The 57,671-nt window shown below is 64.6% G+C and carries 54 protein-coding genes (1 of these 54 running past the window's edge); 48 read left to right on the top strand and 6 right to left on the bottom strand.

Annotated features, from left to right (window positions below; translation table 11 throughout):
• Positions 1 to 57, bottom strand: the start of a protein-coding gene (locus RF638_RS03145; RefSeq protein ID WP_129701548.1) for an S-ribosylhomocysteine lyase. 402 nt of this gene lie to the left of the window's left edge; 57 of the gene's 459 nt are visible here — the first part of the coding sequence; its start codon is at positions 55 to 57; its stop codon lies off the left edge, out of view.
• 193 nt (positions 58 to 250) lie between these two features.
• Between RF638_RS03145 and rpsO the strand changes: the two genes are divergently transcribed.
• The 17 genes from rpsO to dapF all read left to right on the top strand — a co-directional run bounded on the left by rpsO (position 251) and on the right by dapF (position 19,066).
• Entirely contained in the window at positions 251 to 520 is a 270-nt protein-coding gene (gene rpsO, locus RF638_RS03140) for a 30S ribosomal protein S15 (RefSeq protein WP_016996788.1), read from the top strand.
• Between the two features lie 266 nt (positions 521 to 786).
• Entirely contained in the window at positions 787 to 3,054 is a 2,268-nt protein-coding gene (locus RF638_RS03135; protein ID WP_315276274.1) for a polyribonucleotide nucleotidyltransferase, read from the top strand.
• A 21-nt stretch (positions 3,055 to 3,075) separates the two neighbouring features.
• Positions 3,076 to 4,494: a M16 family metallopeptidase gene (locus tag RF638_RS03130; RefSeq protein WP_368841434.1), complete on the top strand. Its 1,419-nt coding sequence runs from the start codon at positions 3,076 to 3,078 to the stop codon at positions 4,492 to 4,494.
• Between the two features lie 12 nt (positions 4,495 to 4,506).
• On the top strand, positions 4,507 to 5,274 hold the full coding sequence (gene dapB / locus RF638_RS03125) for a 4-hydroxy-tetrahydrodipicolinate reductase (protein ID WP_259914266.1): 768 nt from the start codon (positions 4,507 to 4,509) through the stop codon (positions 5,272 to 5,274).
• Entirely contained in the window at positions 5,271 to 5,939 is a 669-nt protein-coding gene (locus RF638_RS03120; protein WP_259914264.1) for a hypothetical protein, read from the top strand. The genes dapB and RF638_RS03120 overlap by 4 nt, the downstream gene beginning before the upstream one ends.
• 19 nt (positions 5,940 to 5,958) lie before the next feature.
• Entirely contained in the window at positions 5,959 to 6,894 is a 936-nt protein-coding gene (gene dapA / locus RF638_RS03115; protein WP_129701552.1) for a 4-hydroxy-tetrahydrodipicolinate synthase, read from the top strand.
• A gap of 15 nt (positions 6,895 to 6,909) precedes the next feature.
• Positions 6,910 to 8,604: a ribonuclease J gene (locus RF638_RS03110; protein WP_095796704.1), complete on the top strand. Its 1,695-nt coding sequence runs from the start codon at positions 6,910 to 6,912 to the stop codon at positions 8,602 to 8,604.
• Between the two features lie 81 nt (positions 8,605 to 8,685).
• Positions 8,686 to 11,616, top strand: a complete 2,931-nt coding sequence (locus tag RF638_RS03105) for a DNA translocase FtsK 4TM domain-containing protein (protein ID WP_368841433.1) — start codon at positions 8,686 to 8,688, stop codon at positions 11,614 to 11,616.
• The gene (pgsA, locus tag RF638_RS03100; protein ID WP_095796964.1) at positions 11,616 to 12,269 is read left to right on the top strand and encodes a CDP-diacylglycerol--glycerol-3-phosphate 3-phosphatidyltransferase; all 654 of its coding nucleotides are present in this window, start codon (positions 11,616 to 11,618) and stop codon (positions 12,267 to 12,269) included. Before RF638_RS03105 ends, pgsA begins: the two co-directional genes overlap by 1 nt.
• Entirely contained in the window at positions 12,269 to 12,766 is a 498-nt protein-coding gene (locus RF638_RS03095) for a CinA family protein (RefSeq protein ID WP_095796702.1), read from the top strand. Before pgsA ends, RF638_RS03095 begins: the two co-directional genes overlap by 1 nt.
• A 156-nt stretch (positions 12,767 to 12,922) precedes the next feature.
• A complete protein-coding gene (locus RF638_RS03090; protein WP_368841432.1) occupies positions 12,923 to 13,348 on the top strand; it encodes a helix-turn-helix domain-containing protein in 426 nt (141 codons plus the stop codon).
• A gap of 101 nt (positions 13,349 to 13,449) precedes the next feature.
• Positions 13,450 to 13,671, top strand: a complete 222-nt coding sequence (locus RF638_RS03085) for a DUF3046 domain-containing protein (protein ID WP_259914238.1) — start codon at positions 13,450 to 13,452, stop codon at positions 13,669 to 13,671.
• Positions 13,672 to 13,835: 164 nt separating this feature from the next.
• Entirely contained in the window at positions 13,836 to 14,969 is a 1,134-nt protein-coding gene (recA, locus tag RF638_RS03080) for a recombinase RecA (RefSeq protein ID WP_095796700.1), read from the top strand.
• A gap of 16 nt (positions 14,970 to 14,985) precedes the next feature.
• A complete protein-coding gene (locus RF638_RS03075; RefSeq protein ID WP_095796699.1) occupies positions 14,986 to 15,612 on the top strand; it encodes a regulatory protein RecX in 627 nt (208 codons plus the stop codon).
• Positions 15,613 to 15,663: 51 nt separating this feature from the next.
• A complete protein-coding gene (gene miaB / locus RF638_RS03070; RefSeq protein ID WP_193554317.1) occupies positions 15,664 to 17,175 on the top strand; it encodes a tRNA (N6-isopentenyl adenosine(37)-C2)-methylthiotransferase MiaB in 1,512 nt (503 codons plus the stop codon).
• Complete coding sequence (gene miaA / locus RF638_RS03065) at positions 17,176 to 18,111, top strand: tRNA (adenosine(37)-N6)-dimethylallyltransferase MiaA (RefSeq protein WP_315276282.1); 936 nt, start codon at positions 17,176 to 17,178, stop codon at positions 18,109 to 18,111.
• 61 nt (positions 18,112 to 18,172) lie between these two features.
• Positions 18,173 to 19,066, top strand: coding sequence for a diaminopimelate epimerase (dapF, locus tag RF638_RS03060; RefSeq protein WP_095796962.1), 894 nt, complete (start codon positions 18,173 to 18,175; stop codon positions 19,064 to 19,066).
• 133 nt (positions 19,067 to 19,199) lie between these two features.
• On the opposite strand, the gene RF638_RS03055 is transcribed toward dapF, so the two are convergent.
• Positions 19,200 to 19,823 carry a class I SAM-dependent methyltransferase gene (locus RF638_RS03055; RefSeq protein WP_095796697.1) on the bottom strand — a complete coding sequence of 208 codons (624 nt, stop codon included), beginning with the start codon at positions 19,821 to 19,823 and terminating at the stop codon, positions 19,200 to 19,202.
• Positions 19,824 to 19,909: 86 nt separating this feature from the next.
• Between RF638_RS03055 and hflX the strand changes: the two genes are divergently transcribed.
• The gene (hflX, locus tag RF638_RS03050; RefSeq protein ID WP_368841431.1) at positions 19,910 to 21,559 is read left to right on the top strand and encodes a GTPase HflX; all 1,650 of its coding nucleotides are present in this window, start codon (positions 19,910 to 19,912) and stop codon (positions 21,557 to 21,559) included.
• Positions 21,560 to 21,561: 2 nt separating this feature from the next.
• Positions 21,562 to 23,622, top strand: coding sequence for an ATP-dependent DNA helicase (locus tag RF638_RS03045; RefSeq protein WP_368841430.1), 2,061 nt, complete (start codon positions 21,562 to 21,564; stop codon positions 23,620 to 23,622).
• 164 nt (positions 23,623 to 23,786) lie between these two features.
• Here the strand turns inward: RF638_RS03045 and lexA are convergent, their stop codons facing one another.
• Entirely contained in the window at positions 23,787 to 24,536 is a 750-nt protein-coding gene (lexA, locus tag RF638_RS03040; RefSeq protein ID WP_368841429.1) for a transcriptional repressor LexA, read from the bottom strand.
• Between the two features lie 307 nt (positions 24,537 to 24,843).
• Between lexA and RF638_RS03035 the strand changes: the two genes are divergently transcribed.
• From RF638_RS03035 to RF638_RS03005, 7 genes are all read left to right on the top strand, one after another.
• Complete coding sequence (locus RF638_RS03035) at positions 24,844 to 25,203, top strand: LysM peptidoglycan-binding domain-containing protein (RefSeq protein ID WP_095796693.1); 360 nt, start codon at positions 24,844 to 24,846, stop codon at positions 25,201 to 25,203.
• A 37-nt stretch (positions 25,204 to 25,240) separates the two neighbouring features.
• Complete coding sequence (locus RF638_RS03030) at positions 25,241 to 26,344, top strand: histidinol-phosphate transaminase (protein ID WP_259914212.1); 1,104 nt, start codon at positions 25,241 to 25,243, stop codon at positions 26,342 to 26,344.
• 117 nt (positions 26,345 to 26,461) lie between these two features.
• Positions 26,462 to 27,079, top strand: a complete 618-nt coding sequence (gene hisB / locus RF638_RS03025; protein WP_259914209.1) for an imidazoleglycerol-phosphate dehydratase HisB — start codon at positions 26,462 to 26,464, stop codon at positions 27,077 to 27,079.
• A complete protein-coding gene (gene hisH, locus RF638_RS03020; RefSeq protein WP_259914206.1) occupies positions 27,076 to 27,801 on the top strand; it encodes an imidazole glycerol phosphate synthase subunit HisH in 726 nt (241 codons plus the stop codon). Before hisB ends, hisH begins: the two co-directional genes overlap by 4 nt.
• The gene (locus RF638_RS03015) at positions 27,798 to 27,959 is read left to right on the top strand and encodes a hypothetical protein (protein ID WP_165189398.1); all 162 of its coding nucleotides are present in this window, start codon (positions 27,798 to 27,800) and stop codon (positions 27,957 to 27,959) included. Before hisH ends, RF638_RS03015 begins: the two co-directional genes overlap by 4 nt.
• A 73-nt stretch (positions 27,960 to 28,032) precedes the next feature.
• Entirely contained in the window at positions 28,033 to 28,782 is a 750-nt protein-coding gene (gene priA, locus RF638_RS03010; RefSeq protein WP_095796690.1) for a bifunctional 1-(5-phosphoribosyl)-5-((5-phosphoribosylamino)methylideneamino)imidazole-4-carboxamide isomerase/phosphoribosylanthranilate isomerase PriA, read from the top strand.
• A complete protein-coding gene (locus RF638_RS03005; RefSeq protein ID WP_259914199.1) occupies positions 28,775 to 29,635 on the top strand; it encodes an SseB family protein in 861 nt (286 codons plus the stop codon). The genes priA and RF638_RS03005 overlap by 8 nt, the downstream gene beginning before the upstream one ends.
• Here the strand turns inward: RF638_RS03005 and RF638_RS03000 are convergent.
• Positions 29,632 to 30,057 (bottom strand): DUF1844 domain-containing protein, encoded by a 426-nt coding sequence (locus tag RF638_RS03000; protein WP_095796688.1) that lies wholly within the window; start codon positions 30,055 to 30,057, stop codon positions 29,632 to 29,634. The genes RF638_RS03005 and RF638_RS03000 overlap by 4 nt on opposite strands.
• A 339-nt stretch (positions 30,058 to 30,396) precedes the next feature.
• On the opposite strand from RF638_RS03000, the gene infC reads away from it, so the two are divergent.
• From infC to RF638_RS02955, 9 genes are all read left to right on the top strand, one after another.
• The gene (gene infC, locus RF638_RS02995) at positions 30,397 to 31,425 is read left to right on the top strand and encodes a translation initiation factor IF-3 (RefSeq protein ID WP_259914317.1); all 1,029 of its coding nucleotides are present in this window, start codon (positions 30,397 to 30,399) and stop codon (positions 31,423 to 31,425) included.
• Positions 31,426 to 31,550: 125 nt separating this feature from the next.
• Positions 31,551 to 31,748, top strand: coding sequence for a 50S ribosomal protein L35 (gene rpmI / locus RF638_RS02990; protein WP_016998296.1), 198 nt, complete (start codon positions 31,551 to 31,553; stop codon positions 31,746 to 31,748).
• Positions 31,749 to 31,843: 95 nt separating this feature from the next.
• Positions 31,844 to 32,230 carry a 50S ribosomal protein L20 gene (gene rplT / locus RF638_RS02985; RefSeq protein ID WP_016998297.1) on the top strand — a complete coding sequence of 129 codons (387 nt, stop codon included), beginning with the start codon at positions 31,844 to 31,846 and terminating at the stop codon, positions 32,228 to 32,230.
• Between the two features lie 8 nt (positions 32,231 to 32,238).
• On the top strand, positions 32,239 to 33,159 hold the full coding sequence (locus RF638_RS02980) for a TrmH family RNA methyltransferase (RefSeq protein ID WP_368841428.1): 921 nt from the start codon (positions 32,239 to 32,241) through the stop codon (positions 33,157 to 33,159).
• A complete protein-coding gene (locus RF638_RS02975) occupies positions 33,156 to 33,755 on the top strand; it encodes a (deoxy)nucleoside triphosphate pyrophosphohydrolase (RefSeq protein WP_129701568.1) in 600 nt (199 codons plus the stop codon). Before RF638_RS02980 ends, RF638_RS02975 begins: the two co-directional genes overlap by 4 nt.
• Before the next feature lie 2 nt (positions 33,756 to 33,757).
• Entirely contained in the window at positions 33,758 to 35,251 is a 1,494-nt protein-coding gene (locus RF638_RS02970) for a DHA2 family efflux MFS transporter permease subunit (protein ID WP_368841427.1), read from the top strand.
• A 124-nt stretch (positions 35,252 to 35,375) separates the two neighbouring features.
• Complete coding sequence (gene pheS / locus RF638_RS02965) at positions 35,376 to 36,434, top strand: phenylalanine--tRNA ligase subunit alpha (protein WP_368841426.1); 1,059 nt, start codon at positions 35,376 to 35,378, stop codon at positions 36,432 to 36,434.
• Positions 36,435 to 36,436: 2 nt separating this feature from the next.
• The gene (gene pheT / locus RF638_RS02960) at positions 36,437 to 38,992 is read left to right on the top strand and encodes a phenylalanine--tRNA ligase subunit beta (protein ID WP_368841425.1); all 2,556 of its coding nucleotides are present in this window, start codon (positions 36,437 to 36,439) and stop codon (positions 38,990 to 38,992) included.
• 19 nt (positions 38,993 to 39,011) lie between these two features.
• Positions 39,012 to 39,608, top strand: coding sequence for a hypothetical protein (locus RF638_RS02955; RefSeq protein WP_095796681.1), 597 nt, complete (start codon positions 39,012 to 39,014; stop codon positions 39,606 to 39,608).
• Positions 39,609 to 39,730: 122 nt separating this feature from the next.
• Here the strand turns inward: RF638_RS02955 and RF638_RS02950 are convergent, their stop codons facing one another.
• Positions 39,731 to 40,705, bottom strand: a complete 975-nt coding sequence (locus RF638_RS02950) for a quinone oxidoreductase (protein WP_315276308.1) — start codon at positions 40,703 to 40,705, stop codon at positions 39,731 to 39,733.
• 173 nt (positions 40,706 to 40,878) lie between these two features.
• On the opposite strand from RF638_RS02950, the gene argC reads away from it, so the two are divergent.
• From argC to RF638_RS02920, 6 genes are all read left to right on the top strand, one after another.
• Positions 40,879 to 41,928: an N-acetyl-gamma-glutamyl-phosphate reductase gene (gene argC / locus RF638_RS02945; protein ID WP_095796680.1), complete on the top strand. Its 1,050-nt coding sequence runs from the start codon at positions 40,879 to 40,881 to the stop codon at positions 41,926 to 41,928.
• Between the two features lie 81 nt (positions 41,929 to 42,009).
• Positions 42,010 to 43,215, top strand: coding sequence for a bifunctional glutamate N-acetyltransferase/amino-acid acetyltransferase ArgJ (gene argJ / locus RF638_RS02940; protein WP_368841424.1), 1,206 nt, complete (start codon positions 42,010 to 42,012; stop codon positions 43,213 to 43,215).
• 12 nt (positions 43,216 to 43,227) lie between these two features.
• A complete protein-coding gene (argB, locus tag RF638_RS02935) occupies positions 43,228 to 44,175 on the top strand; it encodes an acetylglutamate kinase (protein ID WP_095796678.1) in 948 nt (315 codons plus the stop codon).
• Complete coding sequence (locus RF638_RS02930; RefSeq protein ID WP_315276312.1) at positions 44,172 to 45,422, top strand: acetylornithine transaminase; 1,251 nt, start codon at positions 44,172 to 44,174, stop codon at positions 45,420 to 45,422. The genes argB and RF638_RS02930 overlap by 4 nt, the downstream gene beginning before the upstream one ends.
• 31 nt (positions 45,423 to 45,453) lie before the next feature.
• Entirely contained in the window at positions 45,454 to 46,428 is a 975-nt protein-coding gene (gene argF / locus RF638_RS02925; RefSeq protein WP_095796676.1) for an ornithine carbamoyltransferase, read from the top strand.
• Positions 46,425 to 46,919 carry an arginine repressor gene (locus tag RF638_RS02920; RefSeq protein WP_095796675.1) on the top strand — a complete coding sequence of 165 codons (495 nt, stop codon included), beginning with the start codon at positions 46,425 to 46,427 and terminating at the stop codon, positions 46,917 to 46,919. Before argF ends, RF638_RS02920 begins: the two co-directional genes overlap by 4 nt.
• A 168-nt stretch (positions 46,920 to 47,087) precedes the next feature.
• Here RF638_RS02920 and RF638_RS02915 read toward each other — a convergent pair whose 3' ends face one another.
• The gene (locus tag RF638_RS02915) at positions 47,088 to 47,519 is read right to left on the bottom strand and encodes an ankyrin repeat domain-containing protein (RefSeq protein ID WP_095796959.1); all 432 of its coding nucleotides are present in this window, start codon (positions 47,517 to 47,519) and stop codon (positions 47,088 to 47,090) included.
• A gap of 247 nt (positions 47,520 to 47,766) precedes the next feature.
• Between RF638_RS02915 and RF638_RS02910 the strand changes: the two genes are divergently transcribed.
• From RF638_RS02910 to tyrS, 7 genes are all read left to right on the top strand, one after another.
• Complete coding sequence (locus tag RF638_RS02910; RefSeq protein WP_368629902.1) at positions 47,767 to 49,284, top strand: long-chain fatty acid--CoA ligase; 1,518 nt, start codon at positions 47,767 to 47,769, stop codon at positions 49,282 to 49,284.
• A gap of 89 nt (positions 49,285 to 49,373) precedes the next feature.
• Complete coding sequence (locus RF638_RS02905) at positions 49,374 to 50,582, top strand: argininosuccinate synthase (RefSeq protein WP_095796673.1); 1,209 nt, start codon at positions 49,374 to 49,376, stop codon at positions 50,580 to 50,582.
• A gap of 171 nt (positions 50,583 to 50,753) precedes the next feature.
• Positions 50,754 to 52,199 carry an argininosuccinate lyase gene (argH, locus tag RF638_RS02900; RefSeq protein ID WP_095796672.1) on the top strand — a complete coding sequence of 482 codons (1,446 nt, stop codon included), beginning with the start codon at positions 50,754 to 50,756 and terminating at the stop codon, positions 52,197 to 52,199.
• A gap of 12 nt (positions 52,200 to 52,211) precedes the next feature.
• Positions 52,212 to 52,934 (top strand): DNA-3-methyladenine glycosylase, encoded by a 723-nt coding sequence (locus RF638_RS02895; protein WP_368841423.1) that lies wholly within the window; start codon positions 52,212 to 52,214, stop codon positions 52,932 to 52,934.
• 49 nt (positions 52,935 to 52,983) lie between these two features.
• The gene (locus RF638_RS02890; RefSeq protein WP_095796670.1) at positions 52,984 to 53,511 is read left to right on the top strand and encodes an adenine phosphoribosyltransferase; all 528 of its coding nucleotides are present in this window, start codon (positions 52,984 to 52,986) and stop codon (positions 53,509 to 53,511) included.
• A 58-nt stretch (positions 53,512 to 53,569) separates the two neighbouring features.
• Entirely contained in the window at positions 53,570 to 55,888 is a 2,319-nt protein-coding gene (locus RF638_RS02885) for an AAA family ATPase (protein ID WP_095796669.1), read from the top strand.
• A 13-nt stretch (positions 55,889 to 55,901) separates the two neighbouring features.
• Positions 55,902 to 57,206, top strand: a complete 1,305-nt coding sequence (gene tyrS / locus RF638_RS02880) for a tyrosine--tRNA ligase (RefSeq protein WP_095796668.1) — start codon at positions 55,902 to 55,904, stop codon at positions 57,204 to 57,206.
• The last annotated feature ends 465 nt before the right edge of the window (positions 57,207 to 57,671 follow it).

Here is a 57,671-nt window from a genome sequence, read left to right as displayed (position 1 = left end):
AGGGGCCGCGACCGAACGGTGGTCGAGGTTGAAAGACTCCACATTCATTTTCTTCATGGTCCTCATTGTCCCAGTTGACGGGGACATCCATAACGGTGACCCGCCTGATACGACGTATTGGTTGACGTCCGTTAGACTGGTCAACGGCCTGACTGCAGTCCGTGGCGGTCAGATCTCGGGTGAGACACCCGAAACCCGGGCGCGAAACCTGCGCACCGGGCGGTCACGGTACTAACTCAAGGAGTTACTTATGGCACTGGATGCCGCTATCAAGCAGGAAATCATCAAGGAGTACGCAACTCACGAGGGTGACACTGGTTCCCCCGAGGTGCAGATTGCCGTGCTGTCCCGTCGTATTTCCGACTTGACCGAGCACCTGAAGCAGCACAAGCACGACCACCACACCCGTCGCGGCCTGATGGCCCTGGTGGGTCGCCGTCGTCGCATGCTTGACTACCTGCGTCGTACTGACATCGCTCGCTACCGTGCGCTCATTGAGCGCCTCGGCCTGCGTAAGTGATCTAAGTTCTCGGTGTTCCCCGTGTTTTCACCCGTGAAGGCGCGGGGAACCGCCGTAACCGGCGCTGTTCGTGACGAACACCGCCAGGTTCCACACGGAACCACCGGCCCACCGGGCCAACACATGAAATAGAAAAAGCTAGTAGCGGATTCGCGCACCATATCGCGGTCCTCGACAGTGGCCTTCGCAATGCATGCGCAGTGCGAGCGCCTCGATCGAAGACCGGTATGTCGCGCTTTTCGCCACAGAAGAAACGGAGGTGACCCTTGGAGGGTCCCGAAATTCAGAGTGCAGAAGCAATCATCGACAACGGTTCGTACGGCAAGCGCGTAGTGCGCTTCGAAACCGGCCGGTTGGCCAAGCAGGCCGCCGGTTCCGCCCTGGTCTCCATCGACGAAGAGACCTCCATGCTCTCGGCCACCGCCGTGGGCAAGAACCCCCGCGAAGGCTTCGACTTCTTCCCGCTGACCGTGGACGTGGAAGAGCGGATGTACGCCGCCGGTCGCATCCCGGGCTCGTTCTTCCGTCGTGAAGGCCGTCCGTCCACCGACGCGATCCTGACCTGCCGCCTGATCGACCGTCCGTTGCGCCCCGCTTTCGGCAAGGGCATCCGCAACGAGGTCCAGGTTGTCGTGACGGTGCTGTCCATCGCACCGGACGAGATCTACAACACCGTGGCCATCAACGCCGCGTCCATGTCCACCTCGCTGTCCGGCATGCCCTTCCAGGGCCCCGTGGGCGGCGTGCGCATGGCACTCATGCCCGAGGAGAACGGCAAGCACCAGTGGATCGCCTTCCCCAAGCACTCCCAGATCGAGAACGCCGTGTTCGACATGGCCGTGGCCGGCCGCGTGGTCACCACCGCTGACGGTTCCGAAGACGTCGCGATCATGATGGTCGAGGCCGAAGCCACCGACAACGCCTGGGAGCTCGTCAAGGGCCAGGGCGCTGTCGCCCCGACCGAGGAGCTCGTCTCCGAGGGCATCGAGGCGTCCAAGTCCTACATCAAGGCACTGTGCGACGCTCAGGCCGACCTGGTCGCCCGTGCGGGCAAGTCCCCCATGGAACTGCCTCGCTTCGGCGGCTACGGCGACGACGCCACCCAGGCCGTCGAGGACTTCGTGGGTAACCGTCTGGCCGAGGTGTACTCCATCGCCGGTAAGCAGGAGCGCGAAGCCGCCACCGACGAGCTGCACCAGAGCGTTCTGGCCGAGCTCACCGGTGAGGGCAAGCCCTTCGCCGACCGCAAGGACGAGATCAACGGTGCCTACCAGGCACTCACCAAGCAGACCGTGCGTCAGCGCATCCTCAAGGACCAGGTCCGCATCGACGGCCGCGGCCTCACGGACATCCGTGAACTGACCGCCGAGGTCGAGGTGCTGCCCCGCGTGCACGGTTCGGCGATCTTCGAGCGCGGCGAGACCCAGATCATGGGTGTCACCACCTTGAACATGCTCAAGCTGGAACAGCAGATCGACTCGCTGTCCCCGGTCAAGCACAAGCGCTACATCCACCACTACAACTTCCCGCCGTACTCCACCGGTGAGACCGGCCGCGTGGGTTCGCCCAAGCGCCGCGAAATCGGTCACGGTGCGTTGGCAGAGCGTGCGATCACGCCCGTGCTGCCCTCGCGTGAGGAATTCCCGTACGCGATCCGTCAGGTCTCCGAGGCCCTCGGTTCCAACGGCTCCACCTCCATGGGCTCCGTGTGCGCCGCGACCCTGTCGCTGCTCAACGCCGGTGTGCCGCTGCGCGCACCCGTTGCCGGTATCGCCATGGGTCTCGTCTCGGACACCGTGGACGGCGAAACCCGCTACGCGGCGCTGACCGACATTCTCGGCGCCGAAGACGCCCTGGGTGACATGGACTTCAAGGTTGCAGGTACCTCCGAGTTCGTGACCGCCATCCAGCTGGACACCAAGCTCGACGGTATCCCGGCCTCCGTGCTGACCGCCGCCCTGAGCCAGGCTCGCGAAGCCCGCCTGTACATCCTGGATGTGCTGACCTCCGCGATCGACGCTCCGGACGAGATGAGCGAATTCGCTCCTCGCGTGATCAGCGTGAACGTTCCCGTCTCCAAGATCGGTGAGGTCATCGGCCCCAAGGGCAAGATGATCAACCAGATCCAGGAAGACACCGGAACCGACATCTCCATCGAGGACGACGGCACCGTGTACATCGGTGCCACCGACGGACCGTCGGCAGAGGCCGCTCGCTCGGCGATCAACGCGATCGCCAACCCGCAGGTCCCCGAGGTGGGCGAGCGTTACCTGGGTACCGTGGTCAAGACCACCACCTTCGGTGCGTTCATCTCCCTGACCCCGGGCAAGGACGGCCTGCTGCACATCTCCGAAATGCGCAAGCTCAACGACAACAAGCGCGTCAACGAGGTTGACGACGTCGTAAGTGTCGGCCAGAAGGTCCAGGTCGAGATCACCAAGGTCGACGACCGCGGCAAGCTGTCGCTGGCACCGGTCGTTGCCGACGAGGACAAGGCCGAAGAGCTCGAGTCCGAACCCGTCAACGAGAGCTGATCGAGGGGTAACTCGAGGTTCATGACGGTAGTTCACCTTCCGCTGGAGGCGGGCGATCCCGGGGAGAAAATCTTCCCCGCGGACGCCCGCCTTCGGGCGTACTCAGCTTCTTTGCCGGACACCACCGGCTTCACCCACGTGGTCCACGACGACGCCGACGGCGCCGTGATCACCCGCAGCGTACTGCCGTGCGGTACACGCGTGCTCACGGAAAAAATGCCCGGTCAACGCTCGGCCTCCGTGGGCTTCTGGGTCAGCCTGGGTTCTCGTGACGAGGCACCCGGGATGCTCGGTTCCACGCACTTCCTGGAGCACTTGCTGTTCAAGGGCACGGCGCGGCGCACATCGCTCGACATCGCCGAAGCGTTCGACGCCGTGGGTGGCGAGTCCAACGCGTTCACCGCCAAGGAGAACACGTGCTACTACGCGCGGGTGCTTTCGGACGATCTGCCCATGGCCATTGACGTTCTCGCGGACATGTTCTCGAGCGCGGTACTGGACCCGGACGAGTTCGATCGCGAACGGGGAGTCATCCTCGAGGAAATCGCGATGGACCGTGACGATCCCACCGATTTCGCGTTCGAACAGTTCACCGCAGCGGTCCTGGACGGCTCACCCCTGGCGCGTCCGATTGCGGGCACCCCGGAGGAGATCCGGTCCGTGGCTCGCGACGCCGTGTGGGAGCATTACCGTGCGGCCTATCGTCCGGAACATCTCGTGGTCACGGCCGCCGGCGGGCTCGAACACGAACGCGTGGTCGAGCTGGTTCGGGAGTCCTTGACCCGCGCGGGCTGGGATCCGGATGCACCCGGTGCGGTGGGGGCGCGGCGCGCCAATACATCGGCTGTGCTCACACCCCTGACGGGCACCCAGGTGTTTCACCGCCCCGTGGAACAGGCGCACGTGGTGCTGGGCGGTCCTGCACTGCGAGTGGGGGACGACCGGCGTTTCACCATGACCGTGCTCAATGCCGCACTGGGCGGGGGGATGTCCTCACGGTTGTTTCACACGATCCGCGAGCAGAAGGGCCTGGCGTACTCCACGTTCTCGTTCTCGGGTGCGTACTCGGATGCCGGGTATTTCGGCATGTACGCGGGCTGCACCATGGATCGGGTGGACCAGGTCGCGCAACTCATGCGCACCGAGCTGGACCGGCTCGCGCAGGACGGAATGACCGCCAAAGAATTGGCTAAGATCGAGGGTCAGCTCAGCGGCGCCACCGTGCTGGCCCTGGAGGATACCGGTTCACGGACGTCCCGTTTGGGATCGGCAGAATTGAAGACCGGCGTGTACATGGACGTGGACGAGTCCCTGGACCGGATCCGCGCCGTGACCTCGCAGGACGTTCAGATGCTGGCGGTGGAACTGTCCGCGGCGTCGTCCGTGCAGACCGTGGTGGGGCCGCAAGCCCCGGCCGAGAAGCTGCCGAGCCAGAACTAAGGAGTGGTTGAGATGACCGAATCGAACAACACCATCAAGGTGGCCGTGCTCGGTCACCACGGACGCATGGGTTCCGAGGCCGTGGCTGCCGTTGAGCGTGCTCCCGGGTTGGAACTGGTCGCCGCGCTGGGTCGTGGCGATGATTTCCAAACCATCGTCGACTCGGGTGCGCAGGTCATGATCGACCTGACCGTTCCGGAGTCCACGCGGGACAACGTCCGCTTCGCCATCGACCACGGTATCCATTCGGTCGTGGGCACCACGGGCTGGGACGATCAGGCCCTGGCGGACCTCGAATCTCAGCTGGCCAAGCACCCCGAGGTGGGTGTGCTGATCGCCCCCAACTTCGCAGTGGGTGCGGTGCTGGCCATGAAGTTCTCGGAGGCGGCAGCCGCGTTCTTCGAATCCGTGGAGGTCGTCGAACTGCACCACCCCGACAAGCTGGATGCGCCGTCGGGAACCGCAGCCCGTACGGCATCGTTGATCGGGAAGGCCCGCCGCGCGGCCGGTGTGGTCGACTCGCCGGACGCGACACAGACCGATCCGAACGGCGCACGCGGTGCCGTGGTCGACGGCGTGCACGTGCACTCCGTACGACTACGCGGCCTGGTCGCCCACCAGGAGACTCTGCTGGGCAACACGGGGGAGCAGTTGACCATTCGTCACGATTCCTTTGACCGGATCTCGTTCATGACCGGTGTGGTGCTGGGCGTGCGTGAAGTCGCCAAGCACCCGGGACTGACTCACGGGCTGGACGGCTACATGGATCTGGGCCTGTGAGTCATCGCGAATCCGACTCCCGAGAACACGTTTCCGTAACGTCCGACTCCGGGAAACCCAGTTCTCTGCGGTGGTGGGTGGCCGCGGTCATCGTGCTGGCGCTGCTGACCGTGGTGATCCTGCCCATCTCCGTGGGCTCCAAAGTGTGGATCATCGCCATGTTGGCCTTCGCTGCGGTCTTTACCGTGCTCGAAATCGGTTCCAAGGGGCGCATCCTGGCCGCCCTCATGATCGCTTTGCTCGCGCTCTATCTGGGCCTGTCGTTCCAACGAGCGGTGCTGCTGCTGAGTTCGGAGGGTTGGATCGTGAAGGGCTTCGGGATCGCCATGCTGGTCATCCCGGCGGTAGGCACGTGGGCCATGGTGCGAGAGATCATTTTCGGTGCCCGTACCGAAAAACTCGGCCGCACCCTCGCCGCGGAAGGCGGGCTCCCGGAGGACAACCTGCCCAAAACGCCGTCGGGCCGCTATGTACGAGAGGCCGCGGACGAGCACTTCCACGCCGTGCGCGAAGAGGTCGAAGCGAACCCGGAGGATTGGCGCGGTTGGTACCGCTTGAGCCTGGCCTACTCGGCGAGCTCGGACGGTCGGCGCGCCCGCGGTGCCATGCGCACCGCCATTGCCTTGTACCGCGGCGCGGACCCGGGGGCGGCGCTGGCGCGGTGATCGCGGTAACCTTGAGCGTATGACCGATCGCAGCGTAGCCACTCAGCCCGACCGCCCCGCCCCCATGTTCGGAACTCTGCTCACCGCCATGGTGACCGCGTTCAAGGACGACGGGTCCGTGGACCTCGAAACCACGGGGCATCTGGCGGAAGAACTGGTCAACGATGGTTGTGACGGACTGGTGGTGTGTGGCACCACCGGCGAGTACTCGACCATGACCGACGAAGAAAACCTCGCCGTCTTCCGGGCCGTCAAGGATGCCGTGGGCGGGCGCGTGCCCTTGCTCGCGGGCACGGGTTCCAACGACACCGAGCACTCCCGGTACCTCTCCCTGGAAGCCCAGAAAATCGGCATGGACGGCCTGCTGATCGTCACGCCGTACTACAGCAAGCCCACACAGGCCGGTATCGAGGCGCACTTCCGCTCACTGGCGGATTCCGTCGACACGCCGATCATGATGTACGACATTCCGGGTCGTTCGGGCGTCCCGATTGCCCCGGAAACGCTCATCTCGCTGGCGTCCCACGAGAACCTCGTGGCCGTCAAGGATGCCAAGGCAGACTTCAATGCCGCCGCACACGTGATGGCCGAAACCGATCTCGTGTACTACTCCGGTGACGACGGACTGACCCTGCCCTGGATCGCGCTGGGCGCGGCAGGTCTCGTGGGCGTCACGTCCCACCTGGACACTCCGCGGTTCCGCACGCTCGTCGACGCCGCCCTCGCCGGTGACCTCGTCACCGCGCGCAAGGTCAACAATGAGCTGATCCCGGTGGTTCGCGCCGCCATGACTCGTGTGCCCGGTGCCGTGGCCGCGAAAACGATTTTGAATTGGCAGGGGCGCCTGCCGAACAACACCGTGCGCTTGCCGCATGTGGCGCCCACTCAGGCCGAAATCGAGCAGATCCGCGCGGATCTGAGTTCCTCGGTCCTGGCAGACACTTTGAACAATTAAGACGAAAGGGGTCTCATGACCCGATGGACCAACACTGACCTCTCCGAACCCCCCGCGTTGGCCGCAGACACTCTGCGCGTCATCCCGCTGGGAGGTTTGGGCGAGGTCGGTCGGAACATGACCGTATTCGAGATCAATGGGCAGTTGCTCGTGGTCGACTGCGGTGTGCTGTTCCCCGAAGAAACCCAGCCCGGTGTGGACCTGATCCTGCCGGACATCAACAACATCAAGGACCGCCTGGACGATATCGTGGCGGTCGTCCTGACGCACGGTCACGAGGACCACATCGGTGCCGTTCCGTACCTGCTCAAGCGCCGTCCGGACATCCCCATCATCGGTTCCCAGCTCACCCTCGCACTGATCGAAGCCAAGCTGAAGGAGCACCGCATCAAGCCCTTCACCCTGGCCGTGCGCGAGGGCCAGGTCGAGCGCCTCGGCGAGTTCGAGTGCGAGTTCGTGGCCGTCAACCACTCCATCCCTGACGCCCTGGCCGTGTTCCTGCGGACCAAGGCCGGCACCGTCCTGCACACCGGTGACTTCAAGATGGATCAGTTGCCCATGGACGGTCGCATCACCGACCTCCGCCACTTCGCCCGCCTGGGTGAAGAGGGTGTGGATCTGTTCCTGACTGACTCCACCAACGCCGAGGTGCCGGGCTTCGTACCCACCGAGAAGGCCATTGGCCCCGTGCTCGCAGACGTGATCGCCAAGGCACGCCAGCGCGTGATCGTGGCCTCGTTCTCCTCGCACGTTCACCGCGTGCAGCAGGTGCTCGACGCCGCCGTGGCCAGCGGTCGCAAGGTTGCCCTGATGGGTCGCTCGATGATCCGCAACATGGAGATCGCCGACAAGCTCGGTTATCTGGACGTTCCGCCCAACGTGCTGATCGACCAGAAGAAGGCCGCGGACTACCCGGACGACAAGCTCGTGATCATGTGCACCGGTTCTCAGGGTGAGCCCATGGCCGCGCTGTCCCGCATGGCCAACGGCGACCACAAGGTTCAGGTGAACGCCGGTGACACGGTGATCCTGGCGTCGTCGTTGATCCCCGGTAACGAGAACTCGGTGTTCCGCGTGATCAACGGTCTGATGCGTTTGGGTGCTGACGTGGTGCACAAGGGCAACGCCAAGGTGCACGTGTCCGGTCACGCAGCCGCCGGCGAACTGCTGTACTGCTACAACATCGTGGAGCCCGAGTACGTCATGCCGGTCCACGGCGAGGTGCGCCACCTGATCGCCAACGGTGCCCTGGCCCAGGAGACCGGTGTTCCCAGCGATCACGTGCTGCTCGCCGAGAACGGCACCGTGGTGGACATGCACAACGGTAAGTCCAAGATCACCGGTCAGGTCGAATGCGGGTTCATCTACGTGGACGGCTCCTCCGTGGGTGAGATCACGGACGCGGACCTCAAGGACCGCATGACCCTGGGTGAAGAAGGCTTCATCTCCGTGGTTACCGTGGTCAATCGCGACACCGGCAAGATCGTTTCCGGCCCGGACATCCACGCGCGCGGCGTGGCCGAGGAGGACACTGTCTTCAATGAAATCCGCCCCAAGATCATTGCGGCCCTCGAAGACGCGATGGGGGAGTCCGGCAAGAATCACACAGCGCACCAGCTGCAGCAGGTCGTGCGCCGCACCATCGGCTCGTGGGTTTCGCGCAAGCTGCGCCGCAAACCCATGATCGTACCCGTGGTGGTCGAAGCTTAATTAAGGCTGATCCGAGCGAGCCGAGCTCGCCCCGACGCGATGTCGGGGCGGGCTTTGCGCTCGGCGGGTATTCTGGAACATATGGCGTCACGAACTTCCCCTCCGCGATCGTCGAAGTCAACATCTCGAACCTCGACCGCATCCCGCTTCTCCAAGGGCACTACCAAGAGCACGTCCAAGGCCCCGGCCAAGTCCATACCACAGGGACCGTCTGCCGGTAGCCGTCTCCTTCATGCCGTGGTCAACGCGTGGGCCGGTCTCGGCCACGTGGTGGGTGCCGGTGTGCGGCGGATCGGCACCGTGCGCACGGACATGGCTCCGGAGGAGCGCCGCGACGGCGGCGCACTCGTATGGCTCGTGCTGGCCGTCCTGATCGCGGCGGTTGAGTGGTGGAACCTTCGCGGAGTGGATGCCACCTTCATTTCCATGCCCGCCTCCTGGGTGCACGCCGTGGTCGGCGGCACGTTCGGCTTCATGGCGCTCGTGTTGCCCGTGTTCTGCCTGTTCTTCGCATGGCGGGCATTCCGGCACCCCACCGAGACACAAGCCAACAACCGCATCGCCATCGGGCTCATGGCACTGACCGTGGCTGGATCCGGTATCGCGCACATCGCCGGTGGACAGCCCCAACTCAACCAGGGGTTCGAAGCGATCTGGCGCGCCGGCGGGTTCGTCGGTTTCCTGGCCGCCGATCCGCTCTCGGCGCTCGTGACCCACTGGGGTGCCCTGGTGGTACTTGCCGTTCTAGCTTTCCTCGCCGTACTCGTCATGACCGCGACCCCTGTCGGCCAGATCGGGCCGCGACTGCGGGACGGTTACGACAAACTCATGGGACAGGGCGAGCACCGGACCACCGACGTGTCGGACCCTGAACACGACCGCTCGTACCTGGACCCGGCCAGCCCGCAGAAGAAGCGGGGCAAGCGCCAGACCCGCGCCGAGCGGCGTCGTGAAAAGGCCCAGTTGGACGCCTACAACGGGGACGAGGCCTTCGAACGTGCCGTCGTGGACGAGGCCAAGCGCCGCGAGGCCGCGGACGGCTCCTCGAGTACCCGCGTGTTCGATCTTTCCAACGACGGCGCTCCGTCCGGTTCCACGTCCTCGACCGCCGCGGGTGCCGCGAGCGCCCAGGTCCAGGACACCGAGGACATCCCGAGCGTGCGACCGGGTGTAAAGCGCCCGACCAAGTCCCAGATCGCCGCGGACAAGTTGCGGCGCGAACAGGGTCTGGAACCGGCCGCAGATACGGCAGAAGCCTCGGATGCACCGGCGCTCGCAGAGGTGGATGCCCCCGAGAGTTCACGGACCCACACGCCGTCGGCGCCGATCCCGGCCCGCTCCGAGCAGCTGCAGCTTGCCGGTGACATGGCGTACAACTTGCCGGACCCCGGGAGCCTGGTGCAGGGCCCGCCGGCCAAGGAACGCTCCGAGGCCAACGACCGCGTGGTGGGTTCACTGACCAACGTGTTGCAGCAGTTCAACGTGGATGCCGAGGTCACCGGTTTCTCCCGCGGCCCCACCGTGACCCGCTACGAGATCGAACTCGGCTCGGGCACCAAGGTGGAGCGCGTGACAGCGCTGTCCAAGAACATTGCCTATGCGGTGGCCTCCGCCGATGTCCGCATCCTCTCACCCATCCCGGGCAAGTCCGCGATTGGCATCGAGATCCCGAACACGGACCGAGAGACCGTGGCCCTGGGTGATGTGCTGCGCTCACAACGGGCTCGGAAGTCCGAACACCCCATGGTCATGGGCGTGGGCAAGGACGTCGAGGGAGGCTTCGTGGTGGCCAACCTGGCCAAGATGCCGCACATGCTGGTGGCCGGTGCGACCGGTGCCGGTAAGTCTTCGTTCGTGAACTCGATGATCGTGTCGATCCTGATGCGCTCCACCCCGGACGAGGTGCGCCTGGTCATGGTGGACCCCAAGCGCGTGGAACTCACCGCGTACGAGGGCGTTCCCCACCTGATCACGCCCATCATCACCAACCCCAAGAAGGCCGCCGAGGCCCTGCAGTGGGTGGTGCGCGAAATGGACGCCCGCTACGACGATCTGTCGCACTACGGGTACAAGCACATCGACGACTTCAACAAGGCCGTGCGCAATGGCAAGGTGCAGCCGGAGCCCGGTTCCAAGCGCGTCATCCGCCCGTACCCGTATTTGCTCGTCATCGTGGACGAGCTCGCGGACCTCATGATGGTCGCCCCGCGCGACGTCGAGGACGCGATCGTGCGCATCACCCAGCTCGCCCGCGCCGCCGGTATCCACCTGGTGCTGGCCACCCAGCGCCCGTCCGTTGACGTGGTTACGGGCCTGATCAAGGCCAACGTGCCCTCGCGCATGGCGTTCGCCACGTCATCCGTGACCGACTCCCGAGTGGTCCTGGATCAGCCCGGTGCCGAGAAGCTCATCGGCCAGGGTGACGCGCTGTTCCTGCCCATGGGCGCTTCCAAGCCCATGCGTGTGCAGGGCGCGTGGGTCTCGGAGTCCGAGATCCACAAGGTCGTGGAACACGTCAAGACCCAGATGCAGACCAACTACCGCGAAGACGTGATCCAGGAAGCGCCCAAGAAGCAGATCGACGAGGATATCGGGGACGATCTGGACGTGCTGCTGCAGGCAGCCGAACTCATCATCACCACCCAGTTCGGTTCCACGTCCATGCTGCAGCGCAAGCTCCGCGTGGGCTTCGCCAAGGCAGGTCGCCTCATGGACCTGCTCGAGTCCCGCGGCGTGGTGGGCGCCTCGGAGGGTTCCAAGGCCCGTGATGTTCTGGTCAAGCCCGACGATCTCGCGGCCACCCTGGCGCTCATTCGCGGCGAGGAACCGCCTTCGACCCCCGGCGACGACGCCGCCGCGGCAGGTTCCGCAGCGGCGTCGGCGGGGACCGGTGGTTCCGTCGACTACGGTGACGACCCCGTGGAAGCAAGCCTGTCCGACGTGGCCAAGGACTACCACGACGGAAACGACGACGATGATTCGAACGATGCTTGGGAGTTGACCGGACGATGATGGCTCGAAAAGGCGGAACCCCCGCACCCCGGGCGGTCGCAGACCCGCCGCCCAACTCATCCAACTGGAATCTGCCCAATGCGCTCACGGCACTCCGGATTGTCATGGTGCCGTTCTTCGTGTGGTTCCTGTGGGCCGGTGGAACGCACGGTGAGGATTCCATGCCCATGCGCTGGGCTGCCGTGGTGGTCTTCGGCCTGGCCATGTACACGGACAAACTCGACGGCGACATCGCCCGCGCGCGCAACCTGATCACCAGCTTCGGCAAGATCGCCGATCCCATCGCGGACAAATTGCTGACCGGTGCTGCGTTCGTGGTGCTCTCCATGTTGGGCGAGCTGTGGTGGTGGGTGACCATCGTGATTCTGGTGCGTGAGTGGGGCATCACGATCATGCGTTTCGTGGTGATCCGCTACGGCGTCATGGCAGCTTCCAAGGGAGGCAAGACCAAGACCGTGCTGCAGACGGCGGCTCTGATCGCTCTGCTGCTGCCGCTGGCACCATTCGTGGGTGCTTGGTGGCTGTGGTTCGCATGGGTGTTGACCGCGCTGGCGTTGATCGTCACGGTCGTCACCGGTATTGACTACGTGATCAAGGCCGTGCAACTGCGTAACGCTGCCGTGAACAAGGCCGCTGAGAACGAGGACGAATAGTGGCAGATTCTCAACTTCATACCGCCGTGGATCTGATTCAGTTGGCCGTAACGCACGGGGTGACCATCGGAACCGCGGAATCGTTGACCGGTGGAGCGGTGGCAGCGGCCATTGTCGATGTTCCGGGCGCCTCCGACTCTCTGGAGGGCGGTGTGGTGAGTTACTCGCATGCCGTGAAGGAAAAGACTCTGGGCGTCTCCCATGAGTTATTGGAGCGTCAGGGTGCCGTCGATCCCGAGGTGGCGGAGGCCATGGCACGCGGCGCCCGTGCCGCTCTGGGTGTCGACTGGGCCGTGGCCACGACCGGCGTGGCCGGCCCCGAACCGCACGATGGTCAGGAGGTCGGCACCGTGTACCTCGGTGTCAGCGGACCCAGGGGAGAGGACCACCTCGAGCTGCGCCTGGATGGCGGACGCGCCGCTATCCGTCGGGAGTCGGTTTCCCGGGCCATTGACTTTCTTGCGTCACAAATCGAGCTCACAGACAACTTCCAGTGAAATTCTTTCGCCAACAAGGAACAATTGAACGGGCAAGCAGGTTACTACTACCAGAGGCTCAACTTGAGTCGCCCAGGGTCAAGGTTGTGGCTACCGCCCGACTGAAAGCACCTGGTTAAACGGTTTGACCGTTCGTACGAGGAGTAGGCAATTCACATGACGAAGCAACCCGTGTCCGTCAATGGTGTCGTCCGTTGGAAGGACGTGGGACTGTCCGACGAAGAACATGCCGAGACGAAGGACGTCAAAGTGGGCGTTTTGCGACAAGAAATTGGCGAAGTGCTCCGTAGCGTCCGCCAGCGTCAGGGACGCACTCTGCGAGAAGTTTCGCACAGTGCTCGTGTGTCGCTGGGCTACCTGAGCGAGGTGGAGCGAGGCCAGAAGGAAGCATCCTCCGAGCTGCTGGCATCCATCTGCACCGCTCTCGAAATTCCCCTGTCACAGATGCTGCGTGAAGTTGCAGATCGCCTCGCATACGCCGAGGGCAACTACATTCCGGATACCGTGCCTTCCGAGATGACCGAAGAGTTCACTCGTGAGGTCCGCCAGTTGCGCGGGGGCGCAGCCACTTCGGCGTACTAATCCCATCCGCTCACCAGCGTTAGAGTTTCCAGGGCCCGTCGGCATTGTCGGCGGGCCCTTGTTATGTCACCCCACCGTTGTAGTCCGCTAGGAAAGGCCGCATGCGCATCAGTACGTTCTGGGAGTTCATGGCCCACGAGTTCGGGTCCGGATACTCCAAGGTTCTCGCTCGAGATCTCGTCATGGCAGAAGTGGGGGACCGGACCGCCGTCGAAGCCCTCGACGCAGGCATCGACCCCAAGCACGTGTGGTTCGCGATCTGTAAAGCGCAGGAGATCCCGCAGGAGCGTTGGTGGGGCCCGGACAGGGAACGCAAGTCCTAGTCTGCGCAATGGCGTCGAACGCCAATCGAATGTATATTCGAATCAGATCATCCGGGCTCCACATCCTTCGTGAGCCCTTATGCGTGTCGGACCCCCTCAGTAGGTTGAGACACGAACCAAACAACAGGGCCCGGAACACAGGCCCCTAAGAACCGAGGTGAATCATGGCAGCCAAGTCAAAGGGAACCACTTCCGTTCCCTCTCAGGTGGTCGGCTCCGATCGCGAGAAGGCTCTGGATACTGTCCTGGCACAGATCGACAAGAACTACGGCAAGGGTTCGGTCATGCGACTGGGTGACCGCCCGGCCACTCGCATCGAGACCATTCCCACTGGCTCCATCGCTTTGGACGTGGCCCTGGGTATCGGAGGATTCCCGCGCGGTCGCGTGGTCGAGATCTACGGTCCGGAATCTTCCGGTAAGACCACCGTGGCACTCCACGCAGTGGCGAGCGTTCAGCGCGCCGGCGGTATCGCCGCGTTCATCGACGCAGAGCACGCCCTGGATCCCGTGTACGCCGAAAAGTTGGGCGTGGACACGGACAACCTACTCGTGTCCCAGCCGGACACCGGTGAGCAGGCACTGGAGATCATGGACATGCTGGTGGGCTCCGGCTCCATCGACATTGTGGTGATCGACTCCGTGGCAGCGCTGGTCCCCAAGGCGGAAATCGAAGGCGAAATGGGCGACAGCCACGTGGGTCTGCAGGCGCGTTTGATGTCTCAGGCGCTGCGTAAGATCACCGGTCGTCTGTCGCACACGAACACCACCGCCATCTTCATCAACCAGCTGCGCGAGAAGATCGGTGTGTTCTTCGGCTCGCCGGAAACCACTACCGGTGGTAAGGCTCTGAAGTTCTACGCCTCGGTGCGTGTGGACGTCCGTCGCATTGAAACTCTCAAGGACGGCGCCAACCCCGTGGGTAACCGCACCCGCGCCAAGATCGTCAAGAACAAGATGGCGCCGCCCTTCAAGCAGGCCGAGTTCGACATCCTCTACGGCCAGGGCATCTCCATCGAGGGTGGCCTGATCGACATGGGTGTGGAGCACGGAATCGTCAAGAAGTCCGGTGCCTGGTTCACCTATGAAGGTGACCAGCTCGGTCAGGGTAAGGAGAACTCCCGCCGGTTCCTCAAGGACAACCCAGAGTTGGCCGCGGAAATCGAGCGGAAGATCCTCGTCAAGCTCGGCATCACTGAGGGCACCGAGGAGCCCGAGGAGGACACCGTGGTGGAAGCCCCCGAGGACGACATCCTTGAGGCTCCGGATTCGACCAAGCCGGAACTTCCCGCGTTCTGATCGAGGTGACTGAGCGATGAGCCAGTCCTCCAGCTACAACTCCCGGCGACGCAGGGCCTCGGCACGGTACCGAGGTCCTGCGGAGCCACCCGCGGAAGGCTCAGCTGGCCAGGACGTCGAGCCCGATCAGCGTGAAGTTGCTCGGGCCATCGTGCTGCGCCAGCTCACTGCCTCCGCCAAGTCTCGTAAGCAGCTCGAAGACAAGCTCGCGGACCGCGATGTTCCCGAAGAAGTCGCCCAGGAAGTTCTGGACCGCTTCGAAGAGGTCAACCTGGTGGACGACCGCTCCTTCGCCGCGATGTTCGTGCGGTCCCGAGCCGAAACGCGCAAGCTTTCCCGCAACGCGCTGCGCCGCGAACTGCAACAACGAGGCATTACGGGGGAACTTGCGGAGGAAGCCCTTGAGCAACGCACCGACGAGGACGAGACCGAGGATGCCCACGAGCTCGTACGCAAGAAGATGCCCAAGAGCATCGATTTCTCGGATCGAAAAGAAGTCGACAAGGTCACCCGGCGTCTCGTCAGCATGCTCGGTCGCAAGGGGTACCCGCCCGGACTCGCGTTCGGGGTGGTGAAAGAGGAGCTATCGGCGTTCGGCACCGAGAATGACTTCTCGGAACCGGATCCCTGGCCCAGCGTGTAGCGCATGACTCGGTTAATTTGACCTGGTCCTTAACATAGTGGGGTGACTCAACTGACCGACACACTGGTGAATGCCGCCCCCGCCGCCTCTGATCTGCCCGCGCCCGCTTATGAGGTGCGCACTCTGGGCTGCCAGATGAACGCCCACGATTCGGAGCGCATCACCGGTCTGCTCGAAGAAGCGGGCTACGTGCCCGCCGTGGATCGAGACCCTGATCTCGTGGTGTTCAATACCTGCGCGGTGCGCGAAAACGCGGACAACAAGTTGTACGGCCAGCTCGGTCAGTTGGCACCGGCCAAGAAGCGCAATGAGCGCATGCAGATCGCCGTGGGCGGCTGCCTTGCTCAGAAAGACCGTTCCACCATCGTGGAAAAGGCCCCCTGGGTGGATGTCGTGTTCGGTACCCACAACATTGGTTCCCTTCCAGTGTTGCTGGAGCGCGCCCGTCATAATCACCAGGCCGAGGTCGAGATCCTCGAGTCGCTCGAAACTTTCCCCTCGACTCTGCCCACCAAACGCGAGCAGGCGTACGCCGGATGGGTCTCCATTTCGGTGGGCTGCAACAACACCTGTACGTTCTGCATCGTCCCGCAGCTGCGCGGTAAGGAGAAAGACCGCCGCCCCGGGGACATCCTGGCCGAGGTGCAGGCGCTCGTGGATTCCGGCGCTGTGGAAGTCACCCTGCTGGGTCAGAACGTCAACTCTTACGGTGTGGAGTTCGGTGACCGCGGTGCGTTCGCCAAGCTCCTGCGCGCCTGCGGCGAGATCGAAGGGCTGGAGCGTGTCCGCTTCACCAGTCCGCACCCGGCGGCTTTTACAGACGACGTGATCGACGCGATGGCCGAGACCCCCAACGTGATGCCGCAGTTGCACATGCCGCTGCAGTCGGGCTCTGACCAGATCCTCAAGGACATGCGTCGCTCATACCGCTCCAAGAAGTTTCTGGGGATTCTCGAACGGGTCCGTGAACAGATTCCCAACGCGGCGATCACCACCGACATCATCGTGGGATTCCCCGGTGAGACCGAAGAAGACTTCCAGGCCACGATGGACGTGGTCGAGGCCTCCGAGTTCTCCTCCGCCTTCACGTTCCAGTACTCGATTCGCCCCGGCACCCCTGCTGGCGAGATGGCGAATCAGGTTCCGCACCACATCGTCCAAGAGCGTTTCGAACGGCTAACAGCTCTGCAGGACCGAATCAGTGCGCGGTTGAACCAGCAGTTGGTCGGCTCCACCGTGGAGGTCCTGGTCAGCGCGCACCAGGGCCGTAAATCGGAGAGCACCCACCGCCTGAGTGGTCGGTCGCAGGACCAGCGGCTCGTGCACTTCTCCGTGCCTGAGGGCGCTGAGTCCCCGCGCCCGGGTGACTTCGTGACAGTTCCGGTCACCGCGGCCGCGGCCTACCACTTGCTGGCCGACCCCAAGGACTCCACCGAATATTCACTGCGCCGTTCCCGCGGCGGGGACGCGTGGGAAGCTGCCCAGGCGGAATCCTGTGGCACCGACGGTTCTGGTAAGCCCGGCACCGTCGGGCTCGGTATGCCTGCCCTGCGCACCAATTAGGTGGCTGCCATCTCATGGCCGCCCGAAGGCCCACCACTGATCGCCGTGGTTGGTCCCACCGGAACCGGTAAATCGGATCTCGCGCTGGCCCTCGCCGAAGCTCTCGATGGCGAGGTCATCAACGGTGATGCCCTCCAGTTCTATCGGGGCATGGACATCGGTACCGCCAAGATGTCAGTCGCCGAGCAGCGCGGTATCCCGCACCACCTGCTCGACATCATGGATATTTCCGAGGAAGCCTCGGTCGCCCGGTTCCAGACGGACGCTCGGACCGCAATCGACGACGTCGCCGCGCGCGGCAAAGTGCCGATCCTCGCCGGCGGTTCGGGGCTCTACGTCCGCGCCGCCGTGGACGCCATCGAGTTCCCCGGAACGGACCCCGCAGTTCGGGCCCGCCTGGAGAACGAATTGGCTGAACAAGGGCGCGGCGCGCTCCTAAGGCGACTGAGCGACGTCGACCCCCAATCCGCAGCGCGCGTCAAAGATGACCGGCGGCTGGTACGGGCGCTGGAGGTCTACGAAGTCACCGGGCGACCGTTCACCTCGTTCATGCCGCAGCGCGAGTACGTGCGCCCCACGGTGCAATTCGGTCTGGACATGGACCGTGAAGTTCTCAACGAACGCCTCGCTCAACGCATCGACGGGATGTTGGACGCGGGATGGCTGGATGAGGTGCGCTCGCTCGAGAGGCGGGGTCTGCGCGAGAGCCCCACGGCGGGTAAGGCCCTGGGCTATCCCCAACTCCTGGATGTGCTGGCCGGGGAGCGGACCTTGGAAGATGCCCGGGAGGACACCGTGGTGGCCACCCGTCGCTTCACCAAGAGGCAACGCACGTGGTTCCACGCGGACCCGCGGGTGCACTGGCTCGACGCGGGACATCCCGGCGGCGTGGACGCACTTGCATGTGATGCCGTGAGGATGATTGAGGCCGCGTAAACTGGCGGCCGTGACTGAAACTGTGGATCGGGGAGTGAAGACCGTGGACTGGCGTGAATTGGTGAACCATGAAGTGGTAAAGGCCCACGGAACCGGCAACGACTTTGTGGTGTTCACGGATGAACACGGTGAGATCCCGCTGTCCGCGGACACCGTGGTGGCCGTGTGCGATCGTCATATGGGTCTTGGCGCGGACGGCGTGATTCGCGTGGTTCGTGCGAGTGAGCTGCCCGAGGGCCGGAAACTCACGGAGCAGGATCCCTCGGTCGAGTGGTTCATGGATTACCGCAACGCTGATGGTTCCATCGCGCAAATGTGCGGCAACGGTGTGCGCGTTTTCGTGGACCACATGGTTCGGGAAGGTCTCGTGGAGCTTCCCCAGGGATCGCAGCTGCGCATCGGCACCCGCGCGGGTGTGCGATCCGTGGCCCGCACCGAAGGCGGTTACGCCGTGGACATGGGGCCGTGGAGCTTCATCGCCGGTGAGGACGCCCGTGAAAAGGGCTCGGATGCCGTGGTCACGACCGACGGTTTGAGCGTCCCCCGCCCGGGGTTATCCATCAGCATGGGCAACCCGCACACCGTGGTGGCCCTGTCCGAGGAAGACAAGCTGGATCAGTTGGACCTTCGCCGAGCGCCATCGGTCTCGCCGGAACCCGAGGACGGCACGAACGTCGAGTTCGTGGTGCCCGTTGATCACGACGACACCGAGGTCGGCCGCATTCACATGCGCGTGTTCGAGCGCGGTGTGGGGGAGACCTATTCGTGCGGCACCGGCGCGTGCGCGGCCGCGGCGGCAACCCGCTTCTGGGGCGGCGCGGATGCACCGGACCGCTGGTTGGTGGAAGTCCCGGGCGGAGTGCTGTCCGTGACCTTCGTGCCCGCAACCGACGGCACCGAGCACGTGGTGCTGGCTGGACCGACTCGCGTGGTGGCCCGAGCCGTCCTTGCATAACGGGCTCCACCATCCGGAGGCCCCGGGATGTCGGACTGGGCCCGGCTCACCGCGTCGGTCCTAGGTCGCAAAGATCTGTGCCGGCTCTCGAGGCCGGTCCCGAGCTGCGGGACTATGGCCGGGAATGCCCGCGCTATCGCGCGCGTTCTACCGTGAGGATCCGGAAGCCCTTGTCCGTGGCAGCGCGTTCGATCGTGAACTCCTCGGCGTCCAGGACCGTGCCGAGCCAGCGCTGCAGTGAATCTCCGCCCAGGTTCTTCTGAACCACCAACCAGGCGGTGCCGCCCGGTGCCAGTCGGGGCAGCCACGTCAGCAGAATCTCGTGCAGTGCTTCCTTGCCCACGCGAATGGGCGGGTTGGACCACACGGTGTCGAACTGGCGATCCTGGGGAACGTCCTCGGGGCGGAAGGTCTCCACGTGGGACAGTCCGTGAGCCTCGGCGTTTCGGCGGGTGAGGTCAAGACTGCGGTCATTGACATCGACCGCCGTTACCGTGGCCTCCGGATCGGCCAATCCCATGGCCAGGGTCAACGGACCCCAGCCACAACCAATATCCAAGAAATGACGGCCGGTCGGATCGGGAACGTTGCGCAAGAGTGCGGCGGTTCCCTTGTCCAGATCACCGGGGGAGAACACTCCGGCGGCGGTCTGAACTCGCACTTCGCGACCACGCAGGTCCACTGAAATCTGCCGGGGCTTCTCCGGCAGGGACGGATCGGTCACAAAGTAATGCGCACTGTGCGGTTCTGGGGCCATGGCTCCACATGCTATCGCTCAGCGCTCCGTGTCGGGGTGCAGCGATAGACTGAACGAATTACCAGCAGCTTGCAGATCAAGGAATTATGACTGAATCTCACCGCCCCGAAGACTCCCAGCACCGCGCGTCGGTGACACCGGGGGAACCCTCGGGCGCCGATCTCGAAGACGTCGTCGCCAGGGTTCTGGCTCGCGCCCACGCGCAGAAGGAACCCACCATTTTCCGCGACGGCGCTCAGGATGCCACCGAACAGCGCCGCGACCCCCTGGGCCGCGCGCGCGAACTTCTCGACGAGGATCCGCAGTTCTCCGACGCCGACGGCGAGCAACAAGACCTTGCCGAACGTCATGCACTGCGCCGTGTCGCCGGTCTCTCCACCGAACTCGAAGACGTCACCGAGGTCGAATACCGTCAGCTCCGCCTGGAACGCGTGGTGCTCGCCGGCCTGTGGTCCGCCGGAACCCTGGCTGACGCGGAGAATTCACTCCGGGAACTCGCCGCGCTCGCAGAGACCGCCGGTTCCGAGGTCATGGACGGAATGCTCCAGCGCCGTGTGAACCCGGATCCTGGAACCTACCTGGGCTCGGGCAAGGCCATGGAACTCCGGGACGTGGTCGCGGCAACCGGGGCGGACACCGTGGTCGTCGATGCCGAACTCGCGCCGTCCCAGCGTCGTGCCCTGGAAGACGTGGTCAAGGTCAAGGTCATCGACCGCACCGGTCTGATCCTGGATATCTTCGCCCAACACGCCAAGTCCAAAGAGGGCAAGGCGCAGGTCGAACTGGCACAGCTGGAATACATGCTCCCTCGCCTCCGTGGTTGGGGTGAGTCGCTGTCCCGCCAAGCCGGTGGCCGTGCCGCTGCCGGTGAAGGCATTGGCTCGCGTGGCCCCGGTGAAACCAAGATCGAACTCGACCGACGCAGGATCCGCCAGCGCATGGCTAAACTGCGCCGCGAGATCGAAGCAATGAAGCCGGCCCGTGAAACCAAGCGGCTCAACCGCAAACGTTTCTCGGTGCCGTCCGTGGCCATTGCCGGCTACACCAACGCCGGGAAGTCGTCGCTGCTCAACCGCCTCACGGACGCCGGTGTGCTCGTGGAGAACGCGCTGTTCGCCACGCTGGATCCCACCGTGCGCAAGGCGGAAACCCCGGACGGTATCGGCTACACGCTCTCGGACACCGTGGGTTTTGTGCGTTCGCTGCCCACTCAGTTGGTCGAAGCCTTCCGCTCCACGCTGGAAGAAGTGGCGGACGCGGACGTGATCGTCCACGTGGTGGATGCCTCTCACCCGGACCCCGAGGGTCAACTCAAGGCCGTCCGCGATGTTCTCACGGACGTGGGGGCGACCGACATCCCGGAATTAGTGGCGCTCAACAAGGCAGATGTCGCAGATCCCGTGGTGCTGGGTCGTCTCCTCAACCATGAGAGCCCTTCGGTTGCCGTCTCGGCTCGCACGGGTGAGGGCATCGAAGAACTCAAGCAGCTGATCTCTCGGGCGATCCCGCGCCCGGATCACGAGCTGGACCTGCTGATTCCCTATGTCCACGGTGAAGTCGTCTCGCGACTACATGCCCAGGACGCCGAGATTCTGAGCACGGAGCACACCGAGGACGGCACGCGCTTGCGCGTGCGCGTCCGGGGAAGCCTCGTGGCGGAACTCGAGGAGTACCGGCTTGGAGCGGCGTCGGCGGAAGATGCGCAGCCGGACGAAAACGGCGCGGACACCGCATAGGTATGGCAGACCCGTTCATTGACGAGACCGGGCGGGACATTTCGGACCTTCGGCCCGAAACCCTGCCCGGAGCCAAGGATTCGCTCGAGCTCCTCGACGCCGCCGTGACCGCCATGGGCGGGCAGAGGCGCGACGGGCAGCGGTTCATGGCGGCCAAGGTAGCCGAGGCCCTGGACACCCGCAAACACCTCTTGGTTCAGGCGGGTACGGGCACGGGTAAATCCCTGGCCTACCTGGTTCCGGTGTTCGAGCACGCCCAAACCGCAGATAAACCCGTGATCATTTCGACCGCGACTTTGGCGTTGCAGTCGCAGGTGACCGGTCGCGACGTGCCGCGGGTATTGGATGCGGTCGAGGAGCACCTGGAGCACCGGCCCAACGTGGCCCTGCTCAAGGGCCGCTCCAATTACGCGTGCCTGCACAAGATCGGCGGTGGGTACCCCACCGATGACGACGCCGCTCTGTTCAATCTCGCTGAACCGGCCGGTTCCGCTCGTGGCGGGGAGACGGCCGTGGGTAAGTTGGGCCAGCAGGTCAAGCGGTTGCGCGAATGGGTCGAGTCCACAGAGACCGGGGACCGGGACGACGTGCAGCCCGGCGTTTCCGATGCAGCCTGGCGTCAGGTCTCCGTGACCGCTCGTGAGTGCATCGGGCGCAAATGCCCGCTGATCGAGGAATGCTTTGCCGAGAAAGCACGGTTGGCCGCGGGCGAAGCGGACGTGGTGATCACCAACCACGCGCTGCTGGCCATCAACGCCTTCGAGGGGTTGGCCGTGCTGCCCGAACACGACGTGGTGGTCGTGGACGAGGCTCACGAACTGCAGGACCGGGTCACGGGGGCCGTCACCGGTGCGTTGTCCGGTGCCGCGGTACGCGCGGCGGCGAGCGGCGTGCGTAAACACACCGCGGCCCCGCACGAGGACCTGGACAAGGCTGCGGATGCCTTCGACCGAGCTTTCAACGGCGATCCGAACGGACTGCTGCCGCGAGGATTCACCGAAGAGCAGGTCTACGCCGTGCGGGGAGTGCAGGACGCCGCACGTGCCGGATTGAGCGCGACCAAGGGTGACTCCAACGCGGAGGACGCGGGCCGTCATGCGGCGCGGTCACGGTTGTCCGAGATTCTCGACACCGCTGATCGCCTGCTCACGGCCAACACGGATCACGATGTCCTGTGGATCTCCCGTGTGGGGCGTTGGGAGCAGTCCTCCGGCTACGTGTCACCGGATGCCGGTGAACCGGCAACCCTCAATATCGCTCCGCTCAGCGTGGCGGGCGCGCTGCGAGAAGGACTCTTCGACGGCCGCACGGTCGTGCTGACTTCTGCCACGTTGGCCGTGGGGTCATCGTTCTCGTCCGTGGCCGGTGCCCTCGGTCTGCAGGGTGCGGGCGCTCCGCCGTGGCGCGGCGTGGACGTGGGAAGCCCGTTCAACTACCCCAAGCAGGGAATCCTGTACGTGGCCAGGCACCTACCCAAGCCGGGCCGGGGCGTGTCCTCGGAGCAGTTGGCTGAATTGGCCGAACTGCTCAAGGCCTCCAACGGTGGTGCCCTGGGGCTGTTCTCGTCCCGCCGCGCAGCGGAAGAGGCAACCGAGAAACTGCGCGAACTGATCGACACTGAGATCCTCTGCCAGGGGGAGGCGTCCCTGCCGTCGCTGGTGAAGGACTTCACGGACGACCCCACCGCCAGTCTTTTCGGGACCATGAGCCTGTGGCAGGGCGTGGACGTGCCCGGGAATTCGTGTCGCTTGGTGGTCATCGACCGCATTCCGTTCCCGCGGCCTGATGATCCACTGGGGACCGCCCGGACCAGGGCCATCGAACGTGCCGGTGGTAACGGCTTCATGGCCGTGTCCGCGACTCACGCCGCGGTGAAGCTTGCCCAGGGTGCGGGACGCCTGATCCGTTCCAGCAACGACCGCGGTGTGGTTGCCGTGCTCGATTCGCGATTGGCGACGGCGCGATACGGAACCTTCCTGACCAAGTCACTGCCGCCGTTGTGGCCCACCGCGGACAAGACCAAGGTGCTGGGTGCACTGAAGCGGCTCAGCAGCTCGCAGTAGTTCCGCAGCAGCATGGGGAGATGACGTTCAGACACGGGCGGAACGTGATCCTGCAGTCGCTGGGAGCCGTTTCCTTTTGGTGAACCCCCGAACGGAAACCGGCCCGGTAGGTGAATTCACCTACGGGCCGGTTCTTTCATGGTGAGTGGCTAATGGAGGATCCGTCAGAGGGACCGGAAAACCGATACAACCTTGCCCATCACCGTGGCGTGATCGCCCAGGATGGGCTCGTACTGGGTGTTCTGCGGCAGTAGCCAGGTGTGACCGTCACGCTGGCGGAAGGTCTTGACCGTAGCCTCGTCATCGAGCAGGGCCGCCACGATGTCACCGTTGAGCGCGGTGTTCTGCTGGCGCACCACGACCCAGTCACCGTCACAGATAGCGGCGTCGATCATCGAATCACCGGACACCTTGAGCATGAACAGGTCACCGTGACCGACGAACTCGCGCGGAAGTGAGAACACGTCTTCGACCGACTGCTCTGCCGTAATGGGGCCACCGGCCGCGATTCGTCCGACCAGGGGCACCGAAGCCATGGAGTCATCCGGGCTGGTGGTGGGCAACTGCGTGACGTTGTGCAGTGTGCCGTCCGAAGCCTTCGGAGACTGCTCGGCCGGTTCTGGCTCGCCCAGTTCCCGAGCCAGTTCGGCCTCCGAGAGCGGGCGCAGAACTTCCATGGCCCGAGGGCGCCGAGGGTCTCGGCGGATATAGCCAAGCTTCTCGAGCTGGCCCAATTGGTGGGTCACGCTCGATAGCGAGGCGAGGCCCACAATATCGCCGATTTCACGCATCGACGGGGGATAACCGCGCTCACCGATGGCTCGCTGCACCGCCCCCAGGATGGTTCGCTGACGCGCGGTCAGTGGCCGCTGGGGTCGCTGGGACTCCGAACCGGAGGGGGAAGGTGTGCTCACGAGTTGGGGTCCTTTCACCGTTTTCCGACCGCGGGGTCAACCGCGACGTACTCCGTACCCGTCGAGTTCAATCCTGCCGCTTATGCGTGTCAGTGACGTTCGGTCAACTAGTACGGACGTTGCTTCAAGACTAGTGCGCCAAGAGTGAGGACTCAAACACATGTTCGATTTTTCTCTCGACAAGGTTCGTACACCCGTGCTAGAACTTAACGCAGATATTCGAAAACGTGTTCTAACGCCGGGGAAAGGGTTCGAACACCCTGCCGCTTCATCCCGCGGTCACCGGAAAGTTCACCAGGAGGTTGCCATGACCACACATATCTTGCCCACCAGCGCCCAAAGCTTCACTCGCGCGCCCAAGCTCAACCTGACCCGTCGCGGACGGTTCGTCTTCATCGGACTGCCGCTCATTACGGGTGCCGCCGCACTGCTGGTGGTTGCGGTCATCTTCCTGCTTCCCTCCACGGTTCAGGCCAATACCGATCCCGTGGGCGAACCCGTAACCCACTCCGTGACCGTCCAGTCCGATCAGTCCCTGTGGGAGATCGCTTACGCAGCGGACCCGCAGCGCGACACCCGTGAGGTCATGGACGACATCGTGGAGCTCAACGGACTGGCATCCTCGGAACTGTCCGCCGGTCAGCTGCTGGAGATCCCCGCACGCTGAATCGTGTGAAGGCCTGCTCGGCGCTTAAGCTAGGGGAGTGAGCCAAAATCTCGATCGCCTAGAAGCCCTGCCCCTCCGTGAGAACCTGCGGGGCATGTCCCCGTACGGCGCACCCCAACTTGATGTTGCGGTTGCCTTGAACACGAACGAGAACACGCACCCCGTTCCCCAGCCCGTGGTGGACGCCATCACCGACCGTGTTTCGCGGGCCGCAGGTCAGCTCAATCGCTATCCGGATCGGGAATTCACGGAACTTCGCACGGCATTGGCCGCATACCTGGACCACGGACTGACCGCCGACAACCTCTGGGCAGCCAACGGTTCCAACGAGATCCTGCAGCAGATTCTGCAGACATTTGGTGGCCCCGGACGTTCGGTCCTCACCTTCGTGCCGACCTATTCGATGTACCCCTTGCTGGCCTCCGGGACGGGAACCAAGTTCATCGCGGGTCAGCGCGCGGAAGATTTCACTTTGACGGCTGAGTCCGCCGCGAAGCAAGTACGTGAGCACAAGCCCGATGTGGTCATTCTGTGCTCGCCGAATAATCCAACCGGCACTGCGCTTGGCCTGGACGTGGTCGAAGCCGTGTACGAGGCCGCGGAAGAATCCAACTCCATGGTCATCGTGGATGAGGCCTACGCGGAGTTCGCCCGATTCGGCACTCCTTCAGCGCTCACACTGCTCGAGGGTCGCCCTCGCTTGATCGTCACCCGCACCATGAGCAAGGCCTTTGCGCTGGCCGGTGCCCGTTTGGGCTATTTCGCCGCGGCCCCCGAGGTCACGGATGCCATCCGTTTGGTCCGGTTGCCCTATCACCTCTCCGCCGTCAGCCAGGCGACCGCCCTTGCGGCGCTCGAACACAGCGATGTCCTGTTGAGCACCGTAGAAGACATCAAGATGCAGCGCGACCGAATTGTCGACGACCTCAAGCGCCTGGGTCTGGAACCGGCCGAATCTGATTCCAACTTCGTGTTCTACGGGGGCATGGAGAACGCCCAGCAGATGTGGCAGAACCTGTTGGATCAGGGCGTTCTGGTGCGCGACGTCGGAATCGCCGGCCACCTGCGCGTGACCGCAGGCACCGAGGACGAAACCACCGCATTCCTGGCCGCAGTGGAGAACTACCTGCAGCAGAAGTAATCCGCGGGTGGAGTCATCCACCCGTCATCCTGCGGGCCCGGCAGGCCCGCGCATTAGACTGAAGAGCGCCGCTGTTTCCGGCAGGCGCACGCAGAATTCGAGGAGTTACACCCCGTGATGTCCCCAACCAACTCACCTCGTACGGCCGTGGTGGAACGCGTAACCAGTGAATCCACTGTCCGCGTGGAACTGAACCTGGACGGCACCGGTCAGTCCAACATCGAGACCACCGTGCCCTTCTACAACCACATGTTGACGGCGCTGTCCAAGCACTCCCTGATCGACCTCAACGTTCAGGCCCACGGGGACACCGACATCGACGTGCACCACACGGTCGAGGACACCGCCATCGTGCTCGGTGACGCGTTCCTGAAGGCGCTCGGTGACAAGCGAGGCATCCGTCGCTTCGGTCAGGCCACCGTCCCGTTGGACGAGGCGTTGGCCTCGGCGGTCGTGGACGTGTCCGGCCGACCGTACGTGGTGCACACAGGCGAACCCGAAGGCCAGCAGTACCACTTGATCGGCGGTCACTTCACCGGCTCGATGACTCGCCACGTGTTCGAGTCCTTCGCCTACCACGCCCAGCTGTGCCTGCACATCGATGTCATTCGCGGTCGGGACCCGCACCACATCGTGGAAGCGCAGTTCAAGGCACTGGCCCGCGCACTGCGCGAGGCCGTGGAACGCGATGCCCGCATGGCTGACACCATCCCGTCCACCAAGGGAGCTTTGTGAACCCCGGTAACGAACAGGTGACCGAGACCGAACAGGCCCCGTGCGTCGTCGTTCTCGATTACGGCGCAGGCAATGTGCACTCGGCCGTGCGCGCACTGGAGGCCGCAGGAGCACGCGTGAAGCTCAGCGCCGATCCGCAGGACGTGATGGATGCCGACGGGCTCGTCGTCCCCGGCGTGGGTGCCTTCGCAGCGGTCATGGATGGACTGCGCTCCGTTCAGGCTCCCCGACTCATCGACCGTCGCCTCAGCGGCGGCCGACCCGTTCTGGGCATCTGCGTGGGCCTGCAGGTCATGTTCGATGAGGGTGTCGAACACGGTGAACGTTCGGAAGGCTTGGCCCAGTGGCCCGGAACCGTGGAGCGCCTGAACGCACCCGTGGTACCCCACATGGGTTGGAACACTGTGGAACCGCCGCAGGATTCGATCCTCTTCAAGGGCATTGAGAACGAGCGCTTCTACTTCGTGCACTCCTACGGTGTGCAGGACTGGAATTTCGATCAGACCATTGAGCGCATGAAGGCACCGGGCGTCACGTGGTCCGAGCACGGTGGCCCGTTCGTTGCGGCGGTGGAGAACGGCGCGCTGAGTGCGACGCAGTTCCACCCGGAGAAGTCCTCGGCCGCAGGCATTGCCCTGTTGCGCAATTGGCTCAGCACGCTGCCGCGCACCGGCCGCATGGCGGACCGTATGCCGGCGCGGGGCGCGGAGGTCGAAAAGTGACCTTCTCCATGCTGACCATGGTGCTGGGGGCGTTCTTCGCCGGTGGTGCCATTTCGTTCAAGCAACAGAAGAAACCGCTGTGGTCGGTGTTGCTCTTGGCGGCCATTGCCTTGGCGCTGATCATTTACGGCGCGTATTCCTGGTTCACGTCCGTGTAGTTCCCGCCGCGGCGTGGGTCGCGGCATCTTTCGTGCAGTCATTGAGCGGTATCCACCGCCGGTAAGGAGAACCATGTCTCAAGACACCACCCCCCGTTTGGAATTGTTGCCCGCAGTGGACGTGCAAGACGGCCAGGCCGTGCGTCTCGTTCAGGGTGAGGCCGGTTCCGAAACCGGGTACGGCGATCCCGTGGACGCCGCACTCATGTGGCAGGAGGCCGGGGCGGAATGGCTGCACCTGGTGGACCTGGACGCGGCGTTCGGTCGCGGTGACAACATCGACGTGCTGCGTCGCGTGGCCGAGCGGATCGAGATGAAGATCGAGATGTCCGGCGGTATCCGTGACAACGAATCCCTCGAGCGGGTTCTGTCCCTCAACCCCGCTCGCATCAACTTGGGCACCGCAGCCCTCGAGAATCCCGAGTGGACCCAGCGCGTGATTGCCGAGCACGGTGACGTGATCGCCGTGGGCCTGGACGTTCGCGGCACCACCCTGGCCGCGCGCGGCTGGACCAAGGAAGGCGGCGATCTCTGGGAGGTCCTGGATCGCCTCGAGGCCGACGGCTGCTCCCGTTACGTGGTCACGGACGTGACCAAGGACGGCACGCTCAAGGGCCCCAACGTGGACTTGCTGGCCGAGGTGGCCCGTCGCACCGACAAGCCCGTGGTGGCCTCCGGCGGCGTGTCCTCTCTTGAGGACATCGCTGCGCTGCGCGAACTCGTGCCCGTGGGCGTCGAGGGCGCCATCGTGGGAAAGGCCCTCTACGCGGGTAAGTTCACGCTGCCCGAGGCCCTCGACGTGGCCGGCCGCCCGAATGCCTGATAGCTCCGACTCTCGATCGTTGCCCGCGCACATCGCGGCGCAACTACGCTCGGCCGGCGGTAGCGAGGACACCGGCGGCCAGGCGTGGGAGGGTCGCAACCTGGGGGAGGGCACCAGTCACACGCACCTCTTCCCCGACGACGACGGCGCCGCGGCACCCGGGATTTCCGCCGCCTTGGCGGCGTGGCGAGAAGGGCGCGCCTCCGAAACGGATGTCGTTGCGGCACTGCCCGGTATCAGGGTCTTCGTGCCGATCGTGGCCGAGGTCACCCATTCTGAGATCACTGAACACGGTTTGGTGTCCGATAAGGAAGCTGACATGGCCCTGGTGAGTCTGCGCACCGCCGACGGCCGCAAGGCCCTGCCGGTGTTCACCGCTGTGAATGAGCTGTCCGCGTGGAACTCCGAGGCGCGACCCGTTGCGGTGGATATCCGCAAGGCAGCGCTGTCCGCGGTTCAGGACGGATCAGATCTACTGGTCGTGAATCCGGGTTCTGACCCGGCCTTCGTGGTGCGTCGTCCGGCGATGTGGTGCGTGGCGAAAGCTACGGCCTGGACGCCGTCGTACCTGGATTTCTCCGTGGACGACGCCGTTCTGCGTGCCGCCCTGGACATGGAGCACATTGTCTCCGCACGCACCGAGCCGGGCCCCGGAATCAATGGGAAGCGATCGGACGGGGCACTGCTGAACGGCGGCGCCACGGGTCCCGAACTCGTGATCGTGTTGCAACTGACTCCAGGACTGACCCAAGAAATGGTTCAGGCCACGATCGGCCAGTACCAGCAGAAGCTGGTCACCGAGCCGATCATGGCCGCGAACGTGGATTCCTTGGGGCTTCGCCTGACCGCTTAGCCGAACACCGGGCCGGTGAACTTTTCACCGGGGCCGGCGCCGGGGGCGTCCGGGAACGGGGATGCCTCACGGAAAGCTAACTGCAGGGACTTCAAACCGTCACGCAGGGGAGCCGCGTGCTGCGAGCCGATCTCCGGGGCGGCGGCGGTGACATAACCCGCCAGTGCGGTAATGAGTTTGCGGGCCTCATCGAGGTCCTTGAGTTCCTCGGCGTCGTCACCAGCGGCCAGGCCGCACTTCACGGCCGCGGCACTCATGAGGTGAACGGCGGCCGTAGTAATGACCTCGACGGCGGGAACTTCCGCGATGTCGCGCATCTGCTCGTTGACCGCCTCGACGGTCTCGTCGGGGGCGCCGTGTGCGCCGTGGCCCTGGGTGTTGTCGTCGAATTCGAAGCGCTCGTTGCGCGGTGCATCGGTCATGGATCTACTCTAAATCAGTCTGGCAACGCGGCGGCGCCGAGCAATATGTGCGGGTGGTGAGGCGATCATCACCTCCACGGTTCGCGCTCACGGCCGCCCATGCGCTAAACTATTTGGCAGTGTGCAAGTGGAGGTACCTCCCACCCGTGTCCGCCCGCGTCAAACCGGGTTGTAGGACTCCGGGTCAGTGACCGGAAATCCGAGATCCACGCCGTGAGGTGTGTGATCCATTCGTAATTCTGATGACAGTGTGGTTTCAACCTCCGCTCGCGCCTATCGCAGCGGAGGTTTTTTGTTGCGGTAGTTCATAGCAACGGGGAAACCCACGAACATCAGGAGATTGGCATTAGCGATCCACGTATCAATGACAGAATCCGTGTCCCGGAGGTCCGCCTTGTCGGACCCGGCGGCGAGCAGGTTGGCATCGTACGCGTCCAGGACGCACTGCGGCTAGCACGCGAATCGGATCTCGATCTGGTCGAGGTCGCACCCAACGCCAAGCCTCCGGTGGCCAAGCTCATGGACTTCGGCAAGTACAAGTACGAGGCCGCGGTCAAGGCTCGTGAGGCTCGCAAGAACCAGGCGAATACCGTGCTCAAGGAAGTTCGGTTCCGCCTGAAGATCGACACTCACGACTACGAGACCAAGGTCGGTCACGCCAAGCGCTTCTTGGGTGCTGGCGACAAGGTCAAGGCCATGATCCAGTTCCGTGGCCGTGAGCAGCAGCGCCCCGAAATGGGCGTCCGTTTGCTCGAGCGTCTCGCGGAAGATGTCGCCGAGGTGGGTGTGGTGGAAACCAACCCCCGCGTCGACGGTCGCAACATGGTCATGGTCATCGGTCCGCTGAAGAACAAGGCTGAGGCTCGCGCCGAGGCCCGTCGTCAGAAGCAGCGCGACGAGTCCAAGGCGGACAACGAGCGGAAGCAGCGGGTGGACACCTCCAAGGCTGCCCCCGTGACCCAGTCCATCGGGGATGCGTTCCCGGAGGAACTGCGGAGCAAGGCAACCGCTCCGGAGACCACGGAAGAAGCACCGGCTCAGAACACCGAGCAGGCCAAAGTTTCGGACCAGGCTGATACCAAGCCCGAGTCCACCGAGGTCGAGGCACCCAAGGCTGAACCCAAGGTTGTGGATGCTCCGGCCGTTGATCCCAAGATCGGTCAGGCTGCTCCGGCAGTGACCGAGACGGAGGAACAGGCGGAGAAGCGCACCGAGGAGGCTTCCACCGAGAAGCCCAAGGCGGCGGCGTCGTCGACCAAGCCCAAGGCGGCCAAGGAGAAGCCCAAGGCTGCTCCCAAGCCCGTCGCGGCCCCGAAGCCCGGTGCCCCCAAGCCCGGAGCTCCCAAGCCGGGTCCCGCTAAGCGCTGAGGCGCGCAGCACACAGTGAATTGACATCGTTGGGCGTGCAACACGCTCAACACAAGCGTGGCCGTCGCTTGCGAGCGGCGGCCCACCGGTGTGCGTCACCGGTTGAACCAAAGGAGACGGCCACCATGCCGAAGATGAAGACCCACAGTGGAGCTAAGAAGCGTTTCAAGCTCACCGGTTCGGGCAAGGTCAAGCGTCAGCAGGCCAACCGCCGCCACTACTTGGAGCACAAGTCTTCGCGACTGACCCGCCGCCTCGCGAGCGATCAGATCGTGAGCACCCCGGGCGAGGCCAAGGCCATCAAGCGGATGCTGGGCAAGTAAGCCAGCGCTAACCAAGTTTTGTGCCGTGAGAACGGCACTGTGAAGTTTGAGATTGTTCCGATCGCGATCGGAACCGAACCGTAAGGAGTACACACGTGGCACGTGTGAAGCGGGCGGTCAACGCCCACAAGAAGCGTCGTGAAATTTTGGAGATGGCCTCCGGTTACCGCGGACAGCGTTCGCGCCTGTACCGCAAGGCCAAGGAACAGGTGCTGCACTCGTACACCTACTCCTACAACGACCGTCGCAAGAAGAAGGGCGATTTCCGTCGCCTGTGGATCCAGCGCATCAACGCTGCTTCCCGCGCCAACGGCCTGACCTACAACCGTTTCATCCAGGGCCTGAAGGCCGCTGAGGTTGAGGTGGACCGTCGCATGCTGGCTGAGCTGGCTGTCAACGACGCCAACGCTTTCGCCGCTCTGGTCAAGGTTGCCAAGGACGCACTGCCGGAGGACACCTCCGCACCGCGCAACGCTGCCTGATCAGGTTCGTGAACTTCACCGAGCGCCTGGGAGACCGGCTGCTGTCCAACACCCGTTCTGATCGGGTTCGTGACGTAGCCGCGTTGACCAGGCGCTCGGTTCGTTCCAAGCGCGGAGTGTTCCGCGCCGAAGGCCCCCAGAACGTGCGCGAAGCACTGCGGCTGGCCCTCTCTGACATGCCACCGCCCGGATTGCCGGGACTTGAGGCTGTCTATGTCACCGAGGCGGAGCTGGAGCGACACCTGGACATCGCCGCTGATCTGGAAGCGGTGTCCGAACGCGGGGGAGTGTTCATCCGCGCGGTCAGCCCCGAGGTGCTCGCGGCCATGACCGACGCCGTCACGCCGCAGGGAATGCTGGCCGTGTGCTCCCTCCCCTCCCTCACACTTGATGCCGCGCTGGCGCGGGCCGAGCTGGCCTGCGTGCTCGTGCGCGTCCAGGACCCCGGTAATGCCGGAACGGTCGTGCGCGCCGCGGATGCCGCCGGCGCCCAGGCTGCCGTGTTCACCTCCGGCAGTGTTGATCCGTTCAACCCCAAGGCCGTGCGATCCTCGGCCGGTTCGCTGTTCCACGTCCCGGTTGTCACGGGCGCAGAGATGGCCGAGATTGCCGACACCGCCCAGTTGGCCGGCCTGGGGATTCTTGCCGCGGACGGTTACGCGTCCGTGTCGGTCGATGATCTTGCCGACGCCGCTCTGTTGCGTTCCGCGGGCGTCTCACCGTCCGACGATGCCGCTTACGACCTGTCCCGGCCCACCGCATGGCTGTTCGGCAATGAGGCGCAAGGCCTGACCGAGGACGAAAAAGACCACGCCGATCTGGCCGTGGCCGTCCCGCTCTACGGGGCCGCAGAATCACTCAACGTAGGCACCGCAGCAACGGTGTGCCTGTATTCGTCGGCGCGTGCGCAGCGCCGCGCCCACTCATGACCACCGCGTCCGCGCAGGATCCGCTCACGCGGGTCACCGGCGCGGCCATCCTCGACAGCTCTGCAGCGCCCACGCGATTGCTGGTGGCCCAACGCGCCTACCCAGAGAAGTTGCGTGGTCTGTGGGAGTTCCCGGGCGGGAAACAAGACCCCGGCGAAGGCGCTGAGGAAGCGCTCGTTCGGGAATGCGGCGAGGAACTCGGCGTGACCGTCCGCCTGTTGGACGAAGTCCCCGCTCCGAACCCGGAGGGCTGGCCCCTCAAAGGAACCGCCGTGATGCGTGTCTTCACCGCGGTGGTCACCGATGACCGTGAGCCCGCCGCGGGGGAGGACCATCTGCAACTGCGCTGGGTAGCCCTGGATAACCCCGCAGCGATTCTCGATCTCGACTGGATCCCCGCGGACCTGCCCATAGTCCGGGCACTGCTCGAGCAACTCGCGGTGGTCGGAACGACCACCGCCGGACCCGAGAACTCAGGTGTGGGCACAGCGCTGTCGGGCCCATTGATCGCCGACGCCGCCCACACCGGTGCCCCAGTCACCGGCACCGCAGACACCGGCGTCCCCCGCTCCAGAACCTCCCACAGCGGACGCTGATCATGGCGCAGCACACCGAGACGCGCCGCGACCCCGCCGCGTGGAGCGCCCTGTGGGCCATGGTCTTGGGATTCTTCATGATCCTGGTGGACGCCACCATCGTCTCTACCGCCGTCCCGGCCATCATGGCGGGCCTCAACGCTCCCATTGGGGGAGTGTTGTGGGTGACCAGCGCCTACCTCCTTGCCTATGCAGTGCCGTTGCTCATCACGGGCCGATTGGGTGATCGTTTCGGTCCGCGCACCATGTACCTGCTGGGGCTGTCGATCTTCACCCTGGCGTCCCTGTGGTGCGGGTTCGCCGGAAGCCTCGAAAGTCTCGTGGCCGCCCGCGTCGTCCAAGGGCTCGGCGCGGCCATCCTCACGCCGCAGACCATGTCCGTGATCACCCGGATGTTCCCGAGCGAAACCCGCGGCACCGCCATGGGTATCTGGGGCGCCACGGCCGGTATCGCCACGCTGGTAGGACCGCTCCTGGGCGGCGTGCTCGTGGACCTGGCCGGTTGGCAGTGGATCTTCTGGGTCAACGTTCCGGTCGGAATCTACGCCCTGTGGCGTGCGGCCAAGTACCTCCCTCGGTTCGAACGTCGCAGTCATTCACTGGACTTCCCCGGTGTACTGCTCTCCGGTGTGGGCCTGTTCCTCATCGTGTTCGGCGTGCAGGAGGGCCAGGACTACGAGTGGTCCACCGTGGTCGGTCCCATTACGATCCCCGTGGTCATCGGAACCGGTGTGGCCGTGATGATCGCGTTCGTCGCGTGGCAGGCCAAGAATCACCGCGAGCCACTGGTCCCGCTCGCGCTGTTCCGCGACCGTAATTTCTCGCTGGCCAACGTGGCGATCGGCGCGGTCAGCTTCACCGTGAACTCCATGATCATTCCCGCGATGCTCTACTTGCAGCTCGTCCGGGATCTCGATCCCACGGTGGCGGCGCTCAGTTATGCACCCATGTCGCTGCTGTCCGCGATCCTGGCTCCGCTCGTGGGACGGTCGCTGGCCAAGCGCACTCCGCGATCCCTTGCGCTCCCGGGACTCATCATCATGTCGCTCTCGCTGGCGGCCTACGCTTTTGCCCTGCGCGTGGATACGCCCATTTGGTTGTTGGCCGTCATGACCCTGGGCATCGGGCTGGGCAGCGCCATGGTCTGGTCGCCGGTCTCGATCGCGGCCACCTCCAATCTCCGTCCCGACCGCGTGGGCGCCGGCTCCGGGGTGTTCAACACCACGCGCCAGGTAGCCGCCGTCCTCGGCGCAGCCATGGTCGCCGTCCTGCTGCAAGCGCGACTGGCCGCGAATCTGCCTGAAGGTGCGGGGACGACGTCGCTCGCGGCGTCGTCGAGCGCGGGTGGGCTACCCGAGGCGCTTCAGGAAGGCTTTGCCGCCGCGGTGACCCAGACCCTGCTGCTCCCGGCCGCCGTTCTGCTGCTGGGCGCGATGGCTGCCGCGTTCTTCACCCCGCCGCGCTGGTGGGGTGAGCCCGAGACGAAGAGCCGCTAGCCGATCCACTAGACTGGATCTGCCCGCACCGTCATCGCTGCGGGCATTTACACGGGGACCGCGGCGCCGTCGCTGACGCCGGGCCTCCCGCTGAACCCGTCCGCGAGCAGGAACGCGAGAAACCATGTCCGAACCCACATCGTCCATCGAGGTGGACCCCACTGACGAAGCCGGGGTCACCTCAGCCGTAGAACGCGCGCTCGCCGAGATCGAGACAGCTTCCGACCTCGACGAATTGAAGGTCGTGCGACTGGCCCACACCGGTGAGAAGTCACCGCTCGCGTTGGCCAACCGCAAGATCGGTGGCCTGGACAAGGCCCAGAAGGCTGTTGCCGGCAAGCTCGTCGGTCAGGCCCGCGGCCGCGTGAACAAGGCTGTGGCCGCACGCACCACCGTGCTCGAGGAAGAGCGCGACGCCCGCATCCTCGTGGACGAGGCCGTGGATGTCACCGCCGCGACCCGCCGCGCGCGACTGGGCGGACGCCACCCCCTCACCAACCTGATGGACCGCATCGGCGACGTGTTCGTGGGCATGGGCTGGGAGATCGCGGACGGCCCCGAGCTCGAACACGAATGGTTCAACTTCGATTCGTTAAACTTCAAGCCGGACCACCCGGCCCGCCAGCTGCAGGACACGTTCTTCGTGGACCCGCCGTCCTCGCACCTGGTCATGCGCACCCACACCTCACCCGTGCAGATGCGCTCCCTATTGGAGCGCGAGCTGCCGGTGTACGTGGTGTGCCCGGGTAAGACCTACCGCACGGACGAGCTGGACGCGACCCACACCCCGGTGTTCCACCAGGTGGAGGGCCTCGCCGTGGACGAGGGTCTGTCCATGGCCGACCTCAAGGGCACGCTCACGCACTTCGCGCGAGTGATGTTCGGTGAAGAAGCCCAGATCCGATTGCGCCCCAATTACTTCCCGTTCACCGAACCCTCCGCCGAGCTGGACGTGTGGCACCCCACCGCCAAGGGTGGCCCCCGTTGGATCGAGTGGGGCGGCTGCGGCATGGTGCACCCCAACGTGTTGCGTGCGGCCGGTATCGACCCCGAGCGGTACTCGGGCTTCGCGTTCGGCATGGGTATCGAGCGGACCCTGATGTTCCGCAACAACGTCCCGGACATGCACGACATGGTCGAGGGCGACATCCGTTTCAGCGAGCACTTCGGGATGGAGATCTAATCATGCGAGTTCCTTTGTCATGGCTGCGCGAGTACGCGCCCGTACCCGAGAACGCAACCGCCGAGGACGTCCTGGCCACGCTGGTCAAGGTGGGCCTCGAAGAAGAAGACATTCACCGCCCCACGGACGAGCTCTCCGGGCCCATCGTGGTGGGCCAGGTGCTCACTATGGAGCCGGAAACCCACTCCAACGGCAAGACCGTGAACTGGTGCACTGTGCGCGTGGTTCCGGAAGGCCAGGAGCAGACGCTGACCGGCAAGGGCATCGACCCGTCCGGTGTGCAGGGCGTGATTTGCGGTGCCCATAACTTCACCGTGGGCGACAAGGTCGTGGTGACCCTGCCCGGTGCCGTGCTGCCCGGCGACTTCAAGATCTCCGCGCGCAAGACCTACGGTCACACCTCCGCCGGCATGATCGCCTCGGTGCGTGAACTGGGCATCGGTGATGATCACGACGGCATCCTGGTGCTCTCCACCCTGGGCCTGGACCCGGAACTGGGTTCGGACGCCATGGAACTGTTGGGCCTCTACGACTCCGCCGCCGAGATCAACGTGACCCCGGATCGCGGGTACGGCTTCTCGCTGCGCGGTGTGGCCCGCGAGTACTGCCACGCCACGCGCTCACCGTTCACAGACCCCGTGGCCGAGCTGGCCGCAAAAGTGCCCGCCGCGAACGACTCGGGCTTCTCGGTTACGCTGGCCGACGACGCCCCGATCATCGGACGCGAGGGCTGCACCCGGTTCGTGACCCGCGTGGTCGAGGGCGTGGATGCGACCGCGCCCACCCCGCCGTGGATGTCGTCCCGCTTGCGCTTGGCCGGGATTCGTTCCCTGAGCCTTCCCGTGGATATCTCCAACTACGTGATGCTCGAATACGGCAACCCGATCCACAACTACGACCTGGACAAACTCCAGGGCGGCATCACCGTGCGTCGGGCCCAGCAGGGCGAGAAACTCACCACGCTGGATGACAAGACCCGCAAACTCGACTCCGAGGATCTGCTCATCACGGACGAGTCCGGTCCCGTCGGCATCGCCGGTGTCATGGGTGGTGCCACGACCGAGGTCTCGGACTCCACCACACGCATTCTTGTGGAGGCCGCGCGTTTCGATGAGATCTCGATCGCCCGTACCGCGCGTCGCCACAAGCTGCCGTCGGAGGCGTCCAAGCGCTTCGAACGCGGTGTGGACCCGCAGGTCGCCCCGGTGGCCGCTCAGCGCGTGGTCGATCTATTGGTCGAACTTGCCGGCGGCACCGACACCGGTGCGGTGACCGACGTCGATCAGACCGTGGCTCCCGAGTCCATCGACCTGCCCGCGGGATACGCCGAGGCCCGCGTGGGCGTGGACTACTCGCCCGAAACCATCGAGCACTCGCTGGGCGAGATCGGTGCCGAGGTCCTCGAGACCGCGGACGGCTGGACGGTCACCCCGCCCACATGGCGCCCGGACCTGAGCGACAAGGAAGACCTGGTCGAGGAGATCGCCCGCCTGGACGGGTACGACAAGATCCCCGATCGGCTTCCGGTTGCGCCTCCCGGTCGCGGGTTCACCCGCTGGCAGGCCGCACGACGCCGCGTGGCCAACTCTCTGGCCGCAGCCGGCCTGACCGAGGTGCTCAGCTACCCGTTCGTCTCCCAGGACGAGAACGACCTGTGGGGCTCGGCGTCGGAAGGCACGACCGTCGAGTCGGTCAAGCTCGCCAACCCGATCAGCGAGGCCAAGCCGTTGCTGCGGGTCAGCATCCTGCCGGGCCTGCTCGAGGTGCTCAAGCGCAACCACTCCCGCGGTTTTCGTGACCTCGCGTTGTTCGAATCCGGTCACGTGTTCCTGCCCGAGGGCTACACCCCGGACACCCAGCCCATCCCGCCATTGGGCGAACGCCCCTCGGAAGACGACTTGGCGCGCCTCAACGCGGCCATTCCCGATCAGCCGCGCAAGCTCGCTGCGGTGTTCACGGGCAACGACGCCGCCGCGGGACCCTGGGTAGCGCCGCGTCGCCTGGATTGGCAGGACGCCTTGGACTCCGCCATGCTCGCCGCGGATGTGCTGGGTGTGGAACTCACGGTCACGCAGGGCCAGCACCAGGCCTTCCACCCGGGACGTACCGCCACCCTGAGCACCTCTGACGGTGCGGTCATCGGTGTGGCCGGCGAACTGCACCCCAAGCTCGTGGCGGCACAGAACCTGCCGGAACGCACGTGCGTCATGGAACTGGACCTTTCGGCGTTGATCGAACGTGAGATCCCGTCCGTGGTGGCCGAGTCGATCTCGGGATACCCCGCAGCAACGCAGGACGTGGCGCTCGTCGTCGATCTGGATCTCCCGGCGGCTGAACTCTTGGCGACCGTGGAAAGCGGTGCCGGGGAGCTGCTGGAATCGGCCAACGTGTTCGACGTGTACTCGGGTACCGGTGTGGAGGACGGGAAGAAGTCCGTGGCCATTGCCATGCGATTCCGAGCTTCGGACCGTACCCTGACCGCCGACGAAGCATCAGAGGCCCGCACCGCGGCCGTGGCCGCTGCTGAAGCCGCTCACGGCGCGCAACTGCGTGGCTGACACATCAGAAGGAGAATCGTTGTCACACGACGCCCAGGAGTTCTTTGATTTTGACGAGCAGGAGCCTCCCCGGCGCAGCAGGGCCGGCGGTTGGCGGATCGTCCTGGTCGTGCTCGTGGGCGTCGTGGTGTCACTGATTTTCGCCGTCGCGTCGCTGCTGGCCTTCGACAAGGCCGGCCGACTGGCGGACTGGGCCGGGAATTCCATGGTGGTCTCTGGTTCCTACCAGACCATGACCCACGATCTGGTCACCAAGGATTTCAACGGCATTTACGCGGGCATCATGCCCGACAACGAGCTGCTGAAGGACCACCCGTTCGACAACGGGTTGAACGACCCGGTCAAGGCCGAGGTAGGGGATCAGATCACGTTCCGCGGGTCCGAGACCGGGCAGCAGGACTCGGACTTCCCGGAGGCCGTCGATGCGCTGCTGGCCGTTGAAGACGGTCAACTACGCGTCATGGAAACGGATGAGCCCGGTAGCTACGGTGAGGGCATCACCGATTCCACCGTGACGGGTCAACGCGTGAAGGCCATTGGGCTGGCCGGTCTGACACTGTTGTCCCTGGCGGGGACGGTCTGGGGAGTGCGCGCGGTCAACCGCCACGCACACTGACCACCGCTCGTGACCGCGCCGAGCGCGGTGCGGATTGCAGAACATGACGAAGGGCCCGGTTCTCGCCGGGCCCTTCGTCATGCGCGGACCCACATGGTGCAGCAGTCCGCGTGGTGGACGACTTACGGCAGCAACAGCAGTTTGCCCTGGGTCTTGCGGGATTCCAGATCGGTGTGGGCCTGTGCCGCATCGGCCAGGGGATAGGTGCCACCCACTCGGACCGTCAGGTCTCCGGTCACCACGGCGCCGGTCAATTCGTTCCACCGCCAGGCACGCTCCTCAGCATCTCGGAGGTAGTGGACCAGGGAGGGACGGGTCAGGAACAGCGCACCGGAGCCGTTGAGGCGCTGGATGTCGAACGGCGGGACCTGACCGGAGGATCCTCCGAAGAGCACCACGGTGCCGCGCACGCGCGTGGCCTTCAGCGATTCGTCGAACGTTGTTTTCCCCACGGAGTCGTAGACGACGTCGGCACCTCGACCGTCCGTGAGTTCCCGGACCTGTTCCGCGAAGTTCTCGTATCCCAGGACATGGTCGGCACCGAGCTGACGCGCGGTTTCGACCTTTTCCTCGGTGGAGGTCAACGCGATGACCGTGGCCCCGATGCGCTTCATGAGCTGGATCGCCAGGCCACCCACGCCACCGGAGGCCGCGGTGATGACCGCGGTGTGCTCGGGCTTGAGCTCGAAAGTGGAGCGCACCAGGTAGTGGGCGGTGAGCCCCTGGAGCGGGAGGGCGGCGGCGTCGTGAACGGACATCTCGTCAGGAACCGGCATGGCCTTGGCCGCGTCAACCACGAAGTATTCGGCGTAGGTGCGGGTGGCCTCGGAGGTGGCCACGCGCTGACCCACGGACACCGAGGACACGTTCTCGCCCACGGCGCTCACCACTCCGGCACCTTCGGACCCGGGCGTGAACGGGTGCTCGACCGGGTAGACACCTTCGCGCTGGTAGGTCTCAATGAAGTTCACACCGGTCGCGGCGGTGCGCACCAGCACCTGATCCGGTCCGGGCTGGGGGATGCCCACATTCGCCAGCTGTAGGACGTCCGGGCCACCGCTTTCCTGCGTGGCTATGGCTTTCATGGTGTCGGTCACGATGCCTCCTCTGGGCGCGGGCGCGCCGGTCGTCAACGGTCATGGTCAGTCTTGCGCGCCACACCGATCGGTTCAAGGTTCGTCGCGCTCACTCGCCTACGCGCGTAATGGTCCAACGCCATGGATGTATAAATATTGATAGTTATGTATATCCATGCGGTATGCTGACGAGTATGACGTACACCGCAGCTGTTTCAGGAGCCACCGGCTACGCGGGCGGAGAGGTCTTGCGCCTGCTCGCCGGACACCCGGAGATCACCGTGTCCACCGTGACCGGTCACTCGACCGCGGGCCAGCGACTGGGCAGCCTGCAACCGCACCTGCACGCGCTCGCGGACATGGAGGTGGTGGAGACCACTCCCGAGAACCTGTCCGGTCACGACATCGTGTTCCTGGCGCTACCGCACGGCCAGTCTGCGGAGATCGCCGCACAGCTGCCCGAGAACACTGTGGTCGTGGATGCCGGTGCGGACCATCGGCTGGAATCCTCCGAAGCGTGGGACGCGTTCTACGGCGGCGACCACGCCGGTCATTGGCCCTACGGTCTGCCCGAACTGATCATCGATCCCAGCGGGGCCAAGCAGCGGGAGAAGCTCGGCAGTGCCACGCGCATTGCCGTCCCCGGGTGCTATCCCACGGGGTCCCTGCTGGCCCTGGCTCCGGCCGTTGCGGCGGGTCTCGTCTCAACCCGCGACATCGTGATCGTTTCTGCTTCCGGCACCTCTGGAGCGGGCAAGGCGTCCAAGCCGCACCTGCTCGGCGCCGAGGTCATGGGCAGCATGTCCCCGTACGGAGTGGGCGGCGGCCATCGGCACACTCCCGAAATCGAGCAGGGTCTCGGCTGGGCCTCCGGCCAGGACGTCAGCATCTCGTTCACGCCCACGCTTGCCCCCATGCCCCGCGGCATCCTGACCACGGCCACCGCGCCGCTGACCGAGGGCACCACCCTCGAAACTGCGCTGAAGGCCTACCAGGATGCCTATGCGGACGAGCTGTTCATTCACGTTCTGCCCCAGGGGCAGTGGCCGACCACCAAGTCCGTGGTCGGGTCCAATCACGTGGCGCTCCAGCTCGCGGTCGACCCGCACGCCAACCGTCTGATCGTCAGCCTGGTGCTGGACAATCTCACCAAGGGGACCGCGGGCGGCGCCGTGCAGTCCGTCAACATTGCCCTTGGCTTGCCCGAGACAGCGGGTCTCCAGCACCAGGGTCTTGCTCCCTGATTAATTACTGACACCGGCACGTACGACGCCGCTCGCTCACCTTCGCTCACGCCGCTCACGATTCACGCACCAGGAGTTCTCATGGCATCCCACAACCCCGTTCCCGATATCACCGTGGACACAACCTACGGCGTGTGCGCGGCAGTCGGTTTTCGCGCCGCCGGTGTGGAAGCAGGCTTCAAGGCCTCCGGTGGTAAGGACCTCGCCCTGGTGGTCAACGACGGCCCGGAGTTCAATGCGGCGGCCGTCTTCACCTCCAACCGTGTAGCCGCAGCACCGGTGCACTGGTCGCGCGAGGTGATCCGACAAGGAAGTTCCCGCGCGGTGATCCTCAACTCAGGCGGCGCCAACGCCTGCACCGGTGCCCAGGGGTTCCAGAACACCCACGAAACGGCAGAACTCGTGGCCGAGAAGCTGGGAGTGGGCGCCGGCGACGTCGTCGTTTGTTCGACCGGACTGATTGGCGAGCAACTGCCGATGGACGTGATGCGGGCCGGAATCCCGCCGTTGACCGAGGCCCTCGAAGCTGGCCCCGAGGCGGGTAAGGCGGCGGCCGAGGCCATCATGACCACCGACTCCGTCTCCAAGCAGGCGTGTGCCGCGCGGGACGGATGGACCGTGGGCGGTATCGCTAAGGGCGCGGGGATGCTGGCGCCCGGACTGGCCACGATGCTCGTGGTCATCACGACCGACGCCAAGCTGCCGGCCGACGCCCTGGACCGCGCGCTGCGCGAGGCCTGTCGGGTGACGTTCAATCGCACGGATTCGGACGGCTGCATGTCCACGAATGACACCGTGGCCCTCATGGCCTCCGGTGCCTCCGGGAACACCGCAGACGAGCTGGAATTCACCCGCGCACTTACCGCTGTGTGCCACAGCCTGGCGCAGCAGCTCATCACGGACGCGGAGGGTGCCTCCCACGACATCGCGATCACCACCGTGGGAGCCGCGACCGAAACCGAGGCCGAGGACGTCTCCCGCACGGTATCCCGGTCCAACCTGCTCAAGGCCGCAGTGTTCGGCAACGATCCCAACTGGGGCCGTGTGCTCTCGGCCGTGGGCACCACGTCCGCTCAGTTCGACCCGGACCAGATTGACGTGACCATCAACGGCGTCATGGTGTGCCGGAACGGCGCCATCGGCGATTCCCGCGACAACGTGGACATGGCCGCAGCTCGCGCCGTGGATATCGTCATCGACCTGAAGGCCGGCAATCACCAGGCCACGGTGTGGAGCAACGACCTCACCCACGATTACGTTGAGGAGAACAGCGCGTACTCCAGCTGACGCGCGCCCGTCATGTCACGTTTGAGCGATAACACCAGGTACGAGACCGCCCAATCCAAGGCGGAAACCCTCATGGAGGCCCTGCCCTGGATCCAGCGCTACGCCGGTTCCGTCATGGTCTTCAAGTACGGCGGTAACGCCATGATCAACGACGACCTGCGCCGCGCCTTCGCGGAGGACATGGTCTTCCTGAGTCACATGGGCATTAAACCCGTGGTCGTCCACGGTGGCGGCCCGCAGATCAGCGCCATGTTGTCCACGTTGAACATTCCGTCCGAGTTCAGGGACGGGCTCCGTGTGACCTCCCGCGAGGCCATGGGTGTGATCCGCATGGTGCTCACCGGCCAGGTGGGGCGGGAGCTCGTGGGTCTGATCAACGCGCACGGCCCGTACGCGGTGGGCATGTCCGGTGAGGACGCCGGTCTATTGCAGGCGCGCAGGATTCGCACGGGTTCGGACGGACAACCGCTGGACCTGGGCTTGGTGGGGACCGTGGAGAAGGTCAACACCGCGGCCGTGGAACAGCTCATCGAGATCGGCAAGATCCCGGTGATCGCCTCGATCGCACCCGAACTCGCGGACGACCCTTCCGCGTCGGACGGCTCCGGTGACCTGACCGGTGAGGTGCTCAACGTCAATGCGGACACCGCGGCGGCCGAGGTTGCCGTTGCGCTGGGTGCGGAGAAGTTCGTGGCCCTCACGGACGTGGAAGGCCTGTACGCCAACTGGCCGGACAAGTCCTCCCTCATCTCGTCGCTGACCATCACGGAGCTGCGCGAGATGCTGCCCTCCCTGGAATCCGGGATGATCCCCAAAATGCAGGCTGCCCTGCGCGCCGTGGACAACGGTGTGCCGCGGGCGTCCATTGTGGACGGCCGGTCCGCGCATTCATCCCTGTTGGAAATTTTCACCGACACCGGTATCGGCACCGAGGTCACCCCGGACGGAGACACCCCATGAGCGAATCGCAGAACGAGCTGCTGCAGGACTACAAGGACAACCTGCTGGGGGTGTTCGGTGACCCCGCCCTCGTCCTGACCGAGGGCCAAGGTGTGTACGTCACGGACGCCAACGGCAAGAAGTACCTGGACCTGCTCGGCGGTATCGCGGTGAACTCGATCGGCTACGCGCACCCGGATTGGGTTGCGGCGGTCAGTGAGCAGGCGGGCAAGCTCGCGCACATCTCCAACCTGTTCACCTCACCGCAGGGCATTTCGCTCGCGCACCAGTTGCTCGAGCTGACCGACGCGCCCGAGGGCTCACACGTGTTCTTCGCCAACTCGGGTTCGGAAGCCAACGAGGCCGCCTTCAAGCTGGCGCGCCGTCACGGCGCGGCCCACCCCGGTCCCGACGGCGCTCCGCGCACCCGGGTGCTCGCCCTGGAGAACGCGTTCCACGGTCGCACCATGGGCTCGCTCGCCCTCACCGCCAAGGACGCCTACCGGGCACCCTTCGAGCCGTTGCCCGGGGGAGTGACCCACATCCCCGCAACGATTGAGGCGCTTGAGAAGGAGCTGGACGGTACAGTCTCGGCGCTCATCGTGGAACCGGTGCAGGGTGAATCCGGTGTGCATGCACTCCCCGAGGGGTTCCTGGCTCGCGCCCGCGAACTCACCCGCGAACACGGTGCACTGTTGATCGTGGACGAGGTGCAGTCCGGCATCGGACGCACCGGACAGTGGCTCGCGACCACCGCGCAGCTGCCCGAGGGTGAATTCCCGGATGCCATCACTTTGGCCAAGGGCCTGGGTGGCGGTTTCCCCATTGGCGCCATGATCACCGTTGGCTCCGACGTGTCCTCGCTGTTGACCGCGGGACAACACGGCACCACGTTCGGAGGCAACCCGTTGGCGACCGCGGCGGCGTCGGCCACGCTGGACGTCATCAAGAACGAGGGCCTGCTCGGCAACGCGGACGTTGTCGGCGCGCACCTGGCCGCGGCATTGAAAGACCTGACAGAGGTCCGCGAGGTGCGTCAGCACGGCCTGCTGATCGGCATCGATCTGGTCCAGGACTCACCCGAGCAGGCCCTGGCACCCGCCGTCGTGACCGCCGCCCGCGAAGCCGGATTCATCATCAACGCCACCGGTCCCGGTACCGTGCGCCTGGCCCCGCCACTGATCATCACCGCGCAGGAAACGGACAGTTTCGTTGCCGCACTACCGGGCATCATCAGCGACGCCCGCACCGCGCTCGCCGGCTCTTAACAGACTTCATTCACCCGCAGGAGGAATCCCCGTGTTGCGTCATTTTCTGGTCGATACCGATCTGAGCCCCGAGGAACAGGAGCAAGTCCTGGATCTGGCCGCCGCGCTCAAGGCCGATCGGTTCAGCCGCCGTCCCCTGGCCGGCCCACAAACCGTGGGCGTTATTTTCGACAAGACCTCCACCCGCACCCGTGTTTCCTTCGCGACCGGCGTGGCCGATTTGGGCGGCAACCCGCTCATCATCAACCCGGGCGAGTCGCAGCTGGGTCACAAGGAAAGCATCGCGGACAGCTCGCGCGTGTTCTCCCGCATGCTCGCCGCGGTCGTATGGCGCACGTTCGAGCAGTCGGGCCTGGAGGAAATGGCCGAGTACAGTTCCGTGCCCGTGATCAACGCGCTCTCCGACGACTATCACCCGTGCCAGATCCTCGCGGACCTTCTTACGCTCCGGGAACGCTTCGGCGACGTCAAGGGCCTCACCCTGACCTACGTGGGAGACGCCGCCAACAACATGGCCAACTCGTACATGCTCGGCTGTGTCACTGCCGGTATGCACGTGCGGATTGCCGGTCCCGCCTCGCACCTGCCCAGCCAGGAGGTGATCGACGCCGCTCGGGAACGCGCCGCCGAAACCGGCGGTTCCGTGCTGGTCACGAGCGACATGGCTGAGGCCCTTGCGGGTGCCCACGCGGTGGTCACTGACACGTGGGTGTCCATGGGCCAGGAGGATCAGAAGGGTGATCGCGCCGAGATCTTCCGGCCGTATTCGGTGACATCCGAGGCCATGGCGCAGGCAGCCGGGAACGCTGTCTTCCTGCATTGTCTCCCCGCCTACCGGGGCAACGAGGTCACGGCCGAGGTGATCGACGGGCCGGCATCGCTGGTCTGGGACGAGGCCGAGAACCGCGTGCACGCTCAGAAAGCGCTGCTCACGTGGCTGCTGGATTCTTCCGGACTGTCCTCGGATCGGCCGGATGCCCTGCGCCGCGCCGGGGGACAGCAGTGAGCATTCCCACCACCAAGACCGCCCGGCAGGCTCGCATCATGGAGTTGGTGACCGGCGGAGACATTCATTCGCAGGCGGAACTTGCCGAGTTACTCGCCGCCGACGGCGTTCAGGTCACACAGGCCACGCTGTCCCGGGACCTGGTCGAGCTCGAAGCCGTGCGGGTGCGCTCGCCGGAAGGCGGGTTGGTGTATGCGGTGCCGCAAGCCGGAGCGGATCGCTCGCCCGCCAGCGGGATCACTCGCGAAACCCTGGACGCCCGCCTGGCAGGGCTCTGCAAGGATCTGCTCGTCACTGCGGAGGCGAGCGCGAACCTCGTGATTCTGCGGACCCCTCCCGGAGCCGCCCAGTATTTCGCCTCGGCGATCGACCATTCCGTGCTTTCGGACATCCTGGGAACGATTGCCGGCGATGACACCATCATGGTGGTGTGCCGCGACCCGCAGGGTGGGGACGCGGTGGCCCAGAAGTTCTTGGATCTGGCTCACTGACCCCTGGCTCATTGATCCCTTGACCGCTGATCCCTGGCCGATGGGTCTCCGGCCCGCTGATGGGCCCACCAATAAGGGTTCACTGCCCTTTGGCGATCTTGTCTCGTTGGCTGAGCCATCCACGTTCGCTGACCGGCTCGTTCGGCGGCGCGTTGCGTCGCGGGGCAGTCAGGACCCGCGGGGTTCGAACTCCTGCAGAACGGGCAGCAAGTGCTCCTGTCCGAAGACCTTGGCCACGTCCTGTGCGTGCTGATTGCCCGTGGCCTGACCCGCGCCCGCTTCCAAGAGCCTGCGAGTGATGGGTTCGTTGCCCCGGAACACCGCGCAGATCAGTGCGGTGAACCCCACGTCACTCACCCGCTCGGTGTCCGCGCCAAATTCGAGCAGCATGAACACGGTCTCTTCCTGCTCCTGGTAGGCCGCCAGGTTCAGCAGGGTGTCGCCTTTGCCGTTCGTCAGGTTGGCCGGAACACCGGCCTGGAGGGCTTCCCGCAAGAAATCGTTCCTACCCTCACGTGCGGCGTCGAAGAGTGAGTTGACGTAGGCGATTTCTTCGTCGGTCAACTGCGGTTGCTGGGCATTGTTCTCCGGTGCGGACACGGACGGTTCCTCCTGAAAGAGCTGACAAGGCGCGGTTTCACCCGAGTCGGGGAACCACCAGGACAGTGTCCCACGGCACTCCGACATGATCATGCCGACAGTAGTGCACTCCCGACACACCTCACGAAAACGAGTCGGACGCAGGGTGGTTTGGCAGCGGGCATCACGGAGCGTCGCATTGACTCCGATATCCGATACTGGCAGTCTCATGTGTCACAGATCACTACAGATTCCTGGGAGATGACTCATGTCCAATGTGGCAACCCTGCTCACCGATTCCGCCGAACGATATCCGGACCGTCCCGTGATCATCCTGGATGACACCCGGATGACCTACGCGCAGCTCAACGACCTCTCGGCGCGGGCAGCAGCAATGCTCAAGACGCAGGGGATTAAGCCGGGCGACCGCGTGGCCACGGTCATGCCCAATGTTCCCCACATGCCGGTGTTGTACTACGCGATTCTCCGGATCGGAGCAATTGTTGTTCCGCTCAATCCGCTGCTGACCCCTCGTGAACTCAGCTACCACTTCACCAATGCTGAGGTCTCCGCGGTCCTGACCTGGGAAGGCATGATCGACGCTAGCCAGGAAGCTGCCAAGGAAGCCGGTGACATTCCTGTGGTGGCCATCGGAGCGCAGGAGACCATGCAGAAGCTGCAGGGTGTGGAGCCCGATCATGAGGTGGTTGACCGGAATGATGACGATACGGCCGTACTGCTTTACACCTCCGGTACCACCGGCAAGCCCAAGGGTGCAGAGCTGACCCACCTCAACCTACGTTCCAACGCCACGATGTCCGCCGAAGGATTCTCTCTGACCGAAGACGACGTGAAATTTGGAGGCCTTCCGTTCTTCCACGTGTTCGGTCAGACCGTCGCGCTCAACGGAGTGGTGTCCAAGGGTGCTTCGGTCACTCTGCTGCCGCGCTTCGACGCCATGAAGGCCCTTGAGATTCTGCGCCGGGACAAGGTCACGGTGTTCGTCGGCGTGCCCAGCATGTACGTGGCCCTGCTGCACGCAGTCAATCAGATCGGTCCGGAAGCGGTGGAGGGTATCAACCTTCGGGCAACTCTCTCCGGCGGGTCACCCATGCCGGTGGAGGTGCTCGAACGGTTCGAGAAGGTGTTCAACACGACCGTCCACGAGGGATACGGGCTCTCCGAAACGTCACCGGTGGTTTCCTTGAATCAGCCGGGAGGCATTCGTAAACCCGGTTCCATCGGAACACCTGTCGAGGGCGCTGAATTGGACATCTTCGATGGCCAGGACCAGCCCGTCGGCGAGGGGGAGGTCGGTGAGTTGGTGGTCCGCGGCCAGTACGTGATGAAGGGCTACTGGCGTAACCCGGAAGCAACGGAGGCAGCCATTCGCGACGGATGGTTCCACACCGGGGACATGGCGCGCCGCGACGAGGACGGCGTCTACTACATCGTGGACCGCAAGAAGGACATGATTCTGCGCGGCGGCTACAACGTGTATCCCCGCGAGGTCGAAGAGGTGCTGTACCAGTTCCCCGGTGTGGTGGAAGCTGCCGTGCTGGGTGTGCCTCACGAACAGCACGGCGAGGAGGTGGGTGCCGTCGTCGTCTTCGACCCCAAGGCCCTCGGTGACCGGTCGACGGAAGAAGTGACCAAGGAGCTGGACGCCTTCGTTCAGGAACGGGTGGCCAAGTACAAGTACCCCCGTCACTACAACGTTCTGGACGAGCTCCCCAAGGGACCCACGGGCAAGATCCTCAAGCGCGAACTCTCGCTCAATGCATAATTACAAATAGTGCTGTATAGTCATGCATTGAGGCGCGGGCCTGGCCCGTGCGCAAAGTTTTTGTCGTGCAGCAAAGTGAGGAGAGCACCGTGAGCGATCGCGTTGTGTTGGCATACTCCGGAGGTCTCGATACTTCGGTGGCTATCGGTTGGATCGGAGAAGCCACGGGTGCCGAGGTCATTGCGGTGGCCGTTGACGTTGGACAGGGCGGCGAGGACCTGGAGACCATTCGCCAGCGCGCCCTGGACTGCGGTGCCGTGGAGGCCTACGTGGCCGACGCTCGCGACGAGTTCGCCGAGGAATACTGCATGCCGGCTCTGAAGGCCAACGGCATGTACATGGATGCCTACCCGCTGGTGTCCGCCGTGTCCCGCCCGGTGATCGTCAAGCACCTGGTCAAGGCCGCCAAGCAGTTCGGCGCGACCACCGTGGCACACGGTTGCACCGGTAAAGGCAACGACCAGGTTCGCTTCGAGGTGGGTATCCAGACGTTGGGTCCCGAGCTCAAGTGCATCGCCCCGGTTCGTGACTTGGCTCTGACCCGCGAAAAGGCCATTGCCTACGCGGAGAAGAACGACCTGCCCATCGTGACCACCAAGAAGAACCCCTTCTCGATCGACCAGAACGTGTGGGGTCGCGCTGTGGAGACCGGTTTCTTGGAGGACATCTGGAACGGTCCCACCAAGGACGTCTACGACTACACGGACGATCCCACCTTCCCGCCGCCCGCGGACGAACTGGTCATCACCTTCCGGGAAGGTGTTCCGGTCGCGATCGACAACAAGCCGGTCACAGCGTTGCAGGCCATCCAGGAACTCAACCGCCGCGCCGGCGCCCAGGGCGTGGGTCGGATCGACATTGTTGAAGACCGCCTGGTGGGCATCAAGTCTCGCGAGATCTACGAGGCTCCCGGTGCCATGACCCTGATCGCGGCGCACCGCGAACTGGAGAACGTCACCATTGAGCGCGAGCAGGCACGCTTCAAGAAGACCGTGGATCAGCGCTGGACCGAACTGGTCTACGACGGCCAGTGGTTCTCGCCGCTGAAGAAGTCCCTGGACGTCTTCGTGGATGACACCCAGAAGTACGTCAACGGTGACATCCGCATGGAACTGCACGCGGGTCGCGCCACCGTGACCGGCCGCCGTTCGGACACCGGCCTGTACGACTTCAACCTGGCCACCTACGACGAAGGCGATTCGTTCGACCAGTCGAACGCCCGCGGCTTCATCGAGCTGTTCGGTATGTCCTCCAAGGTTGCCTCGCAGCGCGAACAGCGCCTGGCGGGCGAGAACTAAACGCCGCTGACGCGTCATGACCGGCCGGGCTCCTAGACTGGAGCCCGGCCGGATTTACGTCCGAAGTCGTTACGGGTAACCACGACCTCGGCACCCGTAGCTTCGGCACACGAACCGTCGGCGCCCGGTCGCCGGAACCCAACGAGCACCATCTCGCGAGCAAGGAGCAGCATGGCCCAGCACCAGCAGCACGGAACCAATGAGGGCGCCCTGTGGGGCGGTCGTTTCGCCGGGGGACCGGCGGATGCCCTGGCCGCTCTGAGCAAGTCCACGCAGTTCGACTGGCGGTTGGCTCCCTATGACATCGCGGGTTCCCGCGCTCATGCTCGCGTGCTCCACACGGCCGGACTGCTTACTGCCGAAGAACTTGAGGGCATGATTGCCGCGCTCGATCAGCTCGAGACCGACGTTCGTTCCGGCGCCTACGTTCCCGCCGAATCCGATGAGGACGTCCACGGTTGCCTGGAACGCGGTCTGATCGAGCGCGCCGGGCCGCAGCTGGGCGGTAAGCTCCGCGCCGGCCGTTCCCGCAATGACCAGATCGCCACGCTGGGTCGCATGTACCTGCGCGACCACGCCGCCATCATCGCCAAGGACCTGCTGGACGTGGTGCGTGCCCTCATCTCTCAAGCCGAGCGGTACCCGTACGCACCCTTGCCGGGCCGCACCCATTTGCAGCACGCGCAGCCCATCCTGCTGTCCCACCACTTGCTCGCGCACGCTTGGGCAGTTCTGCGCGACGTGCAGCGTCTGGTCGACTGGGATAAGCGCGCCGCGGTGTCCCCTTACGGTTCCGGCGCCTTGGCCGGTTCCTCCTTGGGGCTGGACCCCAATGCCGTCGCCTCGGAGCTCGGCTTCGATTCCGCTGTTTTCAACTCGATCGACGGCACAGCGTCTCGCGACGTCTACGCCGAATTCGCGTGGGTCACCGCAATGGCGGCGGTCGACATTTCCCGCATGAGCGAAGAGGTCACCACGTGGGCCACCAAGGAATTCTCGTTCGTGACCCTGGACGACGCCTTCTCCACGGGCTCCTCGATCATGCCGCAGAAGAAGAATCCCGACGTCGCCGAGCTCGCCCGCGGTAAGGCGGGTCGCCTCATCGGCGACCTCACCGGTTTGCTGGCCACGCTCAAGGGCCTGCCGCTCGCGTACAACCGTGACCTGCAGGAGGACAAGGAGCCGGTCTTCGACGCGATCGATCAGCTCGAGGTCCTGTTGCCTGCGGTGTCCGGCATGATGGGCACGCTCGTGTTCCACCAGGAGCGCCTGGTGGAGCTGGCTCCGCAGGGCTTCGCCCTGGCCACGGATGTGGCCGAGTGGCTCGTTCGCCAGGGTGTCCCGTTCCGCGAGGCCCATGAGATCTCCGGAGACGCCGTGCGTGTGTGCGAGGAGAACGGCATCGAGCTGTGGGACCTCACCGACGAACAGTTCGCGCAGATCTCCGCGCACCTCACTCCGCAGGTGCGCGAGGTACTCACGGTCGAAGGATCGCTGAATTCCCGCAATTCTCAGGGCGGCACGGCTCCGTCCGCTGTGGCACAGCAATTGGCCGAGCTCAAGCGCCAATTGGGTGAGTTGGCCGCGTTCGAGTCCCGTCAGCCGATCGTTTCCTGACCACTCGCACACGTGGCCGATTCGCTCGAAGAGCTCTTGTCCGCAACAGCGCCGGAGGCAGCTCCGGCGCTGTTGGGTGCCGTCCTGGTACGTTCCGATTCACAAGCCACGGTGGCACTGCGCCTGACCGAGGTCGAAGCGTACGGGGGGCCAGCCGACTCCGACCTTCCGGATCCCGGGGCACACACCTATCGCGGGCGGACTGCCCGCAACGCCTCGATGTTCGGCCCGCCGGCTCACCTCTACGTCTACTTCACCTACGGACTGCACCACGCCCTCAACCTGGTCTGTCGGCCCGACGGACACGCGGGCGGTTGCCTCATTCGTGCCGGGGAGCTGGTGGCGGGGGAGGACGCCGCGCGGCGTCGTCGTAGTGCGAACCGGGCCACCGAACCAGCGCACGCCGCACTTGCCAGGGGACCCGGCAATGTCGCCCAGGCACTCGGGCTGGACCGTTCTGACGACGGCGCTCCGTTGCGTTACCTGGGCAGCGTCCCGGATCCCGTCCTCGCCGCGCAGCGTCTCGTGACCGAGCACCCCGGGTATCCGAAACCCTGGACGGGGATTTTTCTGCCGGAGCATGCTGGGCAGGCGGAGATGGTGACCACCGCTCGCACCGGCGTCTCGGGCGAAGGCGGGACGGACGCTTTCCCGTGGCGCTTCGCGCTCAAGAACGATCCCACGGTCTCGCCGTACCGAAAAGCTGCCGTCAAGAAACGTAGAACCCGGCCGTAGCATCCGCGTGAACTGCTCGTGTGGGTCGAACGGCGGATACGATGGTCCGGTGACTGAATCCGTAGAGCAGATGATTGACCGGTTGTGCGCCAAGATCCCGGACCACCCGGAGCCGGGGGTGTTGTTCCGTGACCTCACTCCGCTGTTTGCAGACGGTGACGGATTCAAGCGCACCGTGGACGCACTGACCGATGCATTCCGCGGCCAGTACGACTGCGTGGCCGGTGTGGAAGCGCGCGGGTTCATGATTGCCGCAGCCGTGGCCTATGCCTCTGGCGTGGGTATTGTTCCCGTTCGGAAGAAGGGCAAGCTGCCGCGCGAGACCATCTCGCAGCAGTACAACCTGGAGTACGGCACCGAAACGCTCGAAATCCACACGGACGATGTCCCGCGCGGTTCGCGTGTTCTGGTGCTCGACGACGTTCTGGCCACCGGTGGCACGTTGGGTGCCTCTGCCTCATTGCTGACCCGCGCCGGTTTCAACGTGGCGGGCTTCGGCGTGATCATGGAGTTGACCGCCCTGCGCGGCCGCGCCCAGCTGGGCGGACACCGGGTTCGCGCCCTGCTGCGAGTCTGAGTTTCTCCCCGTGACATCCTCGGTCACGGGAGCGCGATAGGATTGACGACCGCTGGTTATGGAACCGGCGGTCGTTTTCCGTCCCCGTGAGGTGAATTGCGTGACCGAGTCCGCGTCTGAAAGAACCGCCCAGCAGCTCGAGCTGGAACGGGACTACGTTGCCCAGGCCTATGAACGCCTGGACGAGTTGCGCGAGGTCAACAGTCATGAACTCGCAAAGGTCCGGCGTAGTGACTACGGAGGCGGTCACCAGGCCAAGTCCGAACGTGATGCCTTTGCGTCCCACTACGAGGACCGATTGACGCAACTCGAATCGGTGGATGAGCGCCTGGTCTTCGGCCGCCTCGACACCGAGGACGACGAACGCTATTACGTGGGCCGGCTCGGTCTGGCCACCGAGGACCACCAGCGTCTGGTGCTGGACTGGCGCGCCCGAGAAGCCGGCGCGTTCTATCAGGCGACCGCACGCAACACCCAGGGGCTCGCGCGGCGTCGGCACCTGATCATGGAGAAGCGCAACGTCACGGCCATCGAGGACGATGTCTTCAACGCGGACGCCGTGGAACAGGACGAGGTCGTCCGAGGCGAAGGCGCGCTCCTCGCAGCACTCAACAAGACCCGCACCGGTCGGATGAACGACATCGTGGCGACCATTCAGGCCGAACAGGACCGCATCATCCGCGCACCACTCAAGGGTGTGCGGGTAGTGCAGGGTGGTCCCGGAACGGGGAAGACCGCGGTGGCGCTGCACCGTGCCGCGTACCTGCTCTACGAACACCGCGAACGCCTGGCCAAGTCCGGCGTGTTGATCGTCGGGCCATCGTCATCGTTCCTCTGGTACATCGAACGGGTGTTGCCCGCTCTGGGTGAGACCGGTGTGGTCATGTCTTCGCTGGCGGATCTGTACCCGGGCGTTCACGGCCAGGTCGAACGTGATCCGTGGGTCGCACGGTGGAAGTCCGGACTGCACATGGTGGACGTGATCGAGCGAGCGGTCGCGGACCGGCAAAAGGTTCCGGAGAAGAATCTCTGGCTGACCGTGGATGGTCATTCGGTCAAACTCAAGCGCTCCCTGGTACGGCACGCGCGTGAGCGTGCCCGTGCCACGGGCAAGGCGCACAACGAGGCCCGCGCGACCTTTGTGAAGGTCATCATCAAGCAGCTCGCGGAAACCCTGGGGCAGCAGCTCAACGAGAAGGCCGGTTCCACCATGGACCGTTCCTATCTCAAGGAAGACCTGCGGCAGTCCCGCGAGGTCCGAGTGGCTCTCAACCTGTTGTGGTTGCCGTTGACCCCACAGCAACTGGTGGGTCAGCTGTTCTCCAAGGAGCGCTACCTGCGTTCCGCCGCTCCCAACCTGAGTGACGCCCAAATCGCGCAGCTACTCCGAGCCCCTGATGCGCCGCTCACCGTCGCGGACGTGCCATTGCTCGACGAAGCGGCAGAGCTGCTTGGCGACTTCGATTCCGCGGGTATCAAGCTGCGCGGTCAGGCGGCCGAGCAGCGCAAGGCGGCAGAATCCGCGGAGAAAGTGCTCGCCACCATGGCCGAGGGTTTCGAAGACATCGGCGCCCAGGGCATCATCACCGTGGACCAGTTGACCACCCTGAACGAGGAACCGGTGCGGCGCATGACCGCTGCCGAGGCGGCGTCGGCGGACCGCACCTGGGCCTACGGGCACGTGGTGGTCGACGAGGCTCAGGAGCTCTCGGCCATGCAGTGGCGCACGCTGATGCGCCGCTGCCCCATGAAGTCGTTCACGGTGGTCGGCGATATTGCCCAGGCCGGTAACGCCGCGGCAGCGACCACATGGGCTGGTGCGCTGGAACCGTTCGTGGGGGATCGCTTCTCCCTTGAGGAACTCACGGTCAACTACCGCACGCCCCAGCCCATCGCCGACGCCGCCGTGCGAGTTGCCCGCGCAGCAGGCCTTCGCGTGTCGGACCCGCGCGCCGTTCGTGACGGGGAGGCGCCCGTTTTGATCAACGTTGCCGACCAGGAGGAAGTGGCCGAGGCGGTGATCGAGCAGCTCCGCAGTGAACTGGATCTCGTCGAGGGAGGACTGATCGGCGTCGTGTGTCCCGGTGACTCGATTGCTGCCGTGGCCGCAGCACTCGACCAGGCGTTCCCGGGGTTGGTCGCCGCGGGAATGCGACGACTGGATCGTCAGATCATGCTGCTCACCCCGTGGGATGCGAAGGGCCTGGAATTCGATTCCGTAGTGGTGGTGGAACCGGCGGACATTGCCAACGATCCTGCCGGGGGAGTGGGCAACTTGTATGTGGCGATGACACGACCCACCCAGCGTCTGTACATGGTGGCCGCGCATGGCATGCCAGCGGGTCTGGAACAAACCTGCTCGGAGTCGCAGGGCTGATAACTTAGTCCTCGTGTCAACCACCGATCTGAGCAATCAGCACAACGACCCGACCTTCGATTCCCTGTGGGAAGAACTGAATTGGCGGGGTCTCGTCCAGGTGTCCACGGACCCACAGTCCATTGAGGATGCCTTGGCCTCCGGACCCATCACGTATTACTGCGGGTTCGATCCCACCGCGGCCTCTCTTCACTTGGGCCACCTGGTTCAGTTGTTATTGCTGCGCCGTCTGCAGTTGGGCGGACACAACCCCATCGGGTTGGTCGGTGGCTCCACCGGACTCATCGGTGACCCGCGTCAGACGTCTGAGCGCGTCCTGAACTCCCGCGAGACCGTGGCCGAGTGGGTTGAGTTGCTCCGCGAGCAGGTTCAGCGGTTTCTCTCCTTCGAAGGGGAGAACGCGGCACGGATGGTCAACAACCTGGATTGGACGTCGCAGATGTCCGCGATCGACTTCCTGAGGGACGTCGGCAAGAATTTCCGCGTCGGCACGATGATCAAGAAGGACATTGTGGCCAAGCGACTCAACTCGGACGAGGGTATTTCCTACACCGAGTTCAGCTACCAGATCCTGCAGGGTATGGACTTCTTGAACCTGTACCGCGAGTACAACTGCGTATTGGAGACCGGTGGTTCGGATCAGTGGGGCAACCTGACCTCGGGTACCGAACTGGTACGCAAGGTTGAAGGTGCCACCGTGCACGCGATCGGTACGCCCTTGATCACCAACTCGGACGGCACCAAGTTCGGTAAGTCCGAGGGCAACGCGATTTGGTTGAACCCGGAGCTCACCTCTCCGTACGCCTTCTACCAGTTCTGGCTCAACACCGCTGACGCAGATGTGGTGGACCGTCTCAAGGTCTTCACCTTCCGTACCCGCGAAGAGATCGAAGAGCTTGGCCGTCTCACGGAGACCGAACCGTACCGTCGCGAAGCCCAGAAGGCCCTGGCCTACGAGGTCAATACTCTGGTCCACGGTGAAGAGGCAACGCGCAAGGCCATCGCGGCATCCGCTGCCGTGTTCGGGAAGGGGCAGTTCTCCGACCTGGACGAGGAAACCCTGGCGTCGGTCACGGCTGAGCTTCCCCATGCTGAAGTCAGCGCGGATCAGACCACGATCATTGACCTCCTGGTGGCCACCGGACTCTCGGAGTCCAAGTCCGCCGCACGACGCACGGTCAAGGAAGGTGGCGTTTCGCTGAACAACCAGAAGGTCACCGATGGGGACGCAGCACTGGATGCCTCCGATCTGTTGCACGGGCGATTCGCGCTGCTGCGTCGAGGCAAGAAGAATCTGGCTGCAGTTACTGTCGTCTGAGCCCTGAGCCCTGAGCCCTGAGCCCTGAGCCCTGAGCCCTGGAGAGTTGCCATTATGGGCGCTCCAGGGCTCTTCTCATCCGGGAACCGGGGGCGCTGGCAGTGGTTTTGCGCGCCGTGGGATCCGTGTGTAATGTAGTCCGAGTCGCCGCGGGCAAGGCCGAAAGGCCAACGCAGCGGTGAACATCCCGTAAAGATCAGCACAGGTTGTTCCTGCGCCTTGTTCATGCGGAATCGACAGCTATCAGAAGTGGAAGCCAACCAGCTTGAGAGATCAAGTTGACACGCCGAAGCAGAAGGTACTACGATAGAAAAGTTGCTTCCGAGCGGAACCGCGAGGTTCTCGGCGAAAAGCGAAAATTTCAACCAACGACAGGATCGCTGAGATCCGCCGTGTGGTTTGTTGTTTGTCAACTCAATAGTGTGCCTAGTTTGTTGATACCGAAAAGTATTTGTATTTTTTGGT

This window comes from Kocuria sp. CPCC 205235 (genome assembly GCF_040980905.1).
Lineage (GTDB): Bacteria > Actinomycetota > Actinomycetes > Actinomycetales > Micrococcaceae > Kocuria > Kocuria carniphila.
This window is presented reverse-complemented; position numbering and strand designations above follow the sequence as displayed.

Excerpts from the sequence above, each read along its gene's own strand:
- rpsO (WP_016996788.1), top strand. The coding sequence starts at position 251 with ATGGCACTGGATGCCGCTATCAAGCAGGAAATCATCAAGGAGTACGCA.
- RF638_RS03130 (WP_368841434.1), top strand. The coding sequence starts at position 3,076 with ATGACGGTAGTTCACCTTCCGCTGGAGGCGGGCGATCCCGGGGAGAAA.
- dapB (WP_259914266.1), top strand. The coding sequence starts at position 4,507 with ATGACCGAATCGAACAACACCATCAAGGTGGCCGTGCTCGGTCACCAC.
- dapA (WP_129701552.1), top strand. The coding sequence starts at position 5,959 with ATGACCGATCGCAGCGTAGCCACTCAGCCCGACCGCCCCGCCCCCATG.
- RF638_RS03110 (WP_095796704.1), top strand. The coding sequence starts at position 6,910 with ATGACCCGATGGACCAACACTGACCTCTCCGAACCCCCCGCGTTGGCC.
- RF638_RS03105 (WP_368841433.1), top strand. The coding sequence starts at position 8,686 with ATGGCGTCACGAACTTCCCCTCCGCGATCGTCGAAGTCAACATCTCGA.
- pgsA (WP_095796964.1), top strand. The coding sequence starts at position 11,616 with ATGGCTCGAAAAGGCGGAACCCCCGCACCCCGGGCGGTCGCAGACCCG.
- RF638_RS03090 (WP_368841432.1), top strand. The coding sequence starts at position 12,923 with ATGACGAAGCAACCCGTGTCCGTCAATGGTGTCGTCCGTTGGAAGGAC.
- RF638_RS03085 (WP_259914238.1), top strand. The coding sequence starts at position 13,450 with ATGCGCATCAGTACGTTCTGGGAGTTCATGGCCCACGAGTTCGGGTCC.
- recA (WP_095796700.1), top strand. The coding sequence starts at position 13,836 with ATGGCAGCCAAGTCAAAGGGAACCACTTCCGTTCCCTCTCAGGTGGTC.
- RF638_RS03075 (WP_095796699.1), top strand. The coding sequence starts at position 14,986 with ATGAGCCAGTCCTCCAGCTACAACTCCCGGCGACGCAGGGCCTCGGCA.
- RF638_RS03055 (WP_095796697.1), bottom strand. The coding sequence starts at position 19,823 with ATGGCCCCAGAACCGCACAGTGCGCATTACTTTGTGACCGATCCGTCC.
- hflX (WP_368841431.1), top strand. The coding sequence starts at position 19,910 with ATGACTGAATCTCACCGCCCCGAAGACTCCCAGCACCGCGCGTCGGTG.
- RF638_RS03045 (WP_368841430.1), top strand. The coding sequence starts at position 21,562 with ATGGCAGACCCGTTCATTGACGAGACCGGGCGGGACATTTCGGACCTT.
- RF638_RS03035 (WP_095796693.1), top strand. The coding sequence starts at position 24,844 with ATGACCACACATATCTTGCCCACCAGCGCCCAAAGCTTCACTCGCGCG.
- hisB (WP_259914209.1), top strand. The coding sequence starts at position 26,462 with ATGTCCCCAACCAACTCACCTCGTACGGCCGTGGTGGAACGCGTAACC.
- priA (WP_095796690.1), top strand. The coding sequence starts at position 28,033 with ATGTCTCAAGACACCACCCCCCGTTTGGAATTGTTGCCCGCAGTGGAC.
- RF638_RS03005 (WP_259914199.1), top strand. The coding sequence starts at position 28,775 with ATGCCTGATAGCTCCGACTCTCGATCGTTGCCCGCGCACATCGCGGCG.
- RF638_RS03000 (WP_095796688.1), bottom strand. The coding sequence starts at position 30,057 with ATGACCGATGCACCGCGCAACGAGCGCTTCGAATTCGACGACAACACC.
- rpmI (WP_016998296.1), top strand. The coding sequence starts at position 31,551 with ATGCCGAAGATGAAGACCCACAGTGGAGCTAAGAAGCGTTTCAAGCTC.
- RF638_RS02975 (WP_129701568.1), top strand. The coding sequence starts at position 33,156 with ATGACCACCGCGTCCGCGCAGGATCCGCTCACGCGGGTCACCGGCGCG.
- RF638_RS02970 (WP_368841427.1), top strand. The coding sequence starts at position 33,758 with ATGGCGCAGCACACCGAGACGCGCCGCGACCCCGCCGCGTGGAGCGCC.
- pheS (WP_368841426.1), top strand. The coding sequence starts at position 35,376 with ATGTCCGAACCCACATCGTCCATCGAGGTGGACCCCACTGACGAAGCC.
- pheT (WP_368841425.1), top strand. The coding sequence starts at position 36,437 with ATGCGAGTTCCTTTGTCATGGCTGCGCGAGTACGCGCCCGTACCCGAG.
- argC (WP_095796680.1), top strand. The coding sequence starts at position 40,879 with ATGACGTACACCGCAGCTGTTTCAGGAGCCACCGGCTACGCGGGCGGA.
- argJ (WP_368841424.1), top strand. The coding sequence starts at position 42,010 with ATGGCATCCCACAACCCCGTTCCCGATATCACCGTGGACACAACCTAC.
- argB (WP_095796678.1), top strand. The coding sequence starts at position 43,228 with ATGTCACGTTTGAGCGATAACACCAGGTACGAGACCGCCCAATCCAAG.
- RF638_RS02930 (WP_315276312.1), top strand. The coding sequence starts at position 44,172 with ATGAGCGAATCGCAGAACGAGCTGCTGCAGGACTACAAGGACAACCTG.
- RF638_RS02910 (WP_368629902.1), top strand. The coding sequence starts at position 47,767 with ATGTCCAATGTGGCAACCCTGCTCACCGATTCCGCCGAACGATATCCG.
- argH (WP_095796672.1), top strand. The coding sequence starts at position 50,754 with ATGGCCCAGCACCAGCAGCACGGAACCAATGAGGGCGCCCTGTGGGGC.
- RF638_RS02885 (WP_095796669.1), top strand. The coding sequence starts at position 53,570 with ATGGAACCGGCGGTCGTTTTCCGTCCCCGTGAGGTGAATTGCGTGACC.